The organism is Leifsonia sp. ALI-44-B (assembly GCF_001984125.1).
In the GTDB taxonomy this organism is placed as follows: domain Bacteria; phylum Actinomycetota; class Actinomycetes; order Actinomycetales; family Microbacteriaceae; genus Okibacterium.
Map to the genome: position 1 here is coordinate 898079 of NZ_MTQL01000007.1, position 57671 is coordinate 955749.

At 66.8% G+C, this 57671-nt stretch carries 51 protein-coding genes (2 of these 51 running past the window's edge); 31 read left to right on the top strand and 20 right to left on the bottom strand.

All coding sequences use genetic code 11. The annotated features are described in order from the left end of the window. From ALI44B_RS11255 to ALI44B_RS11275, 5 genes are all read right to left on the bottom strand, one after another. On the bottom strand, positions 1-878 hold the 5' portion of the coding sequence (locus ALI44B_RS11255) for a hypothetical protein (RefSeq protein WP_238592187.1). The gene continues 154 nt to the left of window position 1, outside the view; 878 of the gene's 1032 nt are visible here — the first part of the coding sequence; its start codon is at positions 876-878; its stop codon lies off the left edge, out of view. After that, positions 875-1546, bottom strand: a complete 672-nt coding sequence (locus ALI44B_RS11260) for a MerR family transcriptional regulator (protein ID WP_077054744.1) — start codon at positions 1544-1546, stop codon at positions 875-877. The genes ALI44B_RS11255 and ALI44B_RS11260 overlap by 4 nt, the downstream gene beginning before the upstream one ends. A 138-nt stretch (positions 1547-1684) precedes the next feature. Next, positions 1685-2002 (bottom strand): transcriptional regulator, encoded by a 318-nt coding sequence (locus ALI44B_RS11265; protein ID WP_143459200.1) that lies wholly within the window; start codon positions 2000-2002, stop codon positions 1685-1687. Further along, positions 1992-2474: a hypothetical protein gene (locus ALI44B_RS11270; RefSeq protein WP_077054746.1), complete on the bottom strand. Its 483-nt coding sequence runs from the start codon at positions 2472-2474 to the stop codon at positions 1992-1994. The genes ALI44B_RS11265 and ALI44B_RS11270 overlap by 11 nt, the downstream gene beginning before the upstream one ends. Before the next feature lie 56 nt (positions 2475-2530). Beyond that, positions 2531-3295: an SDR family NAD(P)-dependent oxidoreductase gene (locus ALI44B_RS11275; RefSeq protein WP_077054747.1), complete on the bottom strand. Its 765-nt coding sequence runs from the start codon at positions 3293-3295 to the stop codon at positions 2531-2533. Between the two features lie 81 nt (positions 3296-3376). Between ALI44B_RS11275 and ALI44B_RS11280 the strand changes: the two genes are divergently transcribed. Continuing rightward, positions 3377-3925 (top strand): TetR/AcrR family transcriptional regulator, encoded by a 549-nt coding sequence (locus tag ALI44B_RS11280; protein WP_083709909.1) that lies wholly within the window; start codon positions 3377-3379, stop codon positions 3923-3925. A gap of 43 nt (positions 3926-3968) precedes the next feature. Here the strand turns inward: ALI44B_RS11280 and ALI44B_RS11285 are convergent, their stop codons facing one another. Beyond that, the gene (locus tag ALI44B_RS11285) at positions 3969-4397 is read right to left on the bottom strand and encodes a VOC family protein (RefSeq protein ID WP_077054749.1); all 429 of its coding nucleotides are present in this window, start codon (positions 4395-4397) and stop codon (positions 3969-3971) included. 307 nt (positions 4398-4704) lie between these two features. Between ALI44B_RS11285 and ALI44B_RS11290 the strand changes: the two genes are divergently transcribed. Both ALI44B_RS11290 and ALI44B_RS11295 read left to right on the top strand, forming a co-directional pair. After that, positions 4705-7557 carry a DUF4062 domain-containing protein gene (locus ALI44B_RS11290; RefSeq protein ID WP_077054750.1) on the top strand — a complete coding sequence of 951 codons (2853 nt, stop codon included), beginning with the start codon at positions 4705-4707 and terminating at the stop codon, positions 7555-7557. Then, positions 7554-8615 (top strand): hypothetical protein, encoded by a 1062-nt coding sequence (locus tag ALI44B_RS11295; protein WP_077054751.1) that lies wholly within the window; start codon positions 7554-7556, stop codon positions 8613-8615. The genes ALI44B_RS11290 and ALI44B_RS11295 overlap by 4 nt, the downstream gene beginning before the upstream one ends. Here ALI44B_RS11295 and ALI44B_RS11300 read toward each other — a convergent pair. The 3 genes from ALI44B_RS11300 to ALI44B_RS16440 form a co-directional block, all read right to left on the bottom strand. Then, entirely contained in the window at positions 8551-14307 is a 5757-nt protein-coding gene (locus ALI44B_RS11300) for a DUF5979 domain-containing protein (protein WP_077054752.1), read from the bottom strand. The genes ALI44B_RS11295 and ALI44B_RS11300 overlap by 65 nt on opposite strands. A 195-nt stretch (positions 14308-14502) precedes the next feature. After that, complete coding sequence (locus tag ALI44B_RS11305) at positions 14503-15090, bottom strand: ECF transporter S component (RefSeq protein WP_077054753.1); 588 nt, start codon at positions 15088-15090, stop codon at positions 14503-14505. Beyond that, the gene (locus ALI44B_RS16440) at positions 15087-17624 is read right to left on the bottom strand and encodes a helix-turn-helix transcriptional regulator (protein ID WP_077054754.1); all 2538 of its coding nucleotides are present in this window, start codon (positions 17622-17624) and stop codon (positions 15087-15089) included. The genes ALI44B_RS11305 and ALI44B_RS16440 overlap by 4 nt, the downstream gene beginning before the upstream one ends. Before the next feature lie 240 nt (positions 17625-17864). Between ALI44B_RS16440 and ALI44B_RS16575 the strand changes: the two genes are divergently transcribed. After that, entirely contained in the window at positions 17865-18083 is a 219-nt protein-coding gene (locus ALI44B_RS16575) for an RNA polymerase sigma factor (RefSeq protein ID WP_083709912.1), read from the top strand. A gap of 92 nt (positions 18084-18175) precedes the next feature. Here the strand turns inward: ALI44B_RS16575 and ALI44B_RS11320 are convergent, their stop codons facing one another. Beyond that, positions 18176-19006: a hypothetical protein gene (locus tag ALI44B_RS11320; protein WP_077054755.1), complete on the bottom strand. Its 831-nt coding sequence runs from the start codon at positions 19004-19006 to the stop codon at positions 18176-18178. Positions 19007-19331: 325 nt separating this feature from the next. Here ALI44B_RS11320 and ALI44B_RS11325 point away from each other — a divergent pair, with 325 nt between their 5' ends. From ALI44B_RS11325 to ALI44B_RS11340, 4 genes are all read left to right on the top strand, one after another. Continuing rightward, positions 19332-19565 carry a hypothetical protein gene (locus tag ALI44B_RS11325; RefSeq protein WP_143459202.1) on the top strand — a complete coding sequence of 78 codons (234 nt, stop codon included), beginning with the start codon at positions 19332-19334 and terminating at the stop codon, positions 19563-19565. A 113-nt stretch (positions 19566-19678) separates the two neighbouring features. Continuing rightward, on the top strand, positions 19679-19966 hold the full coding sequence (locus ALI44B_RS11330) for a DUF1905 domain-containing protein (RefSeq protein WP_238592188.1): 288 nt from the start codon (positions 19679-19681) through the stop codon (positions 19964-19966). Positions 19967-20108: 142 nt separating this feature from the next. Next, positions 20109-20678, top strand: a complete 570-nt coding sequence (locus tag ALI44B_RS11335) for a hypothetical protein (RefSeq protein WP_077054757.1) — start codon at positions 20109-20111, stop codon at positions 20676-20678. A 28-nt stretch (positions 20679-20706) separates the two neighbouring features. Next, complete coding sequence (locus tag ALI44B_RS11340; RefSeq protein WP_077054758.1) at positions 20707-21249, top strand: hypothetical protein; 543 nt, start codon at positions 20707-20709, stop codon at positions 21247-21249. 57 nt (positions 21250-21306) lie between these two features. Here the strand turns inward: ALI44B_RS11340 and ALI44B_RS11345 are convergent, their stop codons facing one another. Further along, the gene (locus ALI44B_RS11345) at positions 21307-22332 is read right to left on the bottom strand and encodes a LacI family DNA-binding transcriptional regulator (RefSeq protein WP_077054759.1); all 1026 of its coding nucleotides are present in this window, start codon (positions 22330-22332) and stop codon (positions 21307-21309) included. Between the two features lie 212 nt (positions 22333-22544). On the opposite strand from ALI44B_RS11345, the gene ALI44B_RS11350 reads away from it, so the two are divergent. From ALI44B_RS11350 to ALI44B_RS11365, 4 genes are read left to right on the top strand one after another with little or no spacing between them, the layout of a single operon-like run. Next, positions 22545-23897: an MFS transporter gene (locus ALI44B_RS11350; protein ID WP_077054760.1), complete on the top strand. Its 1353-nt coding sequence runs from the start codon at positions 22545-22547 to the stop codon at positions 23895-23897. A gap of 30 nt (positions 23898-23927) precedes the next feature. Beyond that, on the top strand, positions 23928-26423 hold the full coding sequence (locus tag ALI44B_RS11355) for an alpha-L-rhamnosidase (RefSeq protein WP_077054761.1): 2496 nt from the start codon (positions 23928-23930) through the stop codon (positions 26421-26423). Further along, entirely contained in the window at positions 26420-28669 is a 2250-nt protein-coding gene (locus ALI44B_RS11360; RefSeq protein WP_077054762.1) for a glycoside hydrolase family 3 C-terminal domain-containing protein, read from the top strand. Before ALI44B_RS11355 ends, ALI44B_RS11360 begins: the two co-directional genes overlap by 4 nt. A gap of 38 nt (positions 28670-28707) precedes the next feature. Continuing rightward, positions 28708-29493 (top strand): SDR family NAD(P)-dependent oxidoreductase, encoded by a 786-nt coding sequence (locus ALI44B_RS11365; protein ID WP_077054763.1) that lies wholly within the window; start codon positions 28708-28710, stop codon positions 29491-29493. A 161-nt stretch (positions 29494-29654) separates the two neighbouring features. Here ALI44B_RS11365 and ALI44B_RS11370 read toward each other — a convergent pair whose 3' ends face one another. After that, positions 29655-30404 carry a MerR family transcriptional regulator gene (locus tag ALI44B_RS11370; RefSeq protein WP_077054764.1) on the bottom strand — a complete coding sequence of 250 codons (750 nt, stop codon included), beginning with the start codon at positions 30402-30404 and terminating at the stop codon, positions 29655-29657. Between the two features lie 125 nt (positions 30405-30529). Here ALI44B_RS11370 and ALI44B_RS11375 point away from each other — a divergent pair, with 125 nt between their 5' ends. From ALI44B_RS11375 to ALI44B_RS11385, 3 genes are read left to right on the top strand one after another with little or no spacing between them, the layout of a single operon-like run. Beyond that, complete coding sequence (locus tag ALI44B_RS11375) at positions 30530-31144, top strand: TetR/AcrR family transcriptional regulator (RefSeq protein WP_077054765.1); 615 nt, start codon at positions 30530-30532, stop codon at positions 31142-31144. After that, positions 31141-31488, top strand: a complete 348-nt coding sequence (locus ALI44B_RS11380) for a DMT family transporter (RefSeq protein ID WP_077054766.1) — start codon at positions 31141-31143, stop codon at positions 31486-31488. Before ALI44B_RS11375 ends, ALI44B_RS11380 begins: the two co-directional genes overlap by 4 nt. Next, positions 31488-31802, top strand: a complete 315-nt coding sequence (locus tag ALI44B_RS11385) for a DMT family transporter (RefSeq protein ID WP_077054767.1) — start codon at positions 31488-31490, stop codon at positions 31800-31802. Before ALI44B_RS11380 ends, ALI44B_RS11385 begins: the two co-directional genes overlap by 1 nt. A gap of 105 nt (positions 31803-31907) precedes the next feature. Here ALI44B_RS11385 and ALI44B_RS11390 read toward each other — a convergent pair whose 3' ends face one another. Continuing rightward, positions 31908-32765: a helix-turn-helix transcriptional regulator gene (locus tag ALI44B_RS11390; protein WP_077054768.1), complete on the bottom strand. Its 858-nt coding sequence runs from the start codon at positions 32763-32765 to the stop codon at positions 31908-31910. 165 nt (positions 32766-32930) lie between these two features. On the opposite strand from ALI44B_RS11390, the gene ALI44B_RS11395 reads away from it, so the two are divergent. The 7 genes from ALI44B_RS11395 to ALI44B_RS11425 all read left to right on the top strand — a co-directional run bounded on the left by ALI44B_RS11395 (position 32931) and on the right by ALI44B_RS11425 (position 38892). Then, positions 32931-33254, top strand: a complete 324-nt coding sequence (locus ALI44B_RS11395; protein WP_077054769.1) for a putative quinol monooxygenase — start codon at positions 32931-32933, stop codon at positions 33252-33254. A gap of 21 nt (positions 33255-33275) precedes the next feature. Next, entirely contained in the window at positions 33276-33968 is a 693-nt protein-coding gene (locus tag ALI44B_RS11400; protein WP_077054770.1) for an SDR family NAD(P)-dependent oxidoreductase, read from the top strand. A gap of 156 nt (positions 33969-34124) precedes the next feature. Then, on the top strand, positions 34125-34388 hold the full coding sequence (locus tag ALI44B_RS11405) for a GNAT family N-acetyltransferase (RefSeq protein WP_077054771.1): 264 nt from the start codon (positions 34125-34127) through the stop codon (positions 34386-34388). A 159-nt stretch (positions 34389-34547) separates the two neighbouring features. Next, a complete protein-coding gene (locus ALI44B_RS11410; RefSeq protein WP_286140842.1) occupies positions 34548-35225 on the top strand; it encodes an MFS transporter in 678 nt (225 codons plus the stop codon). A 96-nt stretch (positions 35226-35321) separates the two neighbouring features. Next, positions 35322-36281: a hypothetical protein gene (locus tag ALI44B_RS11415; RefSeq protein WP_143459204.1), complete on the top strand. Its 960-nt coding sequence runs from the start codon at positions 35322-35324 to the stop codon at positions 36279-36281. A 54-nt stretch (positions 36282-36335) separates the two neighbouring features. Continuing rightward, a complete protein-coding gene (locus ALI44B_RS11420) occupies positions 36336-36920 on the top strand; it encodes a hypothetical protein (protein WP_143459206.1) in 585 nt (194 codons plus the stop codon). A 223-nt stretch (positions 36921-37143) separates the two neighbouring features. Next, positions 37144-38892 (top strand): hypothetical protein, encoded by a 1749-nt coding sequence (locus ALI44B_RS11425; RefSeq protein WP_077054774.1) that lies wholly within the window; start codon positions 37144-37146, stop codon positions 38890-38892. Between the two features lie 36 nt (positions 38893-38928). Here ALI44B_RS11425 and ALI44B_RS11430 read toward each other — a convergent pair whose 3' ends face one another. Then, positions 38929-40632 carry a PDDEXK family nuclease gene (locus ALI44B_RS11430; RefSeq protein WP_077054775.1) on the bottom strand — a complete coding sequence of 568 codons (1704 nt, stop codon included), beginning with the start codon at positions 40630-40632 and terminating at the stop codon, positions 38929-38931. 1047 nt (positions 40633-41679) lie between these two features. Between ALI44B_RS11430 and ALI44B_RS11435 the strand changes: the two genes are divergently transcribed. The 6 genes from ALI44B_RS11435 (at position 41680) to ALI44B_RS11460 (ending at position 49844) form a co-directional block, all read left to right on the top strand. Beyond that, positions 41680-43764 (top strand): beta-galactosidase, encoded by a 2085-nt coding sequence (locus ALI44B_RS11435; protein ID WP_077054776.1) that lies wholly within the window; start codon positions 41680-41682, stop codon positions 43762-43764. Further along, a complete protein-coding gene (locus ALI44B_RS11440; RefSeq protein WP_077054777.1) occupies positions 43761-44690 on the top strand; it encodes a carbohydrate ABC transporter permease in 930 nt (309 codons plus the stop codon). The genes ALI44B_RS11435 and ALI44B_RS11440 overlap by 4 nt, the downstream gene beginning before the upstream one ends. Positions 44691-44890: 200 nt before the next feature. After that, on the top strand, positions 44891-45688 hold the full coding sequence (locus ALI44B_RS11445; RefSeq protein ID WP_407668769.1) for a carbohydrate ABC transporter permease: 798 nt from the start codon (positions 44891-44893) through the stop codon (positions 45686-45688). Between the two features lie 98 nt (positions 45689-45786). After that, a complete protein-coding gene (locus ALI44B_RS11450; RefSeq protein WP_077054778.1) occupies positions 45787-47109 on the top strand; it encodes an ABC transporter substrate-binding protein in 1323 nt (440 codons plus the stop codon). Between the two features lie 7 nt (positions 47110-47116). Beyond that, entirely contained in the window at positions 47117-49321 is a 2205-nt protein-coding gene (locus tag ALI44B_RS11455; protein WP_077054779.1) for an alpha-galactosidase, read from the top strand. 106 nt (positions 49322-49427) lie between these two features. Beyond that, positions 49428-49844 (top strand): hypothetical protein, encoded by a 417-nt coding sequence (locus ALI44B_RS11460; protein WP_077054780.1) that lies wholly within the window; start codon positions 49428-49430, stop codon positions 49842-49844. A 75-nt stretch (positions 49845-49919) separates the two neighbouring features. On the opposite strand, the gene ALI44B_RS11465 is transcribed toward ALI44B_RS11460, so the two are convergent. From ALI44B_RS11465 to acs, 4 genes are all read right to left on the bottom strand, one after another. Continuing rightward, positions 49920-50417: a GNAT family N-acetyltransferase gene (locus ALI44B_RS11465; RefSeq protein ID WP_077054781.1), complete on the bottom strand. Its 498-nt coding sequence runs from the start codon at positions 50415-50417 to the stop codon at positions 49920-49922. Positions 50418-50518: 101 nt separating this feature from the next. Further along, a complete protein-coding gene (locus ALI44B_RS11470; protein ID WP_077054782.1) occupies positions 50519-51109 on the bottom strand; it encodes a nitroreductase family protein in 591 nt (196 codons plus the stop codon). Between the two features lie 150 nt (positions 51110-51259). Next, positions 51260-51925, bottom strand: a complete 666-nt coding sequence (locus tag ALI44B_RS11475; protein ID WP_077054783.1) for a DUF4870 domain-containing protein — start codon at positions 51923-51925, stop codon at positions 51260-51262. 91 nt (positions 51926-52016) lie between these two features. Continuing rightward, on the bottom strand, positions 52017-54143 hold the full coding sequence (gene acs / locus ALI44B_RS11480) for an acetate--CoA ligase (RefSeq protein ID WP_083709917.1): 2127 nt from the start codon (positions 54141-54143) through the stop codon (positions 52017-52019). Positions 54144-54223: 80 nt separating this feature from the next. On the opposite strand from acs, the gene ALI44B_RS11485 reads away from it, so the two are divergent. The 3 genes from ALI44B_RS11485 (at position 54224) to ALI44B_RS11495 (ending at position 55672) form a co-directional block, all read left to right on the top strand. After that, positions 54224-54895, top strand: coding sequence for a DUF1684 domain-containing protein (locus ALI44B_RS11485; protein WP_077054784.1), 672 nt, complete (start codon positions 54224-54226; stop codon positions 54893-54895). Between the two features lie 73 nt (positions 54896-54968). Then, entirely contained in the window at positions 54969-55460 is a 492-nt protein-coding gene (locus tag ALI44B_RS11490; protein WP_077054785.1) for a DUF2975 domain-containing protein, read from the top strand. Next, entirely contained in the window at positions 55460-55672 is a 213-nt protein-coding gene (locus ALI44B_RS11495) for a helix-turn-helix domain-containing protein (RefSeq protein ID WP_077054786.1), read from the top strand. Before ALI44B_RS11490 ends, ALI44B_RS11495 begins: the two co-directional genes overlap by 1 nt. A 271-nt stretch (positions 55673-55943) precedes the next feature. Here the strand turns inward: ALI44B_RS11495 and ALI44B_RS11500 are convergent, their stop codons facing one another. Next, complete coding sequence (locus tag ALI44B_RS11500; RefSeq protein ID WP_077054787.1) at positions 55944-56600, bottom strand: ScbR family autoregulator-binding transcription factor; 657 nt, start codon at positions 56598-56600, stop codon at positions 55944-55946. 344 nt (positions 56601-56944) lie between these two features. Further along, positions 56945-57671: the 3' portion of a threonine aldolase family protein gene (locus ALI44B_RS11505; RefSeq protein ID WP_238592189.1), read on the bottom strand. 410 nt of this gene lie beyond the right edge of the window; the window shows 727 of its 1137 coding nt (coding positions 411-1137); its start codon lies beyond the right edge, outside the window — the gene reads right to left on this strand; it ends in the stop codon at positions 56945-56947.

The following is a 57671-nucleotide window of genomic DNA, read 5'->3' on the forward strand; positions in this document are numbered from 1 at the left end:
AGCAAAACGGTTGCCAGCGCATACGCTGCCGCGGCGACGGCCACGATCCGCGTCTGCGTGTCTGATCGGCGCAGGCGGGGGATGCGCGCGCCGACGACGCTCACGAGCAGGGCGAAGAGCGGGAGGATCTGGAGCGCGTGCATGCCGACGAAGTGCGCGACACGGTAGTCGCCGCCGACGAGACTCCAGCCGAGGATCGGTAGGCCGGGCCCGCCGTCCGCGATACCGACCGCGTGGGCGCCGATGATCCCGGTGGGCTCGGTGAGTTGGCTCGGGGTCGGACCCGTCATGAGGAAGGCGACGCCGATGCCCACGAGCGCTATGGCGGCGCCGGCTCGAACGGCGAGGGTGAGCGCCGGGGTCGGCAGGCGAAGGAAGACGAGCGCCACCGAGGTGAGGAAGGTCGCCAGGTACATGATCGTGATCGAGACGGCCATGATGGCCCAGACGATGACGTGCACGCCATCCGACACGTTGAAGTGGCTCGTCGTGCCGGTCGCCGCGGCCCACACGATGAGCACCTGTTCGATCGCCAGGGTGACGGCGATGACGGTGCCGAGGCGCCGCGCAAACTTCTGCCAGCGCGGCAAGTGGGCGATGAGCCACGCCCAGGTCACGGTGTAGAGCAGGATCGACAGCGAGAACTTGAGCGGCTTCGCCCAGGCCGGAGCGCCGAGGATGACGCGCGGGTCGAGCCACATTCCGACGAGCGCGATGACGGCGCAGACGGCCATGAGTGCCGCGACCGTCATGAGCGGCGGATGCCAGGCGGAGGCGCGGCGAAGAGTCGCGCTGAGGGGGCGACCGCCGTTGGAGCCGGAGCCGGGGCCTACTCCGGCGTCGTCGCCCGCTGGTGTGAGGGTGGCGTGGATCGTCATGATTGGGCGCCTTCGATGTCGGCGCCGGCAGGTGAAGCATGATCGCTCACCGGGAAGAGGTCGTGCATCGCGTCCTGCTGCGCGAGGCGGCGGAGCCCCGCGAACAGCGGATCGCCGAGCACGGTGCCGACCACCATCAACTCCGCGATGGCGTCGCGCTCCTGGCGGCCGTGCAGCGCGGCGACATCTGCCCGCGCGGCGGTCGCGGCCGCGTTCAGGTAGGCATCCAGGTAGGCGTCGGGGGCATCGAATCCGATCGTGCGAAGCCCGTCTAGCGCCCGGGCGGCCGCCTCGAGGCCGGGGTTGTCCGAGGTCGAGCACCAGCCGGCCGCCGACACGCGCCCCTCGATGCGGTCTCGTGATTCCTGGCTGGCTCCGTTGTCCTGTGCTCGACTGCTCGTCATCGCATATTGCGCGGCGGCGAAGACTTCGGCCAGGGGAGCCGTGTCGGCGTCGAGCACGGCCAGGACCTGCTTGGTCACGGCCACCGACAGGCCGCCGGTCTCCAAGAGCGCGCGAACCAGTCGAACGCGCTCGACGTGTCGCGTGTCGTAGGTGGTCTGGTTGGGCGCCGACTTCTCGCCCGGGGGCAAGAGGCCTTCGCGTTGGTAATACTTCACGGCCGTCAACGGGACGGAGGCGGCTTGGGCAACTTCGGATATTCGCACTCTCCGATAGTGCCACTATCTATTCAGAGACACAAGAGGTGAGGCGTCCGAACTCGCATAATCATCAGCTTCCCGCCCCTTTGCCGTCACCTACGCCGTGAAAGTTCTCGCCGGGCGACCGCGGGCGCCTCGCGATAATTACTGGTCGCCCAGGGCCTCGGCGGCCAGCCGCTGCAGGGCCAGGATGTGAGCGTCGAACGTGTATTGCCCGAGCGGCGTCAGGCTGAGCGTGGTCGTGAGGCGCTTGTCGGTGCGGCTCGAGGACGTCGACTTCTTCGCCGTGACGAAGCCGAGCTCGACCAGGCTGCGGACCGTCTTCGAGAGGTTCGCCTCCGACAACCTGAGCGTGTCTTTCAGGACCGAGAACTCGGCGCTGTCCACGGGGCGCAGCAGGCCGCATATCCGCAGGCGGTTCGGTGCATGGATCGCTTCGGAGAAGCGGGCGTCATCGGCCACGCCGCAGCTCCCGGTCGAAGGCACGGTCATAGGCGCGGCCGCCCAGCCACATCACCAGGAACGCCGCCAGGGCGCTCGCCGGAATCCACACGCCGTTGCCGGTGGCGGCGAGGGCGAACGACACTCCGAGCAGCAGGACGATGACGACACCCATGACGACGGCGACGGTGAGGCTGCGCGGTCCGGCCGTGTGGGTGATCGTCACGCCCGTCTTCTTTTGATAGGCCAGCGCGAGGAAGACGATGCCGAGCGAGGCGAACGTGACCAGCAGGGATTGCCACATCGTTCCGGTGCCGATGGGCGAGCCGACGATGGCGGCGGTCGCCAGGCTGAGCAGTGGGTAGTACCAGCGCGGCGTCGCGACCCGATCCGCCAGGGCCGAACGATCGGACTGGAGCGCGCCCAATGCTTCGCGAGCTTCCCGGTTGCGGTCATCGGCGGGGAATTGAGAGCCTTCGTAGTGACTTTCCATGTTGGAAACCATTTCACATGCCATCCGGTTAAGCAATAGCTTCCGGATGTCACAGCTCACGCCTTGTCGCGGAACATCCTCTCGGCGATGCGCAGTCCCGTTCGAGTGGGGAGGACTCGCGCGAGCGCCGCCAGCATCCTGTTGCTCCGGCCATCCACCACCGACGGCGCCGAACCGTCGAGTGCCGCCCACGCCGTGTCGACGACATCCTGGGGCTGACGCTTCCCCTTCGCCGCACCGGGGTTCATGGGCGTCACGGTATCGCCGGGGGACACCGACAGAACGCGGATGCCGTGCTTCCGGTTCTCCTCAGAGATCGCCTCGCTGAACAGGCGCACGTAGGACTTCGAGGCCCCATAGGCGGCGAGGTAGGGCGTCGCTTGATAACCCGCGACGCTCGCGATGTTGATGATCACGCCACGCCCGGCAACCCGCATCCGGATGATCGCGGCCTGGTTCACCAGCGTCAGTGCGGCGATATTGAGGTCGATCATGCTGCGCAAGGCGGCAGGGTCGATGCGCGTCAGGTCTCCCTCGGGCGCGGAGCCCGCGCTGAAGATCACATGGTCCAGACGGGGCAGTTTCGCGATCGCCTCGACGAGCGCGGCGACATCCCACGCCTGCGAGAGGTCTCCCGCGTGCACGACGACCTCGCTTCCGTGCGTGGCGGACAACTCGCCGGCGAGGGATTCGAGGGCGTCTCGTGATCGCGCGACGATGACCAGGTCGAATCCCTTCGCGGCGTAGTCGAGGGCGAACTGCCGTCCGATGCCGGAACTCGCCCCCGTGATCAGGGCAACGGGACGAAGAGATGCGGGCATCTCATTCCTTTCACTCGAGTGAAACTATAAACGGATAGGCTATCCGAATGGAGAGTCTATACGCTTCGCTAGAGTGGAAGGGTGGAAACGCAGCGAAGAGATGTCGTGCGCAACCGGCAGCGCATACTGGATGCCGCGGCGGCCGCCCACGCGCGCGGCGAGGCCCTGGCGCTCAACGCGATCGCCCGCGCGGCTGACACGGGCGTGGCCACGGTCTACCGTCACTTCGCCTCGGTGGAGGCGCTCGAAGAAACCCTCGTCTGGGATCGGTTCGACGAACTCCGCGCCATGCTCCAACCGGCGAGTGCGGCATCCATCGACTCGGTGCTCGAGAAGTACTTCGCGCTTCTCCTGGGAGACCAGCTCTTCGAGACGGTGATTTCACGGTCCGAATGCGCCCTCGAGCGCACCGCAGAGCTGCGCGACGAGTTGATCGAGGCTTTGTCGTCCTTCATGGAGCGCGAGGCGGCACGTGGCGGCCTTCGCGCGGACCTGGAGCCGAGCGACCTCTTGGCGCTGCTGTGCGGTCTCGCCTACTCGGCGCGCACCCTCGGGGCAACGGCCGACGACCCCCGCGGCCGGACGCTGTTCGGCGTCCTGATGTCCGGCCTCCGCCCGCCGCGGTCGTAAGGACGGATCGCTAGGCCGCTCAGGACCCCGCTCGCGGCTTCGCTTACGAGGCGGTGTCGACTCCTGAGTCGACTCCTGCGTCAACCGTCGGCTTCATGCAGAACGGCGAGTAGTGGTAGCCGTCGAGGTCGTCGAACTGACGCTGATACATGAAGGGGTAGTCATCCGTGTCGCCGATGCGGCCGCCCGCGGCCCCTGCACGTTCGATGAGCTCGTCGACGGCCTCCTGGCTGTCCAGGTCGAACGAGACCGTGACTTTGGAGGGGGTTTCGGGCCCGCCGATGAGGTCCTCGGTGGCTCCGACGCTGGCGTACATGGCCCGGCTGCCGAGCATGATGTACTGCTCGGGCGCGATCGCGAAGCAGGATGCATCGGGCCCCGACATCTCGTCGTTGCGATGCCAGCCGAGGGCCGTGTAGAAGGCGGTCGCGCGTTCGACGCTCTCGACCGGGCACGTGATGAATATGGTCATGCGGCCATGCTGATCTCGGTGGTGCCGCGCGTCAAGGTATTTGTGTGCGCACTACGCCCCGCGGATGCCGACGGCGTCCCAGCCTCAGCCTCGAAGCCGAGGGTTCATGTACTTGAGGACCATGGCCGCGCGGGGGGAGCGCGGGATAGGGTGACTGCATCCCGCCCGGTCGATCGCGCCTGATCGACTGCAACCGTTCGAGGCCGCACGTGCCTCACGGGGTCCTCTCGCCGAAGCTGCCGCCACGGACATCCTCATTTTCACGCCGCCCTCGTGCGGTGAAGAGAGCGCTCACATCGGATGCTTCATGAATCTCACTCCCGTTTCGATCAGAACCCCCGACCAACTCCTCCGCGTGTTCGTGAGCTCCACATTGCGCGACCTGGCCGAGGAACGGCAGGCCGTGCGCGGCGCGATCGAGCGGATGCGGCTCGCCCCCGTCATGTTCGAGCTGGGGGCTCGCCCGCATCCCCCGCGCGACCTCTATCGCTCCTACCTGCAGCGCAGCGAAATCTTTCTCGGCATCTATTGGCGCCGCTACGGCTGGGTCGCGCCCGATGAGACGGTCTCGGGTCTCGAGGATGAATACAACCTCGCCCCGGCCACGATGCCGCGCCTGATCTACATCAAGTCGACCGACGACGTGCTCGAGCCGCGCCTGGTCGAGCTGCTGCAGCGCATCAAGAACGACGACCGCGCATCCTATAAATCCTTCGACACGGTCGAGGAGCTGCGCGAGCTGGTCGAGGCCGACCTCGCCACGCTGTTAGCCGACCGCTTCGACGCCTCCCAGAACTCCTCGGCCGACAGCGACGCGGCCGCCATCGTGCCGCCGCAGCAATACCTGCCCTCGGATACGGGGGCCGGCGCCATCCCCGCCCCGCTGACCTCGCTGCTCGGGCGCGAGAGCGAATTCGAGCGGGCCCGCTCGCTCCTGCTGCAGGATGACGTGCGCCTCGTCACGCTCACGGGCCCGGGCGGCGTCGGCAAGAGCCGCCTCGCGATCAAGCTGGGCCGGTCGGTTCGTGAGGAATTCCCGGACGGTGTCGTCTTCGTCTCCCTCGCCGCCGCCCACGACGCCGACCAGGTGCCCGCGGCCATCGCTGACGCGCTGGGCGTGCGCGATACGGGCGCCGAACCCCTCGTCGACACGCTCACCACCGCGCTGCGCGGCCGCCGCGTGCTCATCATCACGGACAACTTCGAGCAGGTAATGGGCGCCACGCCCGCCCTGATCGCCCTCCTCGCGGCGCTCCCGGGTCTGTCGTTCCTCGTGACCAGTCGCACGGTGCTGCGCGTGCTCGGCGAATACCGCGTCGACCTCGGCCCGCTCGCGCTCCCCGCGGCCGGCGCCACGGATGTCGAGGCGGTGCTCGAATCGGCGGCCGTGCAACTCTTCGTGCAGCGGGCCCGCTCCGTGGCCCCGGAGTTCGTCGTCACCGACGACAACGTGGCGGCCGTGGTCGGCATCTGCCGCAAGCTCGACGGAGTGCCCTTGGCGCTCGAGCTGGCGGCGGCGAGCATCCGTCTGCTGCCCCCATCCGTCATTCTCACGCGCCTCGAACAGCATCGCGGCCTCGCCTCGGGCACCCCGCACCTGCCCGCGCGCCAACGCAGCCTCGACGACACCATCGAGTGGAGCGTGCAACTGCTGCCCCCGCGCGAAAAGACCCTGTTGCAGAGGCTGGGCGTGTTCTCGGGCGGCTTCTCGCTGACCGCGGCCGAGGTCGTCGCAGGCAACGTCGTCGCGGGTGAAGGTGCCGTGGGTGAAGGTGCCGTGGGTGAGGATGCCGACGTCGACGTGCTCGACAGCCTGGGCGCGCTCGCCGATTCGAGCCTCATCCGCCAGCAAGACCACGGCGAGGATGCGCGCTTCACCCTGTTCGGCTCGGTGCGCGACTATGCCCGCCGCGGCCTCGAAGCGTCGGATGCCGGCGCCTCCACCCATCGCGCGCACGCCCGCTACTTCGCCGAGCTGGGCCACGCGTCGGTACCGCTTTTGCGCGGCCGCACCCAGAACGCGACCATGCGTCAGCTCGCCGACGACCGCGACAACCTGCGCGCCGCCGTGCACTACCTCATCGAGCACCGCGAATGGGATCGCCTGGCGCGCCTCGCCTGGGACCTCTACGTCTATTGGTGGATGGGCGGGCTGCTCAACGAGGTGCGGGGCTGGATGGATGAGCTGCTCGCATCCGGTGACGCCGTCGACGACTCGAGCCGGGCCATCGCGCTCTATTACAGCCGCGCGATCACCTTCTGGCAGCAGCCCGCCGAGGTCATCCCGGGCCTGACCGAGAGCTCGACGCTCTTCCACGCCGCGGATGATCGCTCGGGGGAGGCCCTCGCCCGGACCTCCCTGGCACTCGCGCTGCTCACGACGACGCCGCCCGAACCCGTCGAGGCGGAGGACGAACTCGAACGATCCCTCACCCTCACGCGCTCGGCGGGCGACACCTGGGGCGAGGCGCTCGTGCTCGTGACGCTCGGCCGCGTGGCCATCTTCGACCAGAAGCTGCGCCGGGCGCTCAACCGATTCGAGGAAAGCCTCGAGGTCGCGCGCCGCCAGGGCGACGACCTCAGCGCAGCGATCGCCGAGAACCACCTCGGCTGGGCGCACCTCATGCTCGGGGATGTCGACACCGCCCGCGTGTTGTTCCGAGAAAGTCTCAGCGCCTCGGCGCTCGTCGGCCACACCGAGGGCATGGCATACGGTCTCGAGGGCGCCGTCGCGGTCGCCGCGGCCGACGGAGACATCGAGCGCACCGGCCTCCTGCTCGGGGCATCGGAGGCGCTGCGAGAGCGGTCAGGCCTCTACAACGTCCCCACGTTCTCGTTCCACCAGCAGGCCATCGCGCCGCTCCTGGCGGGCGACGCCGCGGCGCAACTCCTCGCGGCCAAAGAGCGTGGCCGCTTGCTGCCCCCGGCCGCAGCGGTCGCGCTCGCGGTCAGCCCGCCGACGTCGCCTCGTGTGACGGACGCAGGTGCACCGGACGTCGAGAAGCCGGAAGTCGAGACATCCGGGGCCGCCGAAGCCGCTGACGTTACGGAAGCAGCCGGTGCCTCCCCAGCTTTCCAGGCACCCGGGGCTGTCGACGGTGCCCCCACCGCACTCGAAGCCGAAGCCGCTCCCGACCTCGAACAGGCGGCCCGTCCATGACCGCGAACACCGCTGCAACCGACCCGCGATCTCCCGCCCGCCCCGCCGGCGCCGAGCTCTACAGCCGCCTCCTCGCCGCCTTCCTCCTCCCGTTCCTCGCGGCCGCGTTCATCCTCCTCTATCTCCTCCCCGGCACCACCGAGGCCCTCTTCGCCTTGACCATCGAGCCGCCCCTCACCGCCATGTTCCTCGCGAGCGCCTACCTCGGCGGCATCTGGTTCTTCGCCGCCGCGGCGCGCGCCCACAACTGGCGTGCCGTCAACCGCGGCATCCCCGCGGTCCTCGTCTTCGCCACCCTCCTCCTCATCGCGACCCTCCTCCACCTCGACAAATTCCACCCCGGCCACATCTCGTTCATCGTCTGGTTCGCCCTTTACCTCACGACCCCGGCGCTCGTCGTCATCCTGATGATCGTCAACAGACACACGGATGACGGCACCGACGCCCCCCGTGACTACCGAGTCCCTCTCCCCACCCGCATCGTGCTCGCGGCCATCGGCGTCGCATCCCTCGCCACGGGCCTGGCCCTCTTCTTCCAGGCGGATGCCCTCATCGCCGCGTGGCCCTGGACACTCACCCCGCTCACGGCCCAGGTCATGGGCGCCGCCCTCACCCTGCCCGGAATCGTCAACCTCGCGCTCCTGCGCGACCCCCGCTGGAGCGCCTTCCGCACGGTCTTCCAGGCACAGATCGTCAGCCTCGTCGCGATCGTCCTCGCCCTCATCATTCGCGCCGACGACCTGAAGCCGGCACCCTCCTCCCTCGTCTTCTGCGCGGGGATCGGCCTCTCGCTCGTCGCCTACATCCTCTTTACCTCTACAACGAGCGCCGCAGCAGCAGCCGCAGCAGCAGCAGCCCGCCGCCGCAATAGAGGACGTCCACACAAAACAACGCCCCGCCGCAACGCACGCCCTTCGGGGGAGGGTGCGTCGGACGGGGCGTCGTCGTGCTGCGCCGATCGTTCGGGGTCGACCGGTGCAGCAGTTCAGGGGGCTACGGTCGCGACTCCAGACGTTTGCGCTGAATGCGTCGCAGGGCGAGCAGCATCGCGCCCGTGATCAGCAGGAAGAGGGCCATGCGGCCCGCTGCCCCGATCCCGCCGGCGCCGGTCGCCGACAGTCCCGGCTGGTCGCTGCCGGCGAGCGGCGCGGGGAACGTGTTGGTCACGGTGATCGCCCGCGAACCCGTGGCCGCGACGATGCCGTCGGTGGTGGTGCCCGTCGAGGCGTCATCGTCGGCGATCGTCACCGTCGCGCCGGTGGGCACGGGGGTTTCGACGACCTGGCAGATGCTGCCGGCGACGACCGTGAATTCGCGGGTCTCGTCGGCGCGCAACGTGAAGTCCTCGTCGAGGCGGGGGCCGGTCGCACAGCTCAGGTGGAAGCTGTAGACCGCGTTCGCATCCGGGGCGTTCACCGCACGCTTGGTGACGCTCACGGTGGCGGCGTCGAAGGTGTTGACCGCCACGATGCCGAGAACCTGGGCCGTGTCGGGCGTTCCGGCCGTCACCGGCTTCGCGTCGTCGAACGTGGCCGGGGTGACGACGCTCGTGGTGGCGCCTCCGGTCTCGGTCTCGACGCCGAAGCAGCGGGCTCCCACGGGCAACAGCACGCCGTCGAGGCGCGAGGTTTCGCCGGCACGGATGTCGACATCACCATCGAACAGGGTGGCGAGCACATCGTCGCCCGCGGCATCCGTCATGGGCACCTGGCACGTGACCTGCACGCGGAAGGTGGCCTCGGTGACGAAGTCCTGGTCGGCGAGGGCACCCTCGACGTTCTTCGTGAGCTCGACGACACCGGCCGAGTAGTCGTTGACGAAACCGACGGTCGCCGTGTTGCCGGTCGCCGTGTCGGCCGCGATCGTCACGGTGACGGGCGGCGGGGTGCTGTCGGCTCCGCCGTTGTCGGTCTCGGTGACCGTGCAGACGGCGCCGAGCGGCAAGCCCGTGATGGCGTCGGAGGTGAGGGCCGTCGCGCCGTCGTGAGCGATGAGTGAGACATCCTTCACGAATACGTCGTCGACACCGTTGAACGCACAGGCCACGCGGAACACGTACTTTCCATCGGGGTTCGCGCTCACCCCGACGCCGGCCAGCTGCTTGTTGATGACGAGCGCGCCCGCGTCGAAACGGTTGGTCACATCGACCGCCGCCAGGTGGATCGACCCGCCGGCGGTTTCGGTGGTGGTGGCCGGCACGAGCAGCGGGGTGGCGGGCGTGACGGTGCTCTCGGTGGCGCCGCCGGCATCGGTCTCGCTGGTGGTGCAGAGCGCGCCGACGGGGGCGGCGACATCCTGCGTGCCCGCGGCGTCGAAGGTGAGGGTGCGCGGGAAACCGGGCACGGCCGCACCGTTGTAGAGGCAGGACACGTCCACCGAGAACGGTCCGGCGCCGTACGCGGCTGCCTCGCCCGTGACGGTCTTGGTGACGCGGAGCACGCCCAGCGGGTAGCTGTTCGACACGGTCGCGGTGGGGATGCGGTCGGCCCCCTGTTCACCGGCCCCGAAGTGCGGCTCGATGGTCACGTGCGCTGCGGTCTCACGGGTGCTGTGATCACTCACGGCACCGTCGGCGTCGCTCTCCCAGACGGCGCAGTCGGCACCGGCCGGAATCTGACGAACGGTCGCTTTCTCGCCGGCGCGCATGGTCCGCTCTCCGGAGGTCACGACGGTTGAGACGCCGCCGCGCGGGATCACGGTGCACTCGTAGGCGAACGTGAATTCGGCACCGTCGGTGTCGACCTTCGCCGGGTTCTCGCCGATCGCCTTCTCGAGCTCCAGCGAACCGTAGCTCGTCGCCACACCGACCTTGATGGGTTCGATGGGGGCGAGCACGCGGTCGCGTCCGTTGCCCTGCTGCGTGGTTTCGGCGTGGGCGACGGAGTTCCAGGCGATGGTGGGGTCGCTCACGCGGCTCACATCGAGCGGTGTCGTCATCGAGAAGGCGATGGTGACTCCTGCCCCGGGCGCGAGGGGCGCCTGGCGGAAGTTCATGACCGCCTGGAACGCCGTCGCGTCCGGCGTGTAGGCGCTGGCCCAGTCGCCCGGAGCGCACGTGGCCGCCGACCCGAGATCGAGGTCCTCGGTGCAGAGGGTCTTGGCGGTGCTGTAGCCGAGCTGGAGGGCCGGGCCGCCGCCGCGCACATCGGGCGCGCGGGTCAGAACGGGCCGGTTGTCCCACTGGGTGCCGCGGTCGGCGCCCAGAACGCCCGTGTCGCCCTTGACGGGGAAACGGTCGACGATGGTCATCTGGGTGCCCGGTTCGGTGCCGGCGTTGCGCACGCGGATGAGGTAGTCGAACGTGTCGCCCGGGTTGACCAGCGCGATGCAGGGGGTGGCCGTGTAGGTCACGCCACCCTCGGTGTAGGCGGGGCAACCGGCGTCACCGATCGCCGCGGGCTGAGCGGTGCGGGTGTTGAACCAGCCGAGGGCCGGGTTGCCCGACACCCACTTGCGCGCTTCGAACGATGCTCCGGCGCGGGTACGCGCTGTGGCCGTGTCGGTGCACAGGGTGCCCGCGCCGTAGGTTCCGTCGGTCGAGGTGCCGTCGCCGGTGGTGCAGACCAGCCCGGGCACGGTCGAACCCGCGGCCATCGTGTTGGTCAGCAGCTGCCCGGCCACGACGCCCGGTTCGAGCTTGGCCTGCACGACGATGCTCAGGGTGGCGCCCGGCGCGAAGACCCAGGCGCCGAAGTCGAAGGCGGCTTGCGAGACGTGCTCGCCGTCCCGGGTCAGCGTGAGGGTCGGTGTCGGCACGGCGGGTGTCCCGGCGGGGACGTCGGTAGCGGTCACCTGGAACGGCTGACCGCCGTCGCCCACGAAGGTTTCGTCGAAGGCGAGTCCGGCCGGCAGGGCGTCGACGACGCGCAGGTTCGGGATGCTGGAGGTGCCGTTGTTCGTCACCTTCAACGTGAACGGCGTGCTCTCGCCGGGGGCGATGGCCGCATCGGGCGTCTTGTCGACGTCGAGCTTCGGCGTGCCGTCGTTCAACGAGAAGCTGCTCGTGACGGTGTCGGTCGTCTCCCAGTTGCCGGGGGTCTGCAGGCGGGTGGCGTAGAGACCCGTCGCAGCGTTGTCGATGGGGCTCACGACATCCGTGTCGGCGTCGCTGCGCAGGGTTTCGCGAGGCGTCACGCGGAACGAGATCTTGGCGTCGCAGCGGTCGGTGGCGCACGGCGTGATGACGTTGCCGCCGTTGACGGTCGAGGTGCTGCTGAAGACGGCTCGGATGCCGCGCACATCGGCCGCTTTCACGGTGGCGGGCAGGCTCGCGGTCGCGGCGGGCGTTCCGAGCACCCAGGCGCCGGCGACGAACGCGTCGATGCGAACCCGGTTCGAGCCGCCCGACGTGGCCGGGAAGGTGGGCTGCTGCAGGTCCACGAAGTCGACCGAGTCGAAGAACGTGGGGTCGCCGTCTTGCACGCCGAGTTCGCGCGCGCTCAGGTTGCCGGTGTTGCGCACGCTGAGGTTCACGGTCGCGTACTGCTTCGGCAGGCCGGGCACGTGGGTGGGCAGAACGCTGGGCGAGATGGACTTGTTCACGGTCGCGCCGTCGGCCGCGGGGCCGGTGCTGATCGCGGGCGAGCAACTGGGCTGGGTGCCGACATATCCGTCGGCACCGAGGATGAAGCAGTTGCTCAGCGCGATGCCGTCGGCCGTGCCGTCACGACGCTCGGTCGTGAGGTTCAGCTGGAAGTACTGCGTAGGAGCGAGGTCGCCGGCGAGGGTGGCACGGATGCCGGTGGCGCGCTCGAGGAGCGCCGCGTTCGAGGCCGCGAAGGGCACCCAAGCGTCGGCGGACGGGTCGAAGACCTCGATGGTGGCGGTGCCGGTGTTGGTCGTCTTGCTGACGGTCGCGCCCGTGATGCGCAGGGTCGCGAAGGGGTTGCCCTGCGCGAGCGGCCGGCCCGAGGCATCCGTGGGCGGGTCGGTGATGACGGCAGAGGCGAGCGGCAGGTTGCCGTTGTTGGTGTAGCGCAGCGTGAAGGGGATCGGTTCGCCGGCCGGGATGCTCGAGCGCTCGACGTTCTTCACGCCGGTGCCGCTCGATCGGGGCGACTCGACGGCGAGTGTGTTGCAGGCGTTGGCGGTCGCGGTGCCGGTTCCGTCGGCGCGCCCGGCGCTTCCGGTGACGCGCGCGCAGTTGTCCACTCCGGGGCTGGTGCCGCCCGGAAGGTCGGAATCGGTGACGAGTCCGTTCAGTCGACCGGTGAGGCCGAGGGCGGCGGTCGAGCCGGCCTCGATGGTGGCGCCTCCGTCGCGTCCCGCGTAGGTCACGGTGACGGCGGTGAGGCGAACCCCTGCGGCCGGGGCCAGCGTGACGGTGGTGTTGGCGGTGTAGGTGTCGTCGTGCACATCCCCGTTCGAGTAGGTGCGCACGAGGCGGGCGCTGGCGGCGCCGGCCGGGAGGGTCAGTCGCACGGATTCGGCATCGAACTTGTCGAATTCGGCGGGCGTGGTGGCGGCCGGTTCGGTGATCGTGAGTTCCGAGATCGGGAACGGGGAGTTGTTCTTCGCCTGCACGATGGCCGAGACGCCGGAGCCCTGGCCGACGACGGCATACTCACCGTTGTCGCGGGTGAAGTTGTGGTTCGTGTCGGGGAAGAAGGTTTTCGACGCGTTCAGCATCAGCGTGTCGGGCAGAACGTCTTTGTTGGCGCATACGTCGGTGCCCGCCGTGACCGCACCGGCGGCATCGCGCGCGGTGGGGGTGGCGCAGTTCTTCACGGTGACGCGGTCGACGGGCTTCTGTTCGGCGCCGGTCGAGCGGATGGTGTCGCGCAACGTCACGGACAGGTCGACGCGTCCCTGCGTGGCCGAGGTGGGGATCTTCGAGCCGTCGGCGTTCGAGAAGACGACACGCACGCCCGTGATGGTGCCGGGGTCGATGCCCGCGGGGATGGCGAAGGTGCCCGCCGCGGTGAGGGTGCTGCCGCCGACGAAAGCGTCATCGCCGCACGCCATGGTGGGGTCGGCGCAGAGGAAGAGCTCGGCCGTGTCGGCGCCCGGCGGGAACGACACGAGTGTGACACCGGCCACATCGAACCGGTCGAACGTGCCGGCGCCTCGGTCGGTGACCGCGAGTTCGCGCACGTCGGCTGAGCTCGACGACGCGTTGCGGATGCCGAGCTGCACCGAGCTGGCCGAGCGGGACCCGGCCACGGCCGATGCCCCCGTCCAGGCCTTGGTCGCCACGGGGCTCGTGACCTTCGGCACCGAGACGGCAACCGTGTTGCTGGCGGTCTTGGGCTCGGCGTTCTCGGCATCGACGGTCGCGGTGTTCTCGAGCTGCGCGCCGTCGGCGAGGGTCGTGTCCGACGGCAGTGTCATGCGGATGTCGAGCGTCTCGTTCATGCCGGCGGTCAGGCCCTGGCCCACCGGGTTGTCGAGCGCCTGGCGGTAGGAGATCGTGAGCGTGCGGGTGCTCTCGGCGTAGTCGACCAGACGCGTGGGCGTCGAGGACGGGAGGCTCGCGGCATCCAGCACGAGACCCTCGGGGAGCACGTCGACGAAGGTGAAGCCGACGCAGTCGACCTCGATGCTCGAGCACGAGAGGTAGAGGTTGTAGGTGACGTCGTCGCCGGCTTTCAGCGGCTGACCGCCGAGGTCGTTGCCCTTGGTCACGTTGACCGTCGCGGCCTCGGCGGCGAAGGCCGGGGCGGTCGGTGTGAGCACGGCCAGCGCGAGGATGGCTGCGGTGAACGCGGCCAGTCTGGCGCGCGATCGCGGCGTTCGGCGGAAAAGACGCACGGTGAAAAACCCCCGGATGGTTGTGGAAAAAGTCGAGGTTCACTCGGAACCTTGGCCGAGACTATGTCCTCCTTTTGGAGGACCATCCGTTTTGGCGCAGGAGTAGTACACGATTTAGTGCATGGCGTCGCGGGCTGTCCCCCGTGAGGGGTGCAGCGGCGACGAGCGACGCGGCGACGTGAATATTTCTCGGGGCTAACGCCGGATGCCGGGTTGCGATTTCCGCGGCGGGCGGATGCCGGCGCGCTGCAGCCCGGCGAAGACGACGGCCGACAGCGCACCCGCGCCGATATAGGCGACGATACGGATGGCGATGACGGCGGCAATGAACCCGGGTGTCAGGAGAGTCGGATTGATGATCGGCAGCGACGCGACGCCGATCGCGAGGCCGCCAGCTGCCGGCCCGATCACCCAGGTGCGGCGCCTCTCGAAGCGGTAGCGACACGCGGCGAACGCGAGCTCCATCGCCAGTGCGGGGAGGAGCAGGGCCCCGAGCGTGATCGCGGCGAACGGCGTGAACGCGGCGGCGATCAGGCCGGCGGTCAGGGCGGTGACGACGGCGGCGCCCGGCGCCCTCGTCCAGCGCACGGCGAGCAATGTGCCCGTCGCCGAGACGCTGGCGACCGCCGCATACGCGAGCGGCGAGACGACCGCCAGAACGCCCGTGACCGGTGAGATGGCGATGACGAGAAGGGCGCCGGCGGTGGCAAAGACGGCGCAGACCAGCAGGTCGCGGGTCGAGAGTCGTGGGGTGGCGCGGCGGGCCGGGCGGGTGGCGGTCACAGCATCCGTGCCCGTCTCGCCGCGGGAACCGCATCTTCGCGACGGGTCACACCCAGCTTGCGATAGATGGAGGCGGTCTGATTGCGCACCGTGTTCACCGACACGTTCAGCTCGGCGGCGATCTCGGCGAGGGTGCGATCGCCGGCCAGGTGCGACAAAACGATCCGTTCGCGCCGCGTGAGGCCGACCCGCGGATGCTCGAGCGTGACGTACGCCGGCTGACTCGCGACGGTTTCGGCGACGGTGGAGAGCCAAGCTGCGTTCGCCTCTTCGTCGGCCTCAGCCGCGCTCAGCCGCAGGAAGTCGTCGCGCACCATGAAGGCGAAGGGGTCGATCTGCGCGGTGCGACGCGAGATGCGCAGGGCGGCTTGGAAGTAGTCGGATGCGGTGGACTCTTCGCCCAGCCGCAGCGACGCCGAGGCGGCGAGGAGAAGTACGCCGATGGCATCCGAATGACCCACATCGCCGCCGTGGTGCAGTTTGCGGGCGCCGGACAGCGCTTCGGCAGAGCGGCCCTGCACCAGGTGAACCCGCAGGATGGCGGCGGCGAGAGGTGCGTATCGCGACCCCTGCTCGGCTTGCGCCAACGCTTCTGCTTCGGCGTTGCGCAGATCGGCCAGCAGCAGATCCATGCGCAAAGCCGTGAGGGTGGCGGTCAGGAAGGGCGAGATGTTCGGGCGGTGTTTCTTCTGGCGCATGTCGTCGTCGAGCAGACCCAGCGCGGCCGCGGCGCCGTGCTGTTTCCACGTCAGGCGCACGCGCACCGCCAGGGTGATCGGCCAGTGTTCCATCGTCGCCCAGTGCGCTCGGGTGGCGTCGAGTTCGACCCCGGCGGCGTCGAGATCGCCGCGCTCGATGGCCAGGATGGCTTCGGCGGTGTGGGCGGGCACGGCGTAGAAACTGTTCAGCAGGCGCTCGGGTGCCGGCACCGACCAGAGATGTCGGAGCGTTGCGCGTGCGGCCGCATGGTCTCCGTCGGCCACCTCGACCAGGGCGCGGAGCGACAGCCAGTGGAAAGTGGTGCTGTTGATCTCGCCGTCGTCCTTCCACCGCACAGAGCCGGCGAGGAGCGATCGGGCGGCCTGCGTGTCACCGAGGTAGAGCGCCGTCGTCGCCGTCTGCACTCCGATGATCTCCTCGAGGAAGCTGAGATCGTGGTGGGGGTCGTCCGCGCGCGCGAGGAGCGCGAGGAATCGATCGAGTGCCCGCGGCACCACGGCGTAGAGACCCGAAAGCCGGGCGCCGATGAGCAGGAAACCCTGAGCCAAGACCCTCTCGGCCGAGGTCCGGCCGTGGTCGGTGAAGCGTTGCGCCTCGGCCAGCGCGATCACGGTGGCGAAGTAGCGGGCGGCCGCGAAGTGCCGTCCGTGCGAGTACTGTTCGACGCCCGCGAAGACGGCGAGGAACAGGTTCTTCCGCGCCGAGAAGCGCCGGCGGGGCATGACCGGCTGGCCCTCCATGAACGCGGCGACGATGAGGGCGTAGTTGCGAATGAGGATCCTCTCGGCGAGATCCCATTCCTCGGCGTCGAGCGCGGCGAGGAACGCGCCGGCATGATCTTTCGAATCACTGAGGTGGCGCGACATGCGGCCATCGATCGCTTTCAGGTCGCCGGGGTGCGTCGCCTCGAGCTCGGCGCGTGCTGCGCGTTGGACGATCGGCACGACGCGGAAGTGACCGTTCTCGGTGCTCGACCACCATCCGAAGCCCGCCTGTTCGAGCGATGCCGTGGCGCTCTTCCATTGTTCGGCGGGCACGCCGACGGCGAGGGCGCGCGCCTCGTCGCCGCGCCCCAGCGCCGCGACGGTCATGAACACGTGCCGGGGCTGTGTGCCGGAGGCGGCGCGGAGCGCGGAGCGCAGACTGTTTTGAACGCGGATTCCCGTCGCCCGAGCGGTGCCGCCCGCCTCGATTTCGCGCAAAACCAGGCCTACGGCGTGCGGCCACCCGGCGGTCTCGTCGAAGAGCGAGTGGACGCGTTCATCCGTCAAGGACAGGCGTCGTGCCGCGGCGGCCGCTCGCACGTCGTCGAGCGTGAACGCCAAGGCCTCTTCGGTGATGACGGCGGCGTCGAGATAGTGATCGGGGTCGAGTGTTTCGACGATTCCCGGATTGCGGGATGCGACGACGAGCCGCAGGTCGGGCACGAGCCGCAGAATCCGGGCCACCTCTTCGCCCACGCCGGCCAGCGCGAGGCGTTCCCCTCCGTCGATGACCACGGTGATGGGCCGGGTGCTCCGCCGCAGGTGCCCGTACGCGCGTTGCCACCCCGGCTGGCGTTCCTCGGCGGCGGGCGTGTCCGTGCCCGCGTCCGTATCCGTGCCAGCGGCTGTGTCGGTGTCGGTGTCGGCGAAGTCGGCGACGGTGAGCACAAGATCCCAGAAGAGTTGCGGGCTCGTGATCGTGGCGTCGAGAGGAACCCAGACGAGGTCTCGCTCCGCCTTCTGGTTGCCCATCCAGTCGTAGATGAGCATCGACTTGCCGAAACCGCGTCCCGCCTGCAGCACGATGAGGCGTGCTTGCGTCTCGTTCATGGCCGTCAGGAGGCGGGGTCTCCGTGTGTGCCAGGGCGGCATGTCCTGCCGCCGCATCTCGGGGTGAGTGTCTTTCATAGTTCCCTGGTCGAAAAAGCATGTGTGGATGCTGCAACGCCCAAGGCAACTTGCGTCGGCCCAAACCTGAGCGCAGCAGTAAGCCGTGTGGCGCTGCCATTCTTCTCGTGGATTCCCGCGATCCACGTCTTCAGGCTAGCGTCTGCACGAATCTACTGAGGCATAGCTTTCAAGCTCAAACCAGATGATGCCGAACTCATCCGGCTGATCTATTGGGATGGCTTCCACTCTCATGAAGCGGCCATCGTGCTCGGAGTGAGTGCATCCGCGGCGCGCTCACGGCTATCGAAAGCTCGAGCCACTCTCCGTGCGGAGCTGAAGGTGGAGCTGGACGAGCCGACCGCACACAGAGGCCCCGCGGTCGGCGGAAATGCTCTGTGATTGGTTGCGGTGCCGGGGCGGATCCGCTCGAGGGTGGGACTGTTCCACGGCGGGACGAACCGGGTAGGTGATCTGTTCGATCCCTGCAACGGTCACAGGATCTTGATTCTGCGGGGAACAATCTCAACCACGGGTTCGGACTCGAGGGAACGCAGGCCGGTTGTGACGCGAAGTTCAGGTTGGTCATGACTTTCGGTCCAACGACCAGTGACGGTGTCTACGGTGACGGTGATCCATTCAAAATGGTTGCGAACGTAAACCGCCTGAGTAGACGGGAACTGCACATGGATATCGTCCTGCCACTGCAACTTCTTCGTCGCTCTCTTGAGGTCCAGCAGGGATGCGTCCCCCGAGGTGCGCCCGATCGTTTTCACTGCACCTGCCTCGGAAACGTGCAGCGAGACGGTGGAGTACCCGGTGGTCTCCACGACGGCCGTAATTCGTGCTTTTCGCTTTCGCGTCCGGTTACTTTTCCAGGGACCCTCGATCGCAGCGCGAAAATCCGAATCCTGAGCTTCGGCGAAGGCCTGCTTCACAGCGTCGACATCCCAATCGCGGAGTTCCGAGAGGCGGGTGAGCCCGGCCAGTACAACGGCCCCGGCAATGCGAATTTGTGAGCCCAGGTCGAGCTCGACGAATCCGTCAGGCACGTAAACGTAGGTATCTTCGAAGCTGTCGTTCGATCCCTCCGGGACCTCCAACCTGGTCGCGGAACTGCCTGAGGTGCCTTGCACGAAAAAGCGCACCGATGATGTCCGAGCTTCGATACTCGCCGGAGGTAGATGAAGGCTTACCGACTCACCGATGTGCTGCGCGACTCGAAGGTATGCGTCGGTGTCATCGGTGTCTTGGAAGCCACTTCGCCAGAGATCATCCTGGCGGCCGTTGGTCGGGTACGTGTCCAGATATCGCAGCTTCGCCACGTCACTTCCTCTGCTCTGGCAACGAGCGGTCATGAACTCTCACGCGTCTATGCCAGTGGACCATGTCGAGTCTCATGGGTCCACTATGGCGTGTGGGATTGCGCGGCGGGGCCGTCGCGCCGCGGTATCTGCCGGGCCAGTAAGCGACAAGACAATGTGGGCCATTGGTTTGGGCGAGCGAGTAGACGAGATCCGGTTGTTGCCGTGACTCGGTCGGCTCTACAGAGACCCCCGAACGGGTGACAAGGGTGCGCGGTCTGTGGAAGGGGGTTGGCATGCCTCGACCGTTCGGGGCCGGGGAACACGAATCAGGATGGGGACGACCATGAAACGTAAATCACTGAAAGCAGCGGCGGTCGCGGCGGTCGCCGGGGGACTGCTTTTCGCGGGCATCCAGCCTGCCCAGGCGGCTCAAGCTGTCTATCACTATGAGTCGTTGGGCACCTGTTCGCAGGCGGCCGGCCGCTATGCGCAAAGCGCCGCAATCGAGCAGTACTGCACGGTGGATACCTACATCAATGGCGTCCCGTATCGCTGGCGTCTCATGGTGAACTTCTAACCGACACGCAATTCGCGACATCCCCCGGCTGGCTCAGCCGGGGGATTCGTCTGCGGCATTCGATACTCTCGACGCAGATCAGCGTCGCCGTCGACCGAGCAGAGGAGCACACCGTGAGCACGAGCCCCGGCAAGATGGATGTGACGTTCACCGCCCCCATCGGGGTCACGGTCAAGGGCGATCTCTGGTCCTGCGTCGAGGTCCCAGGCTCGGTCGAACTGTTCGGCACCGGCAAGTCGGTGAAGGTCGTCGCGACCGTCGACGGGGAGCCGTTGACAGCCGGGCTGATGCCAACCGGTGTCGGTGGGCACATGCTCTCGATCAGCGCGAAGCTGCGGAAGAAGCTCGGCAAGGACCTCGGCGATTCGGTCACCGTTCATCTGACCGAACGTCTCACCTGAACTCCGACCTCCAGCTCGAACGAGCGGCCCTCTTGCCTCGGCCCGCAACCTAGGGCTGGGTGGGCACAGGTGCCCATGGCGTGCGGAGTGGTCCGCCGATAGCGTTTCGACGACCACCCTTCCCGCTTCCTGTGAGGACATCATGGCCCGTCGAATCGCTTTCGCCGCCCTCGCGGCAGTTGCAACCCTGTCGCTTGTCGGATGCTCGGGCGACTCTCCCGAGAAAGAGAAGTCGTTGGTGGCTTTCGCCCAGTCCACCTGCGGCGCGACGACGACAGCGTCCGAAGCCGAAGAGCAGCTTCGCAAGACCTACGACGACATCGAGTCGAAGCCGTCTGCCGCAGAGCAGCACGCGTTTGTGGTGCAGAACGTGCAGGGCTTCATCGACCTTCTCGGCGAGCAGAAAGCTGCCGTCGAGAAGAATGTGCCCGAGGTGGAGGAGGGTGATGCGATCGTCGCCAACTTCAGCAAGCACTGGGATGCCCGGATCGCCTGGGCTCAGTCCCAGCTCGACGAGTTCGCCGCCGAGGTGCCCGAATGGGGCCGCAACGAAGACGGAGTTCTGATCGCCGCCTCGCCTCTGCTGCACAGCGTCAACGAGGACAGCATGGACGCCGACCTGCCCTCTCCCTACGGCCAGATCGAAGACCAGGACGTCGTCACCGCACTCGCCGAGGAACCCAGCTGCGACGACGTCGTCCTCGTCTTCTAACCCGCCCGGAAAGAACGGATCACACATCATGGACAACATCGGAATCATCCTGCTCGCCGTCCTCATCCTCGTGATGCTGATCGGATGGCCCATCGCTCGCCCGTTCCTCAAACGTCGGGCGAATGCGGCCGGTCGTGAGGCCGGCGAGAAGTATGCGGCCGGCAAACTGCCCGGCGTGCTCGAGGCCCTCGGCCGCACGGTCGTCATCCACGCCGACGAGGCCGCCGCGCATCACGTGGTCAACGCGGCCGTGGCGACGATGCCCCGCAAGGCCGGCGCGCACGTCGGCGGCGGCTGGGCGATCAAGTGGGTCGAGAAGGATGACGTCGTCGCGCAGCTCACCACCGAGCCGTCCTCGGGTGCGAGCGTGTTGAGCGTGAGCCGGTTCCGCGACTACCTGGGCTTCCCGCAGGGGGCGAAGGAGTGGACGGCCTTCGCGCGGGCCGTCGAACAGGCCGCTGCGGCATCCGGAATCGCCGTCTCGACCGGCTCCGTCACATTTGCCCGCGGCGCGCGCGTCGACGACAAGAACTGGGTGTGGGCGCCGGTCGCCGGGCGCCCGAGCGTCTGACGAGCCGTCGCATCACGACGCCATGAATTCCGTGGCCGAAGCGCACAGCCGGTGCCTCTAGAGGGCGGTCGGGCCGGCCAGTGGCGCGGTGGACGAGCGCTCGATCAGCTGAACTATCGGGGTGTCCAGTTGGGATGGTTCACTCGTCGAGCCTTCGATGCGGGCAATCGCTAGCGATGCGAGCTGCCGACCGAAGCCGGCTGTATCGAGCCGAATGGTTGACAGGCGAGGTTCGAAGAGGTTCGCGATGGGGGCGTCGTCGTGGCCGATCACCGACAGTTCCTCGGGAACGGAGATTCCGGAGCGAAGAGCCGCGCCGGCCAGAGCCGCGGCCACGTCGTCGTTATAGGCGAGAACCCCTGTCACTCCCTCCGACCGCCAGGCTAGCGCCGCAGCGTTCGCCGATTCGTCGTACAAATCGATGGGCAGGCGGCGGATGCTGCAGCCCATCGCCTCGGACGCACGCTGGGCTGCCTCCCAACGCTCGTGCCCGAGAGTCGCCAAGCGTGGGTCGGCGGTGTCTGCATAGGCCAGCGAGCGATGCCCCAGGGAAGCGAGGTGCTCCACCTGCAAGGTCGTGCCGGGCTCGCGATACGGAGGAGCCGACGTGTTCGGATCTGGAATGATGCGGGTGACTCCGGCGGCCCTCATGGCCTCAACCGTTCGAGGCGCGAAGGGGAGGTAGCCGATGACCGCGTCCAGTTCCACGGTCTCCCAGAGTGGCCGTGCGCGTCCTGAGTCGTGCGGGGTCGCGATCAGAAGGGCATAGCCCGCGTCGTCCAGGGCATTGGATGCTTCTTCGATGTTGTTCCGCACGCTGAAGTCGATCGGCCAGTCGGGCAGGATCAGGAGCACAGTATTCGTGCGCCCTCTGGCTAGCGCTCGGGCCGCCGCGTGGGGGCGGTAGCCGAGTCGATTCGCCTCGGCGATGACCCGACGCCGGGTTGCCTCGGAGATGGTTTGCCCTGCCGTGTTGTTCAGGACGAATCCGACGGTCGCGCGTGAGACTCCGAGCGACGTTGCGATGTCTTTCGCGGTGACGCGCCGTGGCCTCGCGTCGGTGGCATCTGACTGCGTGCCCACGGGCCCCCCTCGCTGCGTTCCGCTTGCGCGGTCTAGTTCTCCAGGCTAGCACCGGCGCTCTTCCGCTGTGCTCGCCGGATGCGTGGGCTAGCGTGCCCGGGCGCATCCTTCATATTCCCTTTTCGACGGTCCACTTGCGCGCGCTAGTTGACGCGAGCTAGAGTGCACAACTAGCGCGCGCTACCCGACGCGAATCTGACAATGGAGTCCCTATGACACACGAACCTTCCCCGAGCGAGACGCCCAGCGCGTCAGCCGCCCCCGCGCAACCGTTCCCGGCTGCTCCGGCCGCCGTCGATGAGATCATCGGCAGCGCGCAGACGCCGCCCGAGACCAAGGCGAGCACCTCCTACATCTGGTTCCAGGTGCTCGGCCAGTTCGGCGTCTTCGTCGCGTTCATCACCCCGCTGGCGATCTCCCTGGCGATCCGCCTCGCGGAGCTCGCCCCCGGGCACGAGGAGTACCTCGGCTACATCACCGGGTCGGGCGCCCTCGTCGTCATGCTCACCGCTCCGCTCTTCGGGGTACTCAGCGACCGAACGCGCACCCGGATCGGTCGTCGCCGGCCGTTCATGATCGCGGGCACCCTGCTGGGAGTGGTGTCCCTCGTGGTGATGGCTCTCGCGCCGTCTGTGCTGGTGCTCGGTCTCGGCTGGATCCTCGCGCAGCTCGGCTGGGGTCAGGTGCTGCAAAACCTGCAGACGTCCATGGCCGACAAACTGTCCGAGACCCAGCGCGGGAAGGTCGCCGGACTCGCGGGGTTCGCGACCCAAGTGGCACCGGTGTTCGGCGTCGTCATCGCCGGTTCGTTCTCCGGCAATGCGCTTCTCCTCTTCCTCCTGCCGGGTCTCGTCGGCGTGATCCTCGTCGCCCTGTTCGTGCTGTTCACCAGGGAGCCGGACACCCGCGGCGCACGCTTCGACGAACAGCTTTCCGTGAAGACGCTGTTCAGCAAGTATGTGTTCAACCCCCGTCGCCACCCGGACTTCTCGCTCGTCTGGCTCGGCCGGTTCCTGTTCTACTTCGGTCTGACGCTCAACACCACTTTCACCGCGTTCTTCTTCGCCTCGCGACTCGGTGTCGAGGTGGCCGATGTCGCTCCGATCATCGCCACGCTCGGACTGTTCGGCATCGGAGCGACCACACTGGGCGCCATCGGCGGTGGCTTCTTGTCCGACCGGGTGCGCCGGCGGCGCGTGTTCGTTCTCCTCGGCGCCGTGTTGTTCGCGACCGGTGCGATCGTGATGGCGCTGGCGTCCGACATCCCGCTGCTCTACACCGGGTCCCTCATCACCTCGGTCGGCATCGGGATGTTCGCCGCCGTCGACCAGGCATTGATCCTCGATGTGCTGCCCGAGAAGAACACCAACGCCGGACGGTACATGGGGATCATCAGTTTCGCCGTGTCGATTCCGCAAGCCGTCGCCCCGTTCATCGCCCCGCTCCTGCTCACGATCGGCGCCTCGGTCACGGGCGACAAGAACTACACGTTGCTCTACGTCATCGCCGCCGCGTTCACCCTGGTCGGTGGCCTGGTCGTGCTCCGAATCCGATCCGTCCGCTAAATCATCCCGCATCGCCTAGGAGCTATCGCCGTGCCCACCTGGACCGCAGCCTTCATCACCCCGACGACAGCAGCACCCGACCCCGAAGGGCCGGCCGCATACTTCCGCAGGGAGTTCACCGTCACCCGCGCGCCCGTCGCCGCCACCCTCTGGGCCACCGCCGTGGGGCTGATCGAACCCCATTTGAACGGCGGGGTGGTGGGCGACGAGGTGCTCACGCCCGGTTGGACGTCGTATCGCCACCGCCTCGCGGTCAGCAAGCACGAGGTCACCGACAGCATCCGCATCGGGAGCAATGTGCTCGGCGCGATCGTGGGCGAGGGATGGGCGCTGGGGCGACTCGGATGGGAGGGCAAGCGCCACCATTACTCCGATCGGGCGGCGGCTTGGCTGCAGCTCGAACTCGAGTACCCCGACGGCAGCTCGGAGGTGGTTGCGAGCGACGACACCTTCCGATCGAGCACGGGCGGGATGCTGTCCGACAGCATCTACGACGGTGAGGAATTCGACGCCCGCCAGGAGCCGTCTGGGTGGGATGCCCCCGATTTCGACGATTCCGCATGGACGAGGGTCGCGCTGCTCGACTGGCCGCACGAATCCCTGGTCGAGCCCACCGCGCCGCCCATCCGCCGCATCGAAGAGCTGCCCCCCGTGCAGATCATCACCACGCCGTCCGGTCTCACCGTGCTGGACTTCGGCCAGATCGTCTCCGGTTGGGTGCGGCTGCAGGTGACGGGTCCGGCCGGCACGACCATCACCCTTCGTCACGCCGAGGTCATGACGGGTGGGGAGCCCGACTACGAGACCATCCGCACCGCGCGGGCCACCGACCGATACACTCTGCGCGGTTCCGGTCTCGAGGTCTGGGAACCCCGGTTCACGTTCCACGGGTTCCGTTACGTGCAGGTCGACGGATGGCCAGGCGAACTCACCGCCGATGCCGTGCGTGCCATCGTGGTGCATTCCGACATGGAGCGCACGGGGTGGCTGAAGACATCCAACGCCCTTCTCAACCAGCTCCACGCCAATGCGGTCTGGTCGATGCGGGACAACTTCGTGGGAGTCCCCACGGACTGCCCTCAGCGCGACGAACGTCTGGGGTGGACCGGTGACATCAACGCCTTCGCTCCGACCGCCGCCTTCCTGTACGACGTCCGCGGCGTCCTCGGGTCGTGGCTGCGCGATCTCGCGGCCGAGCAGGCGGAGAAGGGCTTCGTGCCCTGGGTCGTGCCCGATGTCCTGTCGACGCCATCCTCGCCGACCGCGCTCTGGAGTGACGTCGCCGTCAGCCTGCCCTGGACCCTCTACCGTGAGTACGGCGACCCGCAGATCCTCGCTGACGCCTATCCCTCGATGGTCGGGTTCATTCGCCAAGTCGCCGGCCTGCTCGACGAGAACGGCCTCTGGAGCACCGGATTCCAGTACGGGGACTGGCTCGACCCCGACGCCCCGGCCGACAACCCGGCTGGCGGCAAGACCGACCGGCACCTGGTGGCCGCGGCATACCTCTGCCGCACCACTCGCGAGATGGCCGATACCGCCGCCATCCTCGGCCGATCCGACGACGCCGCCGAGTTCGGTGCGCTCGCCGAGCGCGTGCGCACCGCCTTCCTCGACGAGTACGTCAGCAAGACCGGACGAGTCGTCAACGAGACCGCGACCGCATACGCCCTCGCGATCGCGTTCGACATCCTCGACGCGTCTCAGAGAGCGCACGCGGGAGACAGGCTCGCGTCGATCGTCGCCCAGGCCGGCTACCGCATCTCCACCGGGTTCGCCGGAACCCCGTTGGTCACCGACGCGCTGTCCGCGACGGGGCATCTCGACGCCGCGTACCTGCTGCTGCTGGAGACAGGCTGTCCCTCCTTCCTCTACCCGGTGACCATGGGTGCCACGACGATCTGGGAACGGTGGGACTCGATCCGACCCGACGGCTCGATCAACCCGTCCGGCATGACATCCCTGAATCACTACGCCCTCGGCGCCGTCGTCGACTGGATGCACCGCACGATCGGTGGCCTCACCGCGGTCGAACCCGGCTACTCGAGGATGCGCGTCGCGCCTCAGCCCGGTCGCGACATCACCTCCGCCGTGCTCAGACACACCACCGGTCACGGCGAAGTCGTCGTGGACTGGCGGATCGCCGACGGCGAGGCTCGTGTGCTGGTCACCATCCCGGCCGGCACCTCTGCTGAGGTAGCCCTACCGCTGCACCCGGATGCGAAGACCATCGAGATCTCTGCCGGCACGCACGAGTGGAGTTACCCCGTGAAGGCCTCGAACCAGGGTGGCGCGTACAGCCTCGATTCCACGCTGAGCGAGGTCGCCGCCGATCCGAACGCGTGGCGCCTGTTCACCGACGCGTTCGGCCGACACGTCCCCGGCGTGCCGCTGGACGGCAACGCCCCGGAAGCGGCGGCCCTGTCCATCAGAACCCTTCTCGACTACATCCCCGGCGCGTCCGAGGAATTGAAGACCGATCTCGAAGCGTCCCTCGACGCCGCAACCACCGGAGCATCCGCATGACATTCGATCTATCCTCACTGACCCTCGAGCAGAAGGCCTCACTCCTCTCGGGCGCCGACTTCTGGTCGACGAAGAGCTTGCCCGATGCAGGCATCCCCTCGATCGTTCTCACCGACGGCCCCCACGGGGTGCGCCGCCAGGCAGGGGAGGCTGACCACCTCGGAATCAACGACAGCCTTCCCTCCACCTGCTTCCCCCTGGCTGTTGCCGTTGGCAGCAGTTGGGACCCGCAACTCGCCGCAACGGTGGGTGCCGCCGTCGGTCGGGAGGCTCGCGCCTTCGGCGTCTCCGTCGTGCTCGGGCCGGGCGTGAACATCAAGCGCAGCCCCCTGTGTGGCCGGAACTTCGAGTACTACTCCGAAGACCCCTACCTCTCGGGCGTGCTCGGCGCTGCTCACGTCTCGGCGTTGCAGAAGACAGGCGTCGGGGCCTCGGTGAAGCACTTCGCCGCGAACAACCAAGAACACGAACGGATGCGCGTCAGCGCCGATGTCGACCACCGCACCCTTCGCGAGATCTACTTCCCGGCCTTCGAAAGAGTCGTCCGCGAGGCCGAACCGGCGACCGTGATGTGTGCCTACAACAAGATCAACGGCGTCTACGCCTCCCACAACCGGTGGCTGCTCACCGATGTCCTCCGCACCGACTGGGGCTTCGAGGGTGCCGTCGTCTCCGACTGGGGTGCCGTCAGCGACCGCGTCGCGGGTGTGGCCGCCGGCATGGACCTGGAGATGCCCGGCAGCGGCGGAGCCACCGACCGACAGGTCGTCGACGCGGTGCGCTCCGGACTGCTCGATGAGCGTCTCGTCGACGAATCCGTCCGTCGCGTCGTGGCGCTCACCGAGTTTGCGAGCGAGCCAACCGGTGATCTCGACGTCGACGGGCACCACGCCCTCGCGCGTCAGGTCGCGGCCGACTCGATCGTCTTGCTGAAGAACGGCGATGCCACCCTGCCCATCCGCCCGGACACCCGCGTCGCCGTCATCGGTGCTTTCGCGACCGCACCCCGCTTCCAGGGCGGCGGCAGCTCGCACATCAACCCCACCCGGGTCGACGCCGCACTCGACGCGATCCGCGACCAGTCTTGGGCGGAGGGTGTGACCGTCGAGCACGCGACCGGGTTCATGGTCGACGATTCCGGCGACGCGGCCGCGCTCCGCGCCGAAGCGGTCGCCGTCGCCGCGCGGGCGGACGTCGCCGTGCTCTTCGTCGGCCTCGGAGATCGCGACGAATCTGAGGGCTTCGACCGCGAGACGCTCGCGCTTCCCACCGCGCAGGTCGAGCTCATCCATGCGGTCGCCGAGACGGCGGCGAAGACCGTCGTCGTTCTCTCCAACGGGGGCGTCGTTTCGCTCGAGGGCTGGCACGACGAGGTGGACGCCATCCTGGAAGGGTGGCTTCTCGGCCAGGCGACCGGTTCTGCCGTGTCGGACGTGCTCTTCGGCCACGTCAACCCGTCGGGCCACCTGGCCGAGTCCATTCCTCTGCGCCTGGAGGACAACCCCAGCTGGGCGAACTTCCCCGGCGAGCAAGGCCATGTCCGCTACGGCGAAGGAGTCTTCGTCGGGTATCGGTACTACACCTCGGCCGGCGTGCCGGTGCGATACCCATTCGGTCACGGACTCAGCTATACCGACTTCTCGACGCAGAGCATCGTCGCGCGGGTCGTCGGCGTCGCCGACGTGGAGGTCGATGTCACGGTGACGAACACCGGTGATCGGGCGGGCAAGCACGTCGTGCAGCTTTACGTGGCGCCGGCGATCGCGCCTGTCCGCCGACCGATGCGGGAGCTGCGCGCCTTCGCCAAGGTCGATCTCCAACCGGGGGAGACCGCCACCGTCACCCTGACGCTCGATCACCGTGCCTTCGCCTACTGGGACATCGAGCTCGATCGTTGGGTGGTCGCTGCCGGTGAGCACCTGATTCAGGTCGGCACCGATTCGGCGACCATCACGCATCAGGTGGCCGTCTCGCTCGCCGGCGACACGATCGTGCGGGAACTCACGCTGTCGTCCACGGTCGGCGAGTGGTTCGGCCATCCCGAGGTAGGACCCCTGCTGATGCAGGGCATGTCGGCGGGGATGTCGGAGGAGCAGGCCCAGCAGGCGGCCGACAACCCCGACCAGCTCAAGATGGTCGAATCCATGCCGATGCAGCAGTTCCTCGCTTTCGTTCAGGGGGCCATTCCCGAAGAAGCCCTGGAACAGATGATGCAACTCTCGAGATCCTCCATGGGTTCTCGATAACGACCGCCGGCCCACCACCCCAGCCACAGGAGACACACATGAACAGATATGACACGCGACGAGTCCTCATCACGGGCGCCGGCTCGGGGATCGGGCAGGCGACGACCCTGCGCATCCTCGCCGAGGGCGGGGTGGTCGTAGCCGCCGATATCAGCGAGGCGGGCTTGGCCGACACCGTGGCGCAAGCCGGCGCGGATCGCGAACGCCTTCACACGGTGCTCATCGACATCGGCGACGAGGGCTCGGTCAAGCGAGGCGTCAAGGAGGCCCTCGCCATCCTCGGCGGACTCGACGTCCTCGTGAACGCTGCAGGCATCCTGCGTTCCTCCCACACGGCGGCCACCAGCCTGGACAGCTTCGAGCAGATCATCCGGGTCAACCTCGTCGGAACCTTCCTCATGATCCGCGAGGCCCTTCCGGCACTCCAGTACGGGAACGACGCTGCCGTCGTGAACTTCAGTTCCACGTCGGCCGGCTTCGCCCACCCCTATATGGCCGCTTACGCCGCGAGCAAGGGAGGCATCCAGTCGATGACCCACGCTCTCGCCGGTGAATACGCCAAGGACGGCATCCGGTTCACGTCGGTGCAGCCCGGATCGATTTCGTCGGGCATGACGAGCGGCGCGGGCAAGAGCGGCCAGAGCGTGGGCCCGGGCTTGCCGGACGACGTCGACTACAGCCTCATGATGAAACTGCAGCCCATTCTCGGCAGCGGCTTTGCCGCACCCGACGCGGTCGCCGGTGTCGTTGCCATGCTGGCGAGCGCGGACGGTGCGTTCATCACGGGAACGGAGATCCGAATCGACGGTGGAACGCACGCCTGACCGGGCCTAGGGCCTCGGGCCTCGCCGCCGTTACGTGGCGGCGGCGAGCACCACTGTCGGTTCGAGGCGGTGCAGGGGTTCAGGTGCGAGGTGGGAGGCCGGGCCTTCGACCAAGCCGGCGACGGTCTCAAATGTCGAAGGTCTCCGGATGTCTTGGTCCTCTACTCCAGGTTCGTTTCGATCCACGTCTGAATGGCGCCGCGGATTGCTTCTGCGTTGGCCTGGCCACCGTATGTCGCGGCAAATCGTGAGTCGGTGACGTAAAGCTGGGCGAGCCCCGCGTACGAATCCCGATCAGGCTTCCGCCCGTTCCACTGTTCAGTCACCCACCGGTGATGGCTCCCGACCAGCGCCTGGAATGCCTCCGACGCCGGGTCTGTGCCTGCCTCGGCCGCCGCCCGCAACGCAGCGTTCACATCCAGGCTGCGTGCATCGTCGGCCCGCCGTTCGTCCTCCGACATCCGGTCTCGGCGCCGCGCGCTGTCCTCCCACGCGTTGTCACCCCAGCGCTGTCGCACTTCGGTCTCGTACTGGCTCGGGTCGAAGCCCGCGAATACCTCTTCGATGCTCATCTCTTGTCCTTTCTGCACCGCATCCAGGGTTTGCCTGACGACGGCGATCTGCTGATTCGTTCGTTCTCGGCGCTCTTCGAGAAGCGCGAGGTGGGCCCGGATCGTCTCGGCCAGCGACGCATCGTCATCAAGCGCAATCCGGATGTCGGCAAGGGGCACATCAAGCGCACGCAACGACAGAATGCGATAAAGCCTCGACAGCTCCGCATCCCCATAGAACCGATACCCGTTGCTCGCCACCCGCGAGGGCCGCAGCAACCCGATCTGCTCATAGTGCCGAAGCGGTCGGCTGGTCAGCCCGGTCGCGCGAGCCACATCCTTGATCGGCCACTCCTGCATGCCTGCTCCCTTCTCTCCCATATCTGCAACCATCCCAGTTGACGCAACGGCAGAGTCAAGTAATTCGAGTCAGAGCGATATTCACAGGACTTGGCCATGTGGCCAAGTTGGGTTATGGTCGACGCATGACGACACCCCAGGAACACCGAAGCGTCGAGGAGCGGCGAGAGCAACTGGTCGACGCCGCCCTCGCCGTGATGACCGACGACGGACTTCCGGCCGTCACCACGCGGGCCGTGACGGCTCGCGCCGGCCTGCCGCACGGTGCGTTCCACTATTGCTTCGGCTCGAAGGCGGATCTGTTCCGCGCGGTTCTCGAGCGAGAGCTTCGCCGCTCGATGGCGGCTGCTTTCGCCGTGGAGATCGACTCGCCGGCTGTGACCGCGAAGATCACGGCCGGCATCCGAGCGAATCTCGACCTTGTTCGGGCGCGACCCGACGCGGCTCTCGCGCTCACCGAGCTCATCTCGTTGGCGCGGCGCGACCCCGCGCTGCACGACCTCGCCCGGTGGGAACACGATTCCTACCTCCAAGAGGTCACCGCCAACGTGGAAGCGTGGTCGTCGGCACACGGCATCTCGTGGCGCAGGCCCGTGGTTCAGGTGTCCCGGGTGTTCATCGCCGTTTCCGAGGGCATCACCTCGTCGTGGCTCAGCGACCGGGATGATGCGGCGGCCGAGCAATCGATCGCTGTCGCAGCGGATGCGCTAGCCACCCTGGCAGAGGAGGACGCAGCATGAAGTGGATCTATCTCGGCGCCGCGATCCTGTCCGAGGTCACGGCCGCGCTCTCTATGCAGGCCGCCGTCGATCAGCCGGGCTGGTATGCGCTCGTCGTCGCCGGATACCTCGCGTCCTTCGCGCTCCTCATCCGGGTGCTGCGTTCCGGCATGGCGATCGGCGTGGCTTACGGCATCTGGGGCGCGTCGGGTGTTGCGCTGACCGCCGTGATGGCGGCGGTTCTCTTCGGTCAGGCCCTCACTCCGGTCATGCTCGGCGGCATCGCGCTCATCGCGGCCGGCGTGCTTCTCGTCGAAATCGGATCACAGCGGGCTCTCGCGGCGCGCGGAAAGGCGGCACGCTGATGGGCTGGCTCCTGCTCGCAATCGCGATCCTCACCGAGGTTTTCGCCACGATCAGCCTCAAACTCGCGACCGACGGCAACAAACGCTGGTACATCGCCGTCGTCTCGGGATATCTCGTCGCCTTCTCGCTGCTCGCGGTCGCGCTCACCCTCGGCCTGCCGATCGGCATCGCCTACGGCATCTGGGCCGCCACGGGCGTCGCGCTGACCGCAATCCTCGGACGCGTCCTCTTCAAGGACCCGCTGACGGGCACGATGCTCGCGGGCATCGGCCTCATCATCGCCGGCGTGTTCCTGGTCGAACTCGGCCACTGACCGTCTACGTATCCCGAGACCAATCCCGCCGACGTCGATTCGATCGAACCCGCAGGGCGGAAGCTCCCGGATACGAGCTTCAGATGTCGGATGGCCCCGTCTGGCTCAGGCGTCGGCGGCGATCGGCGTTCGGAGGGCGCCGACTCGGAGAAAGTCGAGCTTCGCCGCATCCGGGCTGCTCTTCGTCGTGGAGTAGACGACGAGTTTGATGTCGGTGTCGGGCACGGTGACGACATCGCAGTCGAGAGTGATATCACCGACGAGGGGGCTGTGCACGGTTTTGACCATCGATTGGTGGGCGGCCGCTCGGCCTTCGTTCCAGAGAGTTTCGAAGCGAGGACTTCGCTCCCTGATCTGAGCGATGAAGGCCTGGAGGCGTACATCGCCGCTGACGGTCGCGGCGGTGCGGCGCAGGTCCGCGACGAGGGCCCGTTCGAAGGCATCCGGGCCGCCGTGGGCGGTGGTGATGTCGGCGATGCTGTCGTCGATGAACGTTTGCACGATGAGGTTCTGGCCAGGCGCGCTCAGCACGGACGGGGAGCCGAAAAGCATCTGCCACAGCGAGTTGGAGTGCAGCAACGTCCAGTCGGCAGCGAACACCGCGAGCGGGAGATCGGACATGCGCACCAGCATCCGTTGGACGCCCGGGGGAATGTGATGTGAGACGGCCCCTGCACCGGGTGCTGCCAAACCTGCGGCGCGGTAGAAGAGGTCTGTCTCGGTCCGGTCGAGTTGAAGGGCCCTGCCGAGGGATGCCACGATTTGGGCCGATGGCGTGCGGGAGCGCCCTTGTTCCAGCCGCATCACGTAGTCGACGCTGACACCGGCGAGCTGGGCGAGTTCTTCCCGGCGCAGCCCCGCTGTCCGTCGCCGCCCGTAGGACTCCATCCCGACATCCTCGGGAAGCAAACGACCCCGCCAGGCGCGCAACAGATCGGCGAGAGTATCGGCGTCGGCTGGCATGCCCCTATTCTGCGCCACCCGTCGAATTTCAGCCTAGGAACGCCTTTCCCATGCTGGCGCCATCGTTGTCACTCTGCCCTCGGTGGGTAGCACGATCTTTCTCTGGTTAGCCCCGCTCGCGACGAGCACGCTGAGAGTCATAACCACCGACGAAGGAAGATAAGAATGACCGCCACATCGAATGGATACGTCACTGTCATCTGGGAAACCACAGCCAAATCCGGGAAAGAAGCCGACCTCAAGGCTTTCATCGCCGCCGCTGTGACCCCATCGCGGAATGACGCCGGGAACATCGACTATGAGGCCCACGAGGTCGACGGGCAGGCCGGAGCGTTCGTCATCTATGAACGCTGGGAGACCCGGGAACACCTCGACGCCCACTTGAGCGCACCTCGCATGCAAGAGCTCGTTCCTCAGATGCTCGACCTGATCGACGGGTCCATCGAAGACGGCATCACGCTACTCCGCCCCTTCCGCCCCACCCACTGACACAAGAACAAGGAACAAATAATGACCATCACCCTCATCACCGGCGGCAATAAGGGCATCGGCTACGAAACAGCCAGGCGCCTCGTAGCGGAAGGGCAGACCGTATGGATCGGCGCCCGCGACCCTGAACGAGGCCGCCAGGCCGCCGAGACGCTCGGCGCATCGTTCGTGCAGATCGACGTGACCGACGACCATTCCGTCGCGGCGGCGGTCGACACGATTCGGGATCAGGCCGGCCGCCTCGACATCCTCATCAACAATGCGGGGATTCTCGGCGACGTCACCTCGCCTGAGGACATGACCGTCGACCAGCTCCGCGCCGTCTACGAGACCAACGTGTTCGGTGTCGTTCGCGTCACCAACGCATTCTTGCCCCTACTCCGCGAATCGGCGGCGCCGTCGGTCATCAACGTCACCAGCGGTCTGGGGTCATTCACCTTGATTCACGACCCCGAGCGGGTCGAGTCGAAGTACCCGCTTGCCGCCTACGGGTCCTCGAAGACAGCGGTGACGATGCTGACCATGCAATACGCCAAGACCACACCCGACGTGCGCTTCAACGCGGTCGACCCCGGCCAGACCGCAACCGCGTTCACCGGCCACCTCGGACACAGCGTCGAAGAGGGCGCAGCTGCAGCGATCCGAATCGCCACCCTCGGTGCCGACACCCCGACCGGAACCGTGACCGACCGCGATGGCGTCCTGCCCTGGTGAGTCGCCGCTGTTTCCCGTTCGTGGTCGAGCTCGGCCACTGACCGCCGACGTATTCCGAGACCAGTGCCGCTGACGTCGATTCGATCGAACCCGCTGGCCGTGTCGTATCTCGGATAGGACACGGCCAGCGATTTCGCGGTCGATTATTCTCGCCTCATGCCCTCGACTGACCTCGACGTCTTGCTGACGACCCCGCGCCTGACCATCGAACCGCTTTCGGCGCGAGACATCGACGTTTTCACGGCATACCGGCGCGACCCAGACGTGGCGCGGTACCAGTCGTGGGACACCGACTATTCACGGGCGGATGCTGAACGCCTCGTCGCCGATCAGCGCGACCGGACGTTCCCCCTACCTGGCGAATGGTTACAGCTTGCGCTGCGGGAAACCAACTCGGGACTTTTGCGCGATGGGACATGAGGAACTCGCGAACCTCGGCCTGATTGTCCATGTTCTCGACCACATTCCGTGCAACCGTCCATGTGGGATGCCTTGTCAGTACACGCTTCCGTGGAGACTCCCACGCGCGGCGGTAGTCCCGTTCACTGGAACGACTGTTCCTCACGTTCTAGGAGTCGCATGACTGCCGCGCCTACCACCGCACCACCTCGCCCTGTCGACGCCGACCGCTTGCCGCTGGCGTCCATCGGGTTCGTTCTCGTGGCCATGGAGACGATGCCGGCGGGTCTTCTGCCTGTCATCGCCGACGGCATGAACACGACCGAGGGCACCGTGGGGCTGTTCGTCAGCGCCTATGCGCTGGGCACCGTGATCGTCACCATGCCCGCCATCACACTGACCAGGGGGATGCGCCGCAAACCGCTTCTTCTGACCGTGATCGCGGGGCTGATCATCGCCAACAGCGTCACCGCGGTCTCGAGCGACGTCACTTTATCGCTCGTCACACGATTCATCGCCGGCGCGTTCTCCGGAATCATCTGGGGAATGCTCGCCGCTTACGGCCGGAGAATCAGCCCCGCCCGGTATGCAGGTCTCTCCTTATCCATCGTGTCGGTCGGAGCTCCCGTCGGTTTCGCGCTCGGGACACCTCTCGGCTCATCGCTGGGGATGACCTTCGACTGGCGCTGGGCGTTCCTCGGCCTCACCGCCGTTGCCGTCATCGCCGGAGCGCTCATTGTCATTCTGCGAGCGCAACCGAAGAGTTCTCGCGAGGCGCGGATCTTGTCCTTTTGGTCCGCTGGCGGGGAGCCCTATGTCAGTCAATGCAGCGGCGACTGTTGCCGCACTCGGACATAGTCGCGTCGACACGGGGGTTTTCTTTAGATGTGGCCTTTCGCGGCTGGTAGGTTGCGACCAGATTACTTACAAACGCATCGATTCATAGGAGTATCAGTGGCACAAGTGGGGGCAGCGACCGGGGTAAAAGATCGTGTCAGGACGATCAACTTCTACGAACTCGTTCGTTGGGAGAATGCCTCAGTGAACGAGCGCATGGATCACGCCGATTGGGATGGGATCTTGGGCACCATTAAGGAGGCGCCGCTCCGAGAGCGCGTCCACACCGGGCCCACTCGCACACTGATCGGCGAAGTCCTTTCTGTTGACGGCGAGCTGCACCTGAAGCTGATGCTGGTTCGCGATGAGGACGCCTGGCTCGATGTCTATAACCCGGAGGCCCAATCTCTCACCGAGCTTGATCTGGACGACGTAGAGCGCCTGGTCGAAACTTCGATCGTGGCTTTTCTGAGCTTCGGGAACATCTTCGGCATCATCCAGGGTTCCACCACCGCGCCTACGCCTACAGCGCTCGTGGAATGGATGAGCGGGCTGAGATTATTCGGCGAGGGGGTCATTCTTGAAGCCCAGGCGCTCGTTTCCCATGAGGCCCAGGAGCTCATCAGGCGCTCGGCTGAAGCAACTCAGATCGAAGTCAAAATGCACACCAACCAAGCGGATGCCCTACAGCGGCGGGGCTCAAAGCTCTCCGACATTCTTCGGACAGTAAAAGAAGAGTATGGCCCTATGACAGTGACGGTCATCTTGAGTGCGTCTAAGGCGCGCGACCAGACCGACGGTCGAGAGGCTATTCACAAAGAGGCTGGCATCATCGCGGATGCGTCAGACAACAATGAAGTAGCTAAGGCGAAGGCGAAGTTGATCTTCTTCGATCCTGACGAAACTTCGCACTCTCAGGAGGTCGACTTCGCAAAGCAAAAGATCACCGCTAAGCGTAAGATCGCAACCACCGCAGAAGACGGCAGCCCGATCCGGAACACCTCGGCTGTGCGAGCGATCCTGCAAGTTGCGCAGGAGAACGCGGAAGAGCTGAAGGCGATTGTCGACGTAACGTGAGTAGCGTCAGTGGGCGCCGCTAGTGTCGGACCCGGCTCATGAAGGGAGATGGGGATGCCAAAGCTAAAGGCTATGTCCTCTGGGATTCGTGACTTCTGGCTTGACCATATCTGGACTGACTTGGTTATCGCCGGCGCGTTGGTGACTATCCATTTGCTATGCGTGGGTACCTGGTCTCAGGTGGATATCCTTGGAGCCGCCCTGCCCGCCGATCGTAGGTCGGTGTACTCCGCCACAGCAATTGTGGTGTCGCTGCTCGGGTCTTTCACTGGCATAGCCATCGGCCAATTGAGCTCGGCGAAGGGAAATCGCGCCGACGCGCTTCGGTCCCAGGGGGCGGATATTTTGGCCAGGAACTGGCGAAGCGTGTTCCGAGCGGCGATGTTGTCCGCTCTCGTCGCGATTATTGCTCTTCTGCTCGATCCGTCCAAGTCGCCCGAGGGTTGGCTACCGGTGGCTGTGCGATGGGCTTTTGAACTCACTCTGTTGATAGCAGTGGTGAAATTCGTCCGCTTGAGCTCGCTCTTCTTTGAAGTGCTGATGGTGGCAGCGAAGAGTGCTGAAGACGACAAACCAAACAAGCTCGCTCCGGCCCCCGAAGTCAGCAAGTACTGGGCCAACAAACAACAGGCGTCCTAACCAATATGCCCTACCTTCCCTTTGATTAGGGCACCGCGGATTCATGCAGCCCGCTTCTCACCCGCTGGAGTTGCGTGCCTGACCTCAGGATTGCTGCTGGTCGAACTGATTGCTCGGTGGGGCTCTGGGACGTGATCGACACACGCGGACCGGTAGCCGACTTGAACGTCGTGTAGCGGCGCGTCCCGCCCAACGCCTCCGGCCCAATTCGTAGTCTTGGAGTGTGCCTACTTACGACTGGCCGCTGATTCAGCAGCGAAGCGGAGACTCGATCGAGTCTCTTGTCGCGACCCTCTTGCGTCGCGAGTACACCGGCGCACGGCAGGTCAATCCGTCACAGGGTGATGGTGGCATCGACATCCTTCGTTCGACGGCCGGTGGTCTCGAGATCTGGCAGATCAAAGGCTTTACGACAGCGATGACCGATAGCCAATTTCGCCAGGTCAGGAAGTCTTGGGAGCGGTTTGTTGAAGAACATGTTGCACCGGGCGAATATCGGATCGCCCACTACTACCTCGTGACGCCTTGGACGCCGACCGAGGAGCGCATTGCTTCGTTCGATGAGCTCACCGCGGACGCGTCGTTCCCGTGCCAGTGGGACAGCGACGCTTTCATCGCTGGTCTGGCGGACCGCTATCCCGAGACCATGCAACGGTTCGTCCAGGGTGAGGCGGTGTTGGAGCAGTTCATCAGCCAGAAGGCGATGCTCGCGTCTTCGCCAGTCGAACGTGGTGAATCCCTGACGATGCTCGATGCAATTGCGACCCGGCAGGACGCGCTCGACGCGATCCGCGACACGGTGAGCGAGAACTACCGCATCGAGCATGGCACCCGCACGGCGGCTAACGCTCATGAGGTTCCGCTGCCGCCCGATGATGATCCGGCGGTGTATCACAGGATGACCTACCTAGGGGACTCTAGGTGGAAGAGCGAGTCCATAGTGCCGCGCTCCGCGGATGCCGGTGAGATCGATCCCATCAGCCTGAATCTCGAGTTCCTGGCGGCACCGGGTACACCTGAACACGACGCTGTGCGAGCCTGGTCCGAATGGGGTGTTCCGTTCCAAAGCGCGCACGTCAGAAGCACAACTGTTGGTGGCCCTTTCTCAGAGGACGGGCCGGTCGAATCAACAGTCTCATTCGTTGGAAGGGATCGCGACGATGCGCCGTCGCTCTACCTGCGATGCATCACAAGCGACGGCGAGAGTCGGTTCCGCTTGCCGCTGCTCGTTGCCGCACGCACTGTCGGTGCGCATACCGGCTGGTTACGTCTCGTTGCAGACACCCCCGAGCGGACACTCAACTTCGAGTTACGTTTCAAGCAAGGCGAGGACGTTTACGCACAAGTGCGGATGGGGAACGTCGATGAGCGGAACCCGGAGGCTGTCCGCGATGAGCTCGAAACCTTGCTGCGCATTAGTGAAGAAGATGTCATCTCCGTGGAGACCGGCAACAGCAGGTCGCTGATTCGAGCGCACGGAACAGTCCTGCCGGCGGCGCTGGAAGCGATTCATCTTCCTGTTGCGCGGCACCTCGTTCAGTTGCAGACCTACACCGTATCTGTTCTCGTCATGCCCTCAATCGCCGAGGTCACCGACGGTCAGTTCCGCTATCTCTCGCTCTTAGCTTCGATTTATGGAGGCACTGCGCATCAATGGAACTGGACAGAGGTCACGTTCCAGGTGCCCGAAGACGATGCCGAGGCAGCGCGCATCGCGGAAGTCGCAGTGAACGCTGCTGCCCATGGCCACACCATGGTCATGGCGGAAGCGCCCGTGTTCCAGCTCGGGAACCGGACCTACACGGTCGATCATCCTCTGGCCAGCACCGCGCACTCCGTACAGCTCGAGCCAGGGATCGATCCCGTGACCCTCCGTCCCGGTGACACGTTCCGGTTGATCCCCGGGGCCGACACTGGTGTGACAACGGCGAAGATCGTTGACTGGACCCCCGGGAGCATTTCATTCGACTGATCGCGGCTAGGCCGCATCAGCCCTTAGCAGGACGACTCAACCTGCTGAGTCGTCCGAATGGTCGTTCGGCAAAGAGAAGCGGATATGCCTGTTGGGCGTCGTGAGCCGGTGCACCGAACGACCATCGACTTCGCGTCGTTCAAGGATGGTTGCGTGTTCGATCCACATGAGAGCAGTTCCGAAATGGATCGTCTGGTGACCGACGGTGACATCGAGAGGGACTTCGATTGCCAGTTGGCCGGGAATCGTGTCGACCTCGGCTGGGAGCTCGACCTCTAGGGCGTGGCCCTCGGGGTAAGCAGCTATGGCCTCCTTCCCCTCGAGAACTGTGGCGGCGCGCTGCCACAGCGCGACCTGAGCGAAGGTGGTCTCGGTTAGGTCTGGGACTCGGACGATGGTGCCAGTGTGCAATTGCAGTCGTGCAAGCGCGTCAACGGGAACCGCGACGCCGTCGAGGACCTTGCGTATTTCAGCAGGGAAGTCGATGTTCCAGTTCGGGTCGATGCTCGCGCTCAGGGGAGGGGCACCGTTTCGCCGCACGTGGACCGTGTTCGGGGGTGATGCTGAGGCGATGAAGGCGAGAGCATCGCGTACATCCTGCGCGGGCTCGTTCGAGTAGTCCCCAAAGCGGAACTGTCGTTTCCCACCCTCCGACGCTGTGTAGCGGTCTTCGATCGTGAACACGTTGTTCTTCTGCTCTAAGACCACGCGGAGGCCTTTCGTGCCTTCGCTTCGCTCGACACGGGTCACCTCGGTCTCAGCGATAGTTAAGCCTTCGGCGGAGCGAGTTGCGAGGACGAGGTCTGGGTCAGTTCCCACCTCTTCTCCAACCGGAAATACTTGCATAGCTGCGTTCGTCAAGGAGCCGCCGAGTCCGCCGGGCGCGTCAATACTGCCTGCGAAGGCCCCAGCCGGTGCCGCAAATGGTGTGCCGTAGTCGAAGAAGTCTTGAAGAGCCGCGGCCAGATCGGAGCCGCCTTCAGCGCTCACGGTTCCTGATATGACGATAGGACGTTCAGTGGCCGAAGCTGCGCACCGAGCGATGACGTCGACGGCCTGCCACTTCTTACCGGGCCCGTCGGATTGGATCCATGTCATCATCAACATCGGCCGTTCGATGAGGCTGGGCAGCTCTCCTTCTCCTAGCCTGAGTTCGTACCGGTAATGGGGATCGCCGTCGAGGACCGTGAGTGCTGTCGCCAACCGAGACGAAACGCTGGGGACATCCAACTCCTGTCCCGCGTCAGCGGGAGCGAGTAAGGCAACGACTGATTGGTAGGCCTGCTCGATGCGACTCCTGCCGCCATCCAGGTAATAGTCGACGACTTCCGGGTACTTTGCGGCGAGCGCCTCGATGTATGTCAGGCCGTGCCAAACGACAGTGCACCCGCCGTCGTCAAGGCGTTGTAGCCAAGCGTCAGCTTCAGGCGTCGGATCCCAGGGCGTGACAAGATGCCATTCCCGAACGTTGAGTGTCGCCCATCGGGGGTCGTTTTGCAGCCTAGTCAATGACTCCTCAACGTTGTTCTGTTGAGACGTCGAGAGCGACTCCGTGTAGCGCTTGACCTGGTAGACGACATCTCCGCCATCTGCAGCCGCGCCCCTATCGAGGATGTCGACTCCGCCATCGCCTCTTGAGGGAGTGATGCGCACAGAGTTTGGGCGCTCCAGGTTGACGAGCATCGCGACGACCGCTTCGATGTCGTTGCCCTCATATCGTTCCCACGCGACGCGTGTCATCGGAGCCCGTTCCCATCGTGCAACGATGGCCGCGCGTGTCGGGCCATACGTTCAGGACAATGTCTAGTCAAGATTGGATTCAACACGAGAAAGTGTATGGGGTGTTGCAGCGACCGCGTAGTTGCTGACTCACCTTCTGCGGGATTAAGACTTGATGAGACATGCGCTAGCGCGACGGACGTCAACATCCCGATAGGAGAACGCGATAATCGCAACTCAACCGGCAGGTGACTGCTCTTCCGCACCTTGCCGCCCGTTGCGCTCGTCCGAGCTTCCGGTGCCTGCGACCGCGCAACGGCCGAGCCGCGTCCTTGGCGCACCTCCATGGGGGATCCTTGTCGAGGCTCGGACTAGATCTCGACCGGACACGGCGACGTGCCCCGCGAGGACTCCTTTCGAGCCCTCGATGCCGTCGTATACGCCGGTCCAAATTCCGACGCATGGAAGGGGACGGCATAGACCTCTCCCACGGCGCCCCGGCGCGGTGCAACCTGTCAAGCCACTGCTCCGGCCTAAGCTGACCGCCTCGTCGGACGCCGCCTTCTCCCATCAGCGAACCCGTCAATCCGCCCCGGCCTCTGTGACAGAGCTAGCGCTGCCGCATCCGGATCGCGATCATGAAGGACGGCACCCTGATCACTCTCTTCGAGACGGACGAGACCCTGATCTCAGCTCGGAACTTAACCCTGGATGGGGCGCCTCTGACCATAGTGGGACGCCTGAGATGGATCGACATCGATACATGGGGACGCAGGGAGCAATCCACAAGCAAACGCCATGGATGTATTGACAAGACAGATCTACTCGGCTTGGTCGTTCGGCGAACAATCGCGTATTGAGCCGTCGAGTGGCATGTTCAACCCCGCGTATGAGTATCTTGTCGGTCTTTCGAACGCCCCCAGGCGCTCTCTTCGAATGTTCTAATGTTGACACCCGCCGGGAGTTCTGCGTACTCTGTGTACGTTCACAGACTCTCAATGAGGAGTTGTCACTCCGCAATCTGTGCACGTTCACAGGACGCCGACGCGAGTCGGGGCGGAAGGATTCATGAGCACGCAGCATCCAGCATCTGGCGCACGGCCGGTGTTCTCGCACGACGGCATTGCGTTCGGCTGCGACTACAACCCCGAGCAGTGGGACCGGTCGGTCTGGCGCGAAGACGTCGACCTGATGCGCGAAGCGGGAGTGGACCTCGTGGCCCTCAACATCTTCGGCTGGTCGCACATCGAACCGCGCCCGGGGGAGTATGACTTCGACGGGCTCGACGAGATTCTCGACCTGTTGCACGCCGCCGGCATCCGCGTGAACCTGGGCACGGGCACCGCCTCGGCCCCGCCGTGGTTGACCGCCCGGCACCCCGAGATCCTGCCGCAGGTCGAAGACGGCACCACACGCTTTCCCGGTGGACGCCAGGCGTGGTGCCCGTCATCCGCCGTCTTCCGCCGCTACGCGCTCGAGCTCGTCGAGAAGGTCGCCGAGCGCTATGGCCAGCACCCCGCCGTCGAGCTGTGGCACGTGTCGAACGAGCTCGGCTGCCACAACGCCCTCTGCTACGACGACGAAAGCGCCGAGGCGTTCCGCGTCTGGCTGCGCGCGCGCTACACGACCATCGAGCGCCTCAACACCGCGTGGGGCACCTCGTTCTGGAGCCAGCAGTACAGCGACTTCGCCGAGATCCTTCCCCCGCGCCTGACGCTGGCGAGCCGCAACCCGAGCCAGGTCATCGACTTCCACCGCTTCTCGTCTGACGAACTGCTCGGTTATTACCGAGCCGAGCTCGAGGTGCTGCGCCGCCACAGCAGCGTGCCCGTCACGACCAACTTCATGGTCACCGCCCACATCCGCAACCTCGACTACTGGCAGTGGGCCCCCGAGATGGATGTCATCGCCAACGACCATTACCTCGATAACCGTCTCGCCGACCCCACCGCCGAGCTGTCGTTCGCCGCCGACCTGACGCGCGGCCTCGCACAGGGCGGCCCCTGGGTGCTCATGGAGCAGTCGACCGGCGCCGTCAACTGGCAGCCGCACAACCTGGCCAAGGCCCCCGGCGAGATGACCCGCAACTCGCTCACCCACGTGGCGAAGGGCGCCGACGCGGTGTGCTTCTTCCAGTGGCGCGCGTCGCTGCAGGGCTCCGAGAAGTTCCACTCGGCGCTGCTGCCCCACGCCGGCACCGACAGCGACCTGTGGCGCGAAGTGGTCGACCTCGGCCACACCCTCGACCGCCTCGACGAGATCACCGGCACACGCGTGCAGGCCGACGTGGCCATGCTGTTCAGCTGGGAGAACTGGTGGGCCGCCGACGGCGAAAGCCGCCCGAGTCACGGCGTCGACTACCTCTCGCAGGTGCACGCCGCCCACGCCTCGCTGCGCCGCCTCGGCCACACCGTCGACCTGGTGCGCCCCGGCGCCGACCTGTCGGCCTACAAGCTCGTCATCGTGCCGTCGCTCTACCTGGTTCGGGATGCCGAAGCCGAGGTCGTCTCGAACTACGTCGCCGCGGGCGGCCACGTCGTCATCACGTTCTTCAGCGGAATCGTCGACGAAGAAGACCGCGTGCGCGCCGGCGGCTACCCGGGTGCGTTCCGTGAGCTGCTCGGCATCAACGTCGAAGAGTTCGCACCGGTTCTGCCGGGGCAGCGGCTGACGCTCGCCTCGGGGATGACCGCGACCGCCTGGTCCGAGCGCGTGCGAGCCCGCGGCGCCGAGGTTCTCGACACGTTCGCCGACGGGCCGTCCGCCGGGAGACCCGCCATCACGCGCAACGTCGTCGCCAGCAACAGCAGCACCCGCGGCGTCGCCCGCTACCTCGCCACGAGCCTCGACCCCGACGCGCTCGACGCCGTGCTGCGCGACGCCGCGGCCGAGGCATCCGCCCACCCCCAGGGGGACGAGCGCGAACCCGGGCTCGAGGTCATCCGCCGCGCCACCGCCGGCCACGCCATCGCAGGCGACACAGCCGCCGCCAGCGACACCCCCCGCAGTTACCTCTTCCTCATCAACCACTCGGCGCACGACGTCGAGACGCCGGCCCGGGGCCTCGACCTCGTCACCGGCGACACCGTCGACAACATCGCACGCGTGCCAGCCGGCGCCGTGCGCGTGATCAGAGAGGACCCCGCGCGATGAGCGTCAGTGTCGAAACGGCGGCGGTGAGCGCTCCCCGGCGCCGCGTGCGCCCGCCCAAACTGGTCGTGCAACACAAGAAGGCGATCGCGATCTTCATCGCCCCCTTCGCCGTGCTGTTCGCCATGTTCTACCTCGTACCCATCGGCTACGCCGTCTACCAGTCGCTCCTCGTCATCCAGCGCGACGGCACCTTCGGCCAGGCACGCGAGGTGTTCGGCGGGTTCGCGCAATACGTGCAGGTGTTCCAGAACGGCCCCTTCTGGCAGTCCGTCGGCCGCGTGCTGCTGTTCGGCGCCGTGCAGGTGCCCGTCATGCTGGGCCTCGCCCTGCTGTTCGCGCTGCTGCTCGACTCGCCCATCCTGCGCGGCAAACGCTTCTTCCGCCTCGCGTTCTTCGTGCCCTACGCCGTGCCCGGCGTCATCGCGGCCATCATGTGGGGATTCCTCTACTCTCCCAACCTGTCGCCCTTTACCGCAGTCACGCAGAACATCGACTTCCTGTCGGCCGACCTCGTGCTGTGGGCCATCGCCAACGTCGTCACGTGGGTGTTCGTGGGCTACAACATGCTCATCATCTACTCGTCGCTGCTCAGCATCCCGACCGAGATCTATGAGGCCGCCCGCCTCGACGGTGCCGGCCAGATGCGCATCGCCTGGTCGATCAAGATCCCGCTCGTGATGCCCGCCATCGTGCTCACCGCGATCTTCTCGATCATCGGAACGCTGCAGTTGCTCGCCGAACCGCAGGTGTTCCGCACCTTTAGCTCGGCCGTGTCGAGCACGTTCACCCCGAACCTCACGGTCTACACGACGTCGGCGATTCCCAACGTCAACCTCGCGGCCGCGTTCTCGGTCGTGCTGGCGCTGGCCACCTTCATCCTGTCGTTCGGTTTCCTCAAGTTCACGCAGCGAAAGGACGACAAATGAGCGCCATCCTGTCTTCCCCGGCCAACGGTTCGCCCGACTCGAATCAGGCGTCGGATGTCGCGCCCACCTCACGCATCCGTCGCGGCGGTCGCGGCCAGGCGGGTGGCGGTCACGGTCACCAGGGCCCCGCCGGCTCCGACACGACCAGGGCCCGCGGCCCCCGCGAGAGCCCCCTGTCGCGCGCCGGAGCCCTGATCGTGATGCTCGTCTTCACGCTCTACTTCCTCATTCCGATCTGGTGGCTGTTCATCGCCTCGACCAAGTCGGCGCCGCAGTTCGGCAATACGCCCGCCCTGTGGTTCGCGGACTTCAACCTGTTCGAGAACATCGGCCAGCTCATCGCCTACCGCGACGGCGTCTACCTCAAATGGATGCTGAACTCCGTGCTCTACGCGGGCCTCGGCGCCCTGCTCGGAACGCTGTTCGCGGCCATGTGCGGCTACGCGCTCGCCAAATACCGCTTCCCCGGCCGCGACGCCATCTTCAACGTCGTGCTCGGCGGAGTGCTCGTGCCCGCGACCGCTCTGGCGCTGCCGCTGTTCCTCATCTTCAGCCAGGTGGGGCTCACCAACACGTTCTGGTCGGTGTTCCTGCCGTCGCTCGTCAGCCCGTTCGGCGTGTACCTGACCCGCATCTTCGCGGCGTCGAGCGTGCCCGACGAGTTGCTCGAGGCATCCCGACTGGATGGCGCCGGCGAGATCCGCACCTTCTTCACCATCTCGGTGCGGCTCATGTTCCCGGCGCTGGTGACCGTGTTCCTGTTCCAGTTCGTGGCCATCTGGAACAACTTCTTCCTGCCGCTCATCATGCTGCGCGACGAGACGCTGTTCCCCGTGACGCTCGGGCTCTACGCCTGGAACTCTCAGGTGAACCAGATTCCCGAGTTGCGCCTCTATGTGCTGGTCGGCGCGTTCCTGTCGATCATCCCGCTCGTCATCACGTTCCTGCTGCTGCAGCGGTTCTGGCGCTCGGGTCTCGGCGCCGGGTCGGTCAAGTAGCGCCCCGCCCGCGGCATCCCCACTTCTTCACCCCCGCATGACCTTCACTTTCACCTTCACCCCAACAGATCCACGCACACCCACAGAAACGGAACAGCATGAACCTCAAGAGAACAGCGGTCGCCGCAGCGGTGCTTTCGGCCGTCGTTTTGAGCGGCTGCTCGTCGACCACCGGCAGTGAGGGCAGCGACGCTGCAGCCTGCACGCCGGCCGACGGAAAAGTCGAGCTCAGCTTCACCTCCTGGATTCCCGGCATCGAAGACGCCGTGGATGTCTGGAACAAGGCGAACCCCGACATCCAGGTCGCCGTGCAGACGGGCCCCAACGGCAACAGCGGCACCTACCAGAACTTCTTCAACCAGCTGAAGGCCGGCAACGCGCCCGACCTCGGCCAGATCGAATACGACGCGCTGCCCAACTTCCGCGTGCAGAACGGCCTCATGGACCTCGGCGCCTGCGAAGACGTCATGGCCTCGAAGGACAAGTTCGTCGACTGGACCTGGGGTCAGGTCTCGCTCGGCGAATCCGACTCGGTCTACGCGATCCCGCAGGACTCGGGCCCCATGGCCATGTTCTACCGCGCCGACCTGTTCGAGCAGAACGGCATCGCCATCCCCACCACGTGGGAGGAATACAAGGAAGCCGCCAAGAAGGTGCGCGCCACCGGCAGCTACATCACCAACTTCTCGCAGGGCGACATCAACCAGTTCGCCGGTTTCGTGTGGCAGGCCGGCGGCAGCTGGTTCGAGAACGACGGCACCGACTGGACCGTCGACCTGACCGACGACGCCTCCAAGAAGGTGGCCGACTACTGGCAGGAACTCATCGACGAAGACCTCGTCTCCACCGTTCCCGCCTGGACCACCGAATGGGACAACGCCTACAACACGGGCGCAGCCTGGAGCTGGAACTCCGCCGTCTGGGGCGCCAACTCCATCGCCTCGGGCGCACCCGACACCGCGGGCAAGTGGTCCGTCGCTCAGGCCCCGCAGTGGGAAGCCGGCGACAAGGCTGCCGGCAACTGGGGCGGCTCGTCGACCGCCGTCTTCACCGGCTCGGAGCACCCCTACGAGGCCGCGAAGTTCGCGCTCTGGCTCAACACCTCTGAAGAGGCCCTCACCATGCTGAACGAGTCGGCGAACATCTACCCCGCCACCAAGGACGGCCTCAACCTGCCGATCCTGAAAGAGGGCGTCGAGTTCTACGGCAACCAGCCGATCTACGATGTGTTTGCCGACGCCTCCGCCGAGGTCGCCAAGGACTTCGCCTGGGGCCCGACCATGACGCAGACCTACAACGACGTGTCGGATGGCTTCAAGTCCGCCGTCTCGGGCGACGGAACCCTGTTCGACGCACTCAAGAAGGGCCAGTCGGCGACCGTCGACGCGCTGAAGGCCCAGTCCATCCCCGTCAAGGAGTAGTTGCACCGTGATTCACCACCTTCGTGCCGCGGGCGTCAGCCTGATCGTCGATGCCCGCGGCGCGAAGGTGCCCTCGATTCTGCACTGGGGGGCGGATGTCGGCGAGCTCGACTCATCTGCCCTCGAAAGTCTGTCCGGGGCCCTGCTGGCCGCCGTGCCGCCCTCGTCGATCGACGAACCCCCGCGCCTGAGCCTCGTGCCGACCCTGTTCGACGGCTGGAGCGGGCGTCCGGGGCTCGAGGTTCACCGGGTCGCCGGACTCGCTGACGCCGGAGCTTCTGAGACTCCCGCGCCTTTCGCGCCGTCGGTCTCGCGACCGCTCGCGTTGCGCCTCGTCGCGACCGACTACTCGGCTGCTTCTGCTGCCGCTGATGCCGCTGATGCCGCTACCTCGACTGGCGCGCCGACCCCGCTCTCGTCCCAAACCCTCGTCTTCACGCTCGCGGATGCCGCAGCCGACGTCACCGTGACGGTCACGCTCGAGCTCACCCCCGAGGGCGTCCTGCGCCTGCGCCACCGCGTGCGGAACGACGCATCCTCACCTCTTGCCGTCGACAGCGTCGCCGCAGCCCTGCCCCTGGCCGACCGCGCCCGAGAACTGCTCGACTTCACGGGCCTCTGGACGCACGAGCGCACCCCGCAGCGCCACACCCTCGGCCAGGGCATCTGGAGCCGCGAACACCGCCACGGCCGCCCCGGCCACGACGACGCGTTCCTCTTCGCGGCCGGCACCCCGGGCTTCACGTTCCGCACGGGCGAGGTCTGGGCCACCCACCTGGCGTGGAGCGGTGACAAGGCGCTGTGGGCCGAACGCTCGCCGCTCGGGGCATCCGTCTCGGGCAGCGGCGAACTGCTCGCGCCCGGCGAGATCACGCTCGCGGATGGTGAGCACTACGAGTCCCCCTGGACCATCGCCGTCTACTCGGCCGCCGGTCTCGACGGTGTGTCGGCCCGCCTGCACCCGTGGATCCGCTCGTGGAGCAGCATCCGCCGCCCCCGCCCCGTCGTCTTGAACACGTGGGAGGCCGTCTACTTCGACCACGACCTGCCCACCCTGCTGACCCTCGTCGACCAGGCCGCGCGCGTGGGCGTCGAACGTTTCGTGCTCGACGACGGCTGGTTCGAGGGGCGCACCGACGACCGCCGGGCCCTGGGCGACTGGTTCGTCGACGCCGCCCGCTGGCCCGACGGTTTGTCGCCGCTCGTCGACGCCGTACGCGCGCAGGGCATGGACTTCGGCCTGTGGGTGGAGCCCGAAATGGTGAACCCCGACTCGACTGTGGCGCGCGAGCATCCCGACTGGATTCTCGGTCGCCCGGATGCGCCCACCTGGCGTTTCCAGCGCGTGCTCGACCTGTCGAACCCCGAGGCCTTCGCCTACATCCTGGGCCGCCTCGATGCCCTGCTCGGCGAATACGACATCGCGTTCCTCAAGTGGGATCACAACCGCGACCTACTCGGCGGCTCGGCGCACCGGCAGACCGCCGCGTTCTACCGCCTGCTCGACGCCGTGCGCGCGGCCCACCCGCACGTCGAGATCGAGTCCTGCGCGTCGGGCGGTGCGCGCATCGACCTGGGGGTGCTCGAACGCGTCGAGCGCGTGTGGACGAGCGACACCAACGACCCGCTCGAGCGCCAAGCCATCCAGCGCTACACGTCGCTCGTGATCCCGCCCGAATACCTCGGCGGGCACCTGGGGGCGGCGCAATCGCATACCACCTGGCGCACCTCGGACCTCGAATTCCGGCTGGTCACGGCCCTCTTCGGCAGCGCCGGCATCGAGTGGAACCTGAACGAGGCCTCACCCGCCGAGCTCGACACCATCGCCGCCTGGATCGACACCTACAAGCGCCACCGCGGCCTGCTGCACACGGGCACCATCGTGCGATCGGATGCCTCAGACCCCGCGTTGCACGCCCACGGCGTCGTCTCCCGCGACCAGACGTCCGCACTCTTCGCCCACGTCTCCCTGGCTGCCCCGCGCACCGCGGTGCCGGCACCGCTCCGCCTCCCGGGCCTCGAACCCGACCGCCTCTACCGGGTGCGCCCGCTCACGCTCGGGGCCGCCCCGCGCGCCATCCAGGATGCCCCGCCCGCCTGGATCGCGGCCGGCGAAGTCGTTCTCTCGGGCCGCATCCTCGCCGAGATCGGCCTCGCCGTGCCCCTCCTCGCGCCCGAACAGGCGCAGCTCTTCACAGCCGACGCGCTCTAACGAGCTCTAGCCCACGCCGCTCGGGGAGTGGTACCCATCGCGAGCAACGCTCACGTTCGATAGCGTTATCTCGCCAAGAACATCCGAATCACCCGAGGGGGACCCCATGAGGGAACGACGCACCAAGACCACCGCACTCATCGCCGGCTTCGCCATCGCCGGCTTCCTGCTGTCCGGCTGTGCCGGCGGCCAGAGCAAGGCCGACGCGTGCAAGGAGCTCGAGAGCGGCATTCAGCAGCTGCAGACCGAGCTGACCGAGAGCTCCTCGAGCCTCGCCACCGACCCCGCCGCCGCGTCCGACGCGATCAGCGAGCTGGCCGACACCTTCAGCGACAACGCCGAGAAGGTCACCAACGACGAGGTCAAGCCGACCGCCGACAAGGCAGAGAAGGCCATCTCGGCCATGTCTGACGAGTTCGAGAAGTACGCTGACGACCCGACCTCGGCCGACGTCAACGCTCTGACCGAGAGCGCCACCGACGTGCAGACCACCTTCACCGACCTCGGCAAGGTCTGCAACTAAGTCTCACCACGCAGCACAAAAGGGGGGTCGCCTACGGGCAGCCCCCCTTTCGCTTGCCCAGGCGAAGGTGACGCGTCAGCGGACGAGGCGGACCTCGGTGATCTCCTCGCCGAGGAAGGGCTGCGTCTGGCGGGCGCCGTCGGGCGTGAAGCCGTTGCGGGCGTAGAAGCGGTGCGCGCGGGGGTTGTCCTCGGCCACCCAGAGGAACGCGGGCTGCTCGCCGAGCACGGCGTCGAAGAGCTGCTGGCCGATGCCCGTGCCGTGGAAGGCGTGCAGCACATAGGTGAAGTACAGCTCGGAGCGGTCGGTGATCTCCGGGTCGCGGCTGGGGCCCGAACCCGAGAAACCGACGATCTCGCCGTCGACGAGGGCGGCGTAGAGGCAGCGGCCGTCGCCGAGCGACGAGTAGTGCGTCCACAGCTCGGCCATGCGGCGCGGAGAGACGGCCCGCAACGCTTCGTCGCTGATCAGGTGGTCGTAGGTTTCGTGCCAGCAGGTGGCGTGCACACGCCCGAGTGATTCGGCGTCGACGTCGCGAACCGGGCGAACAACAGCATCGATGGTGGTGTTCATAGTCGGGAGACTACCCCCGGCTGCGCGGACCCTCAAAATCGCGGATGCCCCGGCCGAAATCATCCGGTCGGGGCATCGCGTCGTGCGGGGTGACGAGTGGACTACTCGTTGACGAGGACGATCTCGTCGAGTGCCTTGCGCTCGCGGGGGGCGACCTCGCGCTCGCGCAGCTTGTCCTCGAGCGTGTCGGGGCTGGCCACGTGGCCGATGGCCGACACGGTCAGGATCTGGTGGTTGGGTCCGAGGTCGAATGCCTCGGCCAGCTCATCCTTCTTGAAGCCGCCCATCTGGTGCACGTGCAGGCCGTCGTGGTGGGCCTGGATGCTGAGGTGCGCCATGGACTGGCCCAGGTCGTAGATGGCCCAGGGCAGCGGCTTGCCGTCGGCGTCGGTGACCTCGGCGACGGCCACGATGAGCGCGCCCGCGTTGCCGGCCCACGCCTTGTTGAAGCCCATCAGGCTCGCGGCGATGGTGTTGAAGGTGTCGGAGCCGCGGCGGCCGATGATGAAACGCCAGGGCTGCGTGTTGGCGGCGCTCGGCGACCAGCGGGCGGCCTCGAGGGCGGCGGTGAGTGTCTGCTCGTCGATGGTGGCGGTGGCGTCGAAGGCGCGCGGGCTCCAGCGGTCCGAGAGGACGTCGAGAATGGGAACGCTCGTGTCGGCGGTGCGGGCAGAGGTGGTGATGTCGGTCATCCGTGCTCTTTCGTCGTGGTTCTGGGGAGGTGTGTGTCTGAGCGTCGCCGTTGACTATGTATGTAAACGCATGGATGCGGCGACTATTCCGGATGCCGGGCGGGAGGCTCTCGGCAGCCGCGCCCGTCTGTCGGGCTACTCGCTGTCGGGCTACTCGGACTTCTGCGTGAGGATGTGGAACGGCACCGCGAGCGGGAAGCGGTAGACCTCGCCGCGCGAGGAGCGCACGCCACCCAGGATGAGGGCGACGAGGTTGGCAACGTTCCACGCGACGATGAGGATGAGGGTGACGAGCGGGGCCGACACGAAATCGCCGCCGCCCATGGTTGCCAGCACGAGGAAGTGCGCAACGAAGGCCACGATCTGGCCGAGGAGGTAGGTGATCTGCCAGTTCATGGCGTTGCGCGCGTTGCCGGCCGAGAGCGGGCCGCGGTGGCGCACGGTCGACCAGACGATGAGCGTGGCGATGATCGAGAAGAACGGCGAGAGGTAGAAGAAGCCGAAGAGCGAGACCAGGCCGATGAGCCAGACGAGCTGACCGCCGGACTTGTCGGCGCCGCGGTCGGGGCCGCCGTAGTTGGGGGCGCCGAAGGCGGGCTGGCCGTAGCCCGGCTGGCCGTAAGGCGGCTGTCCATAGCCGGGCTGACCGAAAGGCTGCTGGCCGTAACCGGGCTGTTCGTATCCGGGCTGAACGTAAGGGGGCTGACCCTGCGCGGGCGGAACGGGCGGGCCGTAGGGCGACTGCTGCGGCTCGTGACCGGTTACCGGGGGAGCGTACGGAGGCTGGTCGGCGGGGGTTCCGTCGGGGTTCGTCATGCGAGGCATCCTCACTGTCATCGTCGAAGGCGGTGGCTGTCTATCGAGTATCCGTCCATCCTGTCAGAGCCGTCGATGGGGAGTTCTTTCGCTAGCGAGCGGCCCGGGTGGCGGCTACGATCGCTTCGATGCGGGCGGGTGTCGACTCCTCCTGCAGGCTGGTGGTGTCCCCGAGCGGCCGGCCGTCGCTGATGTCTCCCAGCAACCGGCGCATGATCTTGCCCGAGCGGGTCTTGGGCAGGTCGGGCACGATCACGACATCCCGCGGTTTGGCGATGGGCCCGATGGCCTGTGCCACATACGCCCGCAACGTCTCGCGCAGGGTGTCGGCCTGTTGCACCCAGTAGGTGTCGTCGGCGCCCGAGGCATCCTGGGGCAGTGACGACGGGATGACATAGGCCGCGATCGCCTGCCCCGTGATCGGGTCGCTGACCCCCACCACTCCGGCTTCGCCGACGGCCGGATGCGCGACGAGCGCCGACTCGATCTCGATGGTCGACAGGCGGTGTCCCGACACGTTGATGACATCATCGACGCGACCGAGCACCCAGATGTCGCCGTCGGCATCCCATTTGGCGCCGTCGCCCGAGAAGAAGTAGCCCTGCTTCCAGTACTTGGCCCAATAGGAGTCGCGGTAGCGCTCGGGGTTGCCCCAGACGGTGCGGGCGAGGCCCGGCCCCGGGCGGTCGACGACGAGATAGCCGCCCGAACCGTAGGGCACGCGCTCGCCGTCCTCGTCCACGATGAGCGTCGAGATGCCGGGCAGCGCGCGGTTGGCCGAACCGGGTTTTAGGGTCGAGACACCGGGCAGCGGCGCCATGGTCGCGGCCCCCGTCTCGGACTGCCACCACGTGTCCACGATGGGCGCCTCGCCGCGGCCGATACGGGTGTGGAACCACATCCAGGCCTCGGGGTTGATGGCCTCGCCCACGGTGCCGAGAATGCGGATGCTCGACAGGTCGAACTCGGCTGGCGGCCCGTCGGGGAACCACGTGCTGAGTGTGCGGATGAGCGTGGGCGCCGTGTAGTAGGTCGTCACGCCGTAACGCTCGATGATCTCGAAGTGGCGCGTGCGGCTCGGCGTGTTGGGCGTGCCCTCATAGATCACCTGCGTGAGGCCGTTCGAGAGCGGGCCGTAGATCTCGTAGGTGTGCGCCGTGACCCACGCGAGGTCGGCCGTGCACCAGTGCACGTCGTCGGGTTTGGCGTCGAAGATGGCCCAGTGAGTGAAAGATGCCTGGGTGAGATATCCGCCCGAGGTGTGCACGAGGCCCTTGGGCTTTCCCGTGGTGCCCGAGGTGTAGATGATGAACAGCGGCGTCTCGGCGTCGAAGTATTCGGGGTCGTGCACGTCGCTCGCGGCATCCACCGTCTCGTGCCACCAGACGTCTCGACCGTCGGTCCAGGGGATGTCGTCCCCCGTGCGCTTGACGACGAGCACGTGTTCGATGCTGTCGACGCCCGCGACGGCCTGGTCGGCGTTGTCCTTGACGGCCACGGCCTTGCCCCGGCGGAACTGGCCGTCGGTCGTGATGAGCAGCTTGGCGCGCGTGTCCTCCACGCGGAACCGCAGGGCCTCGGCCGAGAACCCGCCGAACACGAGCGAGTGGATGGCGCCGATGCGGGCCACGGCGAGCGTCGCGATGATGGTCTCGAGAATGACCGGCAGGTAGATGACCACGCGGTCGCCCACGCCGATGCCGAGGTCGGTGAGCGCGTTGGCGGCCTTCGAGACCTCGCGCTGCAACTCGGCATAGGTGAGGCTGCGTCGGTCGCCGGGCTCGCCTTCGAAGTGCACGGCCACCTTGTCGCCCAGGCCGTTCTGCACGTGCCGGTCGACGCAGTTGACGGCAACGTTGAGTCGCCCGCCCGCGAACCACGTGGTCTCGGGCACCGAGAGGGTTCCGGATGCGTCGGGCGCGGCGGGCTTCCACGTGTGCACGCTCTGCCACGGGGTGTGCCAGTCGAGCCGCGCGGCCTGTTCGGCCCAGAAGGCGTCGGCGTCGGCATCCGCTCGCGCCCACCAGGAGGCGTCGACGTTGGCGCTCGCCGCGATGGCCGCGGGGGCCGGGTAGGCGCGGGTCTCGTCAAGCAGGTTCGCGATCGTCGCGTGCGAGGCGCCGGTTGTTGTGGCGGCGGTCGTCGCGTCGTGCGGGCGGCCCGGCGTGCTCGAGTCAGGCGTAGCGGCGGCGGATGCGGGGGCGAGATCGTCGGGCATGCTTCCAGGTTAGGCGGGCGCAGAGTGCGGTGTGCGGCCGAGTGAAACGCTCGTTCACACGACGGGGGTAGTGTGGCCCGATGGCTACTCTCGGCACTGCCCTCGACACCGCCGATTGGCGTTTCCGCATCTTCGAGCTCTACGCCGACGTGCGTCGCGTCGCGGCGACCGACCCGGCGGCCGCGCACCGCATCTGGCGCGATCGCCGCGACGAGCTCTTCGCCACGCATCCGGCCTCGCCACTCTTGCCCGAAGACGCCGAGACGTTCTCGGGTCTGCCCGTTGCCGACTACGACTCGTCGTGGCGCTTCGAGGTGGATGTCGCGCCCGTCGACGAGGGCCGTGACATCGCCGTTCCCACGGGCACCGACGGCGTCGTCGGCTTCACGCTCATCGGCACGGCCGGGCTGCCGGGCGACCGCGGCTCGCTCGCCGTCTGGAAGCACGCGGGCTACGGCGGCGGCCTCTTCGTCCCCGTCAAGGATCGCCTGGCCGGTGCCGAGGGCGGCACCTACGGCGGCGGCCGCTACCTGCTCGACACCATCAAGGGCGCGCACCTCGGCGCATCCGGCATCTCGGATGGCGCAGCCCCCGACAGCGGCGCCGGTGCGGGTCGCCTCGTGCTCGACCTCAACTTCGCCTACAACCCGTCCTGCGCGTACGACCCCGCCTGGGCGTGCCCGCTCGCGCAGCAGGAGAACACGCTGCCGGTCGAGGTTCCGGTCGGCGAGACCTACCCCGCGACGGCCTGATTCTCAGCATCGCGACAGTGTAAGTTCTATTGATTAACGATAGCTTTAGATTGTTCATCGATGGAGGTCGGTCATGCACAGGTTCGCAATCGTCGTGTTGAGGGTGATCATCGCCGCCGCCCTCGCGGGGTCGTTACTTGTTCAGGTGATGCTCGTCCCGCTCCTGGTGGCCGACCTCGCCGAAGCGTCCGTCGGCGTCGTTTTGCGCTCGACGTTCGCAGCGGTCGTCGTGCTCGAGATCGTCGCGTTCCAAGCGAGCGCTGTGTGTGTCTGGATGCTGCTGAACCTCGTGGGGCGAGGCAAGGTCTTTTCCCGCCGGGCGTTCCGCTACGTCGACATCATCGCCGGGTGCATTGCGGCGGCGGCGCTGCTGACGTTCACGGTTGCCGTGTTGCTCGCCCCCGGCCAGGTCGCCCCGGGTGTGGTCGGCTTGGTCTGCGGCGTGGCCCTCGTGCTCGCGGGTATGACTCTCGTGGTCGTGGTGCTGCGTTACCTGCTTCGCCAGGCCATCGACCTCGACGGTGAGGCGCGCGAACTGCAATCGCAACTGGATGAGGTCATCTGATGCCCATCGTCGTCGACATCGACGTCATGCTGGCGCGTCGCAAGATGGCGGTCGGCACGCTCGCGGAACTCGTGGGGGTCACGCCCGCCAATCTCGCTGTTTTGAAGAACGGCCGTGCGAAGGCCGTGCGTTTCACCACGCTGGAGGCGCTCTGCGAGGCCTTGGACTGTCAACCGGGTGATTTGTTGCGTTGGGAGCCCGACGGGGCATGAGGGATCTGGGCCCGCGAACGCTTGCGATTTGCGCACGGCTCGCATAAGTTAAACAAACGGCCCAGTCGGTTTCTCGATGAGAACCACTGATGGGGGCCCAGATCGGAAACCTCGGGGGAGGGTTCCGACTCGGGGACGGCGGCGGGCGTTCATTCTGCGACGTCCGCCCCGCCGCCCGCGACCGATCGTGCCGGCGGCTCTGCGCCGGTCCGCTGCAGACCGGGAAGTTGCAGATCACGCCGCGCTGGGCAGCTCCGGGTGGCACCCGTCTTCAGATCGAGGGCGGAGCCCCGTCGCCGTGCACGAGCCGCGGGACGGCCAGCAGGTGGTCGCGGCTGTCGGGGCAGCCGATGGCGGCGAAGATGATGTCCCACATATTGGTGATGCGGTTGTCGAGGCGGGCCCAGTCGTCGAAGACGGCCGACACCATCTGGGTGCCCGTGAACGATTCGACGACGAAGCGCGCGATGCTGTCGACCTCGATGCGGGGAGAGACGTCGCCTTCGGCGATGGCCTTGCGCAGGTGTTCGGCGCTCTGCGCGATCCAGAACTCGTAGGGCGCGCGGGCGTGCTCGGGAAAGTAGCCGGCCGATTCGGTGCTGAGTCGGATGCCGGCCTGCACGATCGGCAGCGTGCGCAGCTGCTGGGCGAACGTGTGAGTGAGCCGCACGAGACCCTCGGCGCCCGGCATGTCGTCGCTCAGCAGGCGAGCGCCGGCGTCGACGCACAGCTGATGCTGCTGCAGGATGAGTTCGAGGGCAAGGGCGTGCTTCGACTCGAAGTGGAAGTAGAGGGCGCCCTGCGTGACGCCCGCTTCGGTGATGATCTCGCTGAGCTTGGCGCTGGCATAGCTCGATCGGGCAAACACCACGCCGGCGGCTTCGACGATCGCTTGTCGCGTCGCGCGAGCGCGTTCCTGTTTGGGCATGGGGTCCTCCGGCCTATCGGGGACAGAATACCTCCGGGGGCTATGAAGGGTGACCCCCTTGTGACGGGCCCTTCCCAGGTTTTCGGGATGCTGCACGTCAGGTTCGCACGGGCGCAACGGGGCGGCTGCGCAAATCTCCCGGACAGACCTGTTTTCGCTCGAACCGGTAACCCATCCCGGGGCGGCCCGGATTGGGGATACAGGAGAGGCCGACTCCCGCGCTATCGGCGCGTCCTGCGCGCGGGCCGCGACGAGCCCGCGGTCCGGGCGCGCCCGTCCTGACGCCCGCCCTGGAGCCCGCCCTGGAGCCCGACCTGACGCCCGGCCTGACGCCCGAACAGGCGCTAGAGGGCCTCCCCCGGAATGGGGTGCCCCACGAGGTGCGACGCGGGCGCGACTCCCGCGGCCGGCGCGGCCGCCAAGGCTGCGCAGATGGCCTCGACGAAGCTGTCGATGTCGGCCTCGGTGGTGTCGAACGCGCACATCCACCGCACTTCGCCCGTCGCGGCATCCCAGTCGTAGAAGCGGAAGGACTCGCGCAGCGTGTCGGCGACACCGGGCGGCAGAACGGCGAAGACCGCGTTGGCCTCGGTCGGCTGGCTGAAGCCGAGACCGGGCGCCTGACCGGCCGCGATGCGCTCTTCGAGGGCCGATCGCAGGCGCACGGCCATGGCGTTGGCGTGGCTGGCCGAGCGGTGCCAGAGGTCGCCCTCGAGCAGCGCGATCAGCTGGGCCGACAGGAAACGCATCTTCGAGGCGAGCTGCATGTTGAGCTTGCGCAGGTAGACGAGACCCTGCGTGGCGGCCGGGTTGAGCGACACGACGGCCTCGCCGAACATGAGGCCGTTCTTGGTGCCGCCGAACGAGAGCACGTCGACCCCGGCGTCGGTCGTGAAGGCGCGGAACGGCAGGCCGAGGGCCGCGGCCGCGTTGGAGAGCCGGGCACCGTCGAGGTGCAGCGACATGCCGTGGGCATGAGCGTGGTCGGCGATGGCGCGGATCTCGTCGGGCGTGTAGAGCGTGCCGAGCTCGGTGCTCTGCGTGATGGACACGACGAGCGGCTGCGCGCGG

Excerpts from the sequence above, each read along its gene's own strand:
- ALI44B_RS11350 (WP_077054760.1), top strand. The coding sequence starts at position 22,545 with ATGACACACGAACCTTCCCCGAGCGAGACGCCCAGCGCGTCAGCCGCC.
- ALI44B_RS11335 (WP_077054757.1), top strand. The coding sequence starts at position 20,109 with ATGGCCCGTCGAATCGCTTTCGCCGCCCTCGCGGCAGTTGCAACCCTG.
- ALI44B_RS11275 (WP_077054747.1), bottom strand. The coding sequence starts at position 3,295 with ATGCCCGCATCTCTTCGTCCCGTTGCCCTGATCACGGGGGCGAGTTCC.
- ALI44B_RS11390 (WP_077054768.1), bottom strand. The coding sequence starts at position 32,765 with ATGCCAGCCGACGCCGATACTCTCGCCGATCTGTTGCGCGCCTGGCGG.
- ALI44B_RS11385 (WP_077054767.1), top strand. The coding sequence starts at position 31,488 with ATGGGCTGGCTCCTGCTCGCAATCGCGATCCTCACCGAGGTTTTCGCC.
- ALI44B_RS11380 (WP_077054766.1), top strand. The coding sequence starts at position 31,141 with ATGAAGTGGATCTATCTCGGCGCCGCGATCCTGTCCGAGGTCACGGCC.
- ALI44B_RS11405 (WP_077054771.1), top strand. The coding sequence starts at position 34,125 with ATGCCCTCGACTGACCTCGACGTCTTGCTGACGACCCCGCGCCTGACC.
- ALI44B_RS11375 (WP_077054765.1), top strand. The coding sequence starts at position 30,530 with ATGACGACACCCCAGGAACACCGAAGCGTCGAGGAGCGGCGAGAGCAA.
- ALI44B_RS11370 (WP_077054764.1), bottom strand. The coding sequence starts at position 30,404 with ATGCAGGAGTGGCCGATCAAGGATGTGGCTCGCGCGACCGGGCTGACC.
- acs (WP_083709917.1), bottom strand. The coding sequence starts at position 54,143 with ATGCCCGACGATCTCGCCCCCGCATCCGCCGCCGCTACGCCTGACTCG.
- ALI44B_RS11365 (WP_077054763.1), top strand. The coding sequence starts at position 28,708 with ATGAACAGATATGACACGCGACGAGTCCTCATCACGGGCGCCGGCTCG.
- ALI44B_RS16440 (WP_077054754.1), bottom strand. The coding sequence starts at position 17,624 with ATGAACGAGACGCAAGCACGCCTCATCGTGCTGCAGGCGGGACGCGGT.
- ALI44B_RS11490 (WP_077054785.1), top strand. The coding sequence starts at position 54,969 with ATGCACAGGTTCGCAATCGTCGTGTTGAGGGTGATCATCGCCGCCGCC.
- ALI44B_RS11450 (WP_077054778.1), top strand. The coding sequence starts at position 45,787 with ATGAACCTCAAGAGAACAGCGGTCGCCGCAGCGGTGCTTTCGGCCGTC.
- ALI44B_RS11295 (WP_077054751.1), top strand. The coding sequence starts at position 7,554 with ATGACCGCGAACACCGCTGCAACCGACCCGCGATCTCCCGCCCGCCCC.
- ALI44B_RS11420 (WP_143459206.1), top strand. The coding sequence starts at position 36,336 with ATGCCAAAGCTAAAGGCTATGTCCTCTGGGATTCGTGACTTCTGGCTT.
- ALI44B_RS11445 (WP_407668769.1), top strand. The coding sequence starts at position 44,891 with ATGCTCGTCTTCACGCTCTACTTCCTCATTCCGATCTGGTGGCTGTTC.
- ALI44B_RS11475 (WP_077054783.1), bottom strand. The coding sequence starts at position 51,925 with ATGACGAACCCCGACGGAACCCCCGCCGACCAGCCTCCGTACGCTCCC.
- ALI44B_RS11410 (WP_286140842.1), top strand. The coding sequence starts at position 34,548 with ATGACTGCCGCGCCTACCACCGCACCACCTCGCCCTGTCGACGCCGAC.
- ALI44B_RS11395 (WP_077054769.1), top strand. The coding sequence starts at position 32,931 with ATGACCGCCACATCGAATGGATACGTCACTGTCATCTGGGAAACCACA.
- ALI44B_RS11325 (WP_143459202.1), top strand. The coding sequence starts at position 19,332 with ATGAAACGTAAATCACTGAAAGCAGCGGCGGTCGCGGCGGTCGCCGGG.
- ALI44B_RS11400 (WP_077054770.1), top strand. The coding sequence starts at position 33,276 with ATGACCATCACCCTCATCACCGGCGGCAATAAGGGCATCGGCTACGAA.
- ALI44B_RS11340 (WP_077054758.1), top strand. The coding sequence starts at position 20,707 with ATGGACAACATCGGAATCATCCTGCTCGCCGTCCTCATCCTCGTGATG.
- ALI44B_RS11435 (WP_077054776.1), top strand. The coding sequence starts at position 41,680 with ATGAGCACGCAGCATCCAGCATCTGGCGCACGGCCGGTGTTCTCGCAC.
- ALI44B_RS11470 (WP_077054782.1), bottom strand. The coding sequence starts at position 51,109 with ATGACCGACATCACCACCTCTGCCCGCACCGCCGACACGAGCGTTCCC.
- ALI44B_RS11495 (WP_077054786.1), top strand. The coding sequence starts at position 55,460 with ATGCCCATCGTCGTCGACATCGACGTCATGCTGGCGCGTCGCAAGATG.
- ALI44B_RS11440 (WP_077054777.1), top strand. The coding sequence starts at position 43,761 with ATGAGCGTCAGTGTCGAAACGGCGGCGGTGAGCGCTCCCCGGCGCCGC.
- ALI44B_RS11270 (WP_077054746.1), bottom strand. The coding sequence starts at position 2,474 with ATGGAAAGTCACTACGAAGGCTCTCAATTCCCCGCCGATGACCGCAAC.
- ALI44B_RS11460 (WP_077054780.1), top strand. The coding sequence starts at position 49,428 with ATGAGGGAACGACGCACCAAGACCACCGCACTCATCGCCGGCTTCGCC.
- ALI44B_RS11285 (WP_077054749.1), bottom strand. The coding sequence starts at position 4,397 with ATGACCATATTCATCACGTGCCCGGTCGAGAGCGTCGAACGCGCGACC.
- ALI44B_RS11360 (WP_077054762.1), top strand. The coding sequence starts at position 26,420 with ATGACATTCGATCTATCCTCACTGACCCTCGAGCAGAAGGCCTCACTC.
- ALI44B_RS11485 (WP_077054784.1), top strand. The coding sequence starts at position 54,224 with ATGGCTACTCTCGGCACTGCCCTCGACACCGCCGATTGGCGTTTCCGC.
- ALI44B_RS11430 (WP_077054775.1), bottom strand. The coding sequence starts at position 40,632 with ATGACACGCGTCGCGTGGGAACGATATGAGGGCAACGACATCGAAGCG.
- ALI44B_RS11500 (WP_077054787.1), bottom strand. The coding sequence starts at position 56,600 with ATGCCCAAACAGGAACGCGCTCGCGCGACGCGACAAGCGATCGTCGAA.
- ALI44B_RS11465 (WP_077054781.1), bottom strand. The coding sequence starts at position 50,417 with ATGAACACCACCATCGATGCTGTTGTTCGCCCGGTTCGCGACGTCGAC.
- ALI44B_RS11290 (WP_077054750.1), top strand. The coding sequence starts at position 4,705 with ATGAATCTCACTCCCGTTTCGATCAGAACCCCCGACCAACTCCTCCGC.